This window comes from Candidatus Pseudothioglobus sp. Uisw_050_01 (assembly GCF_048085775.1).
Taxonomy (GTDB): Bacteria; Pseudomonadota; Gammaproteobacteria; order PS1; family Pseudothioglobaceae; genus Pseudothioglobus.
Genome location: NZ_CP159804.1, coordinates 1 through 57,671, shown reverse-complemented (window position 1 = coordinate 57,671; position 57,671 = coordinate 1). Strand labels below are relative to the sequence as shown.

The following is a 57,671-nucleotide window of genomic DNA, read 5'->3' as shown; positions in this document are numbered from 1 at the left end:
GCTGAGCTTTATTAAAACGATGAATTTCATCAACAAATAGTATCGTATTTTTATCCTGGTGCTTATAGAGTTGGGCATGCTCTATTACATTTCTAAGCTCTTTAATGCCATCAAGTACTGCTGACATTTGTTCAAAATGGGCGCCCATCTGCGAGCAGATAATACGGGCAAGGGTGGTTTTTCCAACACCAGAAGGCCCCCATAAAATCATTGAGTGGAGCTGTATTTCGGCCAAAGCCTTGCCAATAGGCTTATCAGGGTCAAGCAAATGACGCTGACCAATAAATTCGCTCAGCTCACTGGGTCTTAGTATTTCTGCAAGGGGCCTATAAGTTGGCATTAAATTAAGGATTGATTTTATAATTTTATAATTATCTTCTTTATTTCATATTAATAGCGCAGATAATTTTAATTTATTTCTAAATAATGTTCTTTTTTCCCATCCATCGCCATCATTACTGCAAAAAAGTATTAAAATAAGAACGTATTCACGCACTATTATTTACTTATGTTTTTAAGATTTTTTTGTCTCATTTTTCTCACTACAAGCGTTTTTGCAAGCTCACATTCGTTTGAAGAATTTCTAGATCAGGTCCGCAAAACTGCAACTGAGCAAGGAGTTTCTAAATCAACCATTGATAAGGCTTTCTTTGAGCTTACGCCAAGACCTTCTGCCATTGCATCGGACAAAGCTCAAGCTGAGTTTAATCAAAATTTTTGGCATTATGTAAACAAAAGAGTTAATAAAGTTCGCCTTAATAATGGCAAAGACACGTTAAAAAATAATGCTTCATTACTAAGTAAAACCTCTGAAAAGTACGGCGTCCCAGCCTACGTTATAGTTGCATTTTTAGGACTTGAAAGTAACTATGGAAATTATATGGGTAGTGAGAGCCTTATTCGCTCTTTGGCAACACTTGCCTATGACAAAAGACGATCAAAATTTTTTACAAGGGAGCTAATTGCTGTTTTAAAGTTGATGGATAAAAAAACCATTCCGTTTGATGCAACTGGATCTTGGGCTGGAGCAATGGGCGCAGTGCAATTTATGCCAACCAATGTTATCGCGTATGGCGTTGATGCCAATAATGACGGCAAAGTAGACCTGTGGAATGAGAAGGCTGATATTTACGCCAGTGCTGCTAACTTTCTAAATAAACTTGGCTGGAAAAAAGGTGAAAAATGGGGAAGAGAGGCCTTAATTCCTAAAAACTTCGACTATCAATTAACTGGATTAGATAATGAAAAGACAGTTAATGAATGGGCAGCACTTGGGGTTCGTCGAGGCAACAACTCAAACCTACCAAAATCAAACTTTAAGGCCTCTTTAATTGTACCAATGGGCCATAGAGGGCCGGCATTTTTAGTGTACCGAAATTTTGACGCAATAATGGGATGGAATCGCTCTATCTTGTATGCTCTTTCAGTGGCTTATCTATCCGACAGGCTTAACGGCAACGCAAAACTATCTGCAAAAACTATTGATGAGCCCCTGCTTAGCAAAGAAGACATTATGCAAATTCAAAATACCTTGAATTTACTGGGCTATGATACGGGCACTCCTGATGGTATGGCGGGATCTAAAACTCGAAAAGCAACTAGACAGTTCCAGTCTGACATTGGTCTTACAGCCGACGGGTATGTCGGTTATGAATTATTTCAACAGCTTCAATGACCGTCAAAACCTACCTTGGTTTTGATGTGGGAACTAAACGCACTGGTATTGCTATTGCCAATAGCCTGACCTCTCATGCAAGCGGAATTGATACGGTTCTTCATCACAAAGATGGCTCTACAAATTGGGAGCATCTTGAGTTAATCATTTATCAGCATAAGGCTGATGCTTTTATTGTTGGGCTGCCTCTTGACAAAGAAAATAAAGAACAAGAGATGACCTTCATAGCAAAGTCGTTTGGCAGAAAACTAACCAAGAGATTTAATGTTGAGGTCTTTTTTATAGACGAGTATTTATCCTCTTCAGAAGCAAAAAAACAACTAAAATGGCACTACGCCCATAAGAACGCTGATAGAGGTGATGTAGATAAGCGCTCAGCTGAACTAATTTTGCAAACTTGGCTCAATGAAACCACACACGATTAGCAACGATTCTCAACTAAACTCAAAAGGAAGGCTAGCTCACCTTTTAGGTTTAAAAGGTCTTCCAAAAAAACAACTCGAAAAAATATTAGACTTAGCTGATGACCATGTCGATAAAAAAGGTCAGCTCCAGAAATCTAAGATCTTAAGAGATATGTCTGTCGCCAATCTATTCTTTGAGCCTTCAACTCGAACACGAAATACTTTTGAAATAGCTGGCAAACGAACGAGCGCTAAAACAATTAACGTTGACCTTGCAAATTCAGCAACTAAAAAAAATGAAACCTTGATGGACACTATGCACACCCTCAAGGCAATGCAAATCGATATGTTCGTGATTCGTCACAAACAAAATGGGCTCCCGCATCATGTTGCAGAAAACATGAAAGGTGTGTCCATTATAAATGCAGGGGACGGAATTAATGCTCATCCAACTCAAGCCCTGCTGGATATGTTAACCATAAGGCAGCATAAAAAAACCTTTGATAACTTATCTGTTGCAATTGTTGGCGACATAAGACATTCTCGAGTTGCGCGATCTGGAATACAGGCCATGCAAACTTTAGGCACAACCGACATTCGATTGATTGCTCCAGATACTCTTCATTACAAAGAAGAAACGCCTGGTTTAGAGCGCTTTGATAGTCTTCAAAAAGGCATCGAAGGTGCTGACGTTATTATCTCTTTGAGATTGCAAAAAGAAAGAATGATAGGCGCAGATATCCCAGATGAGCAAACTTACTTTGATAGCTTTGGAATTACAAATGAGATCTTAAAATTTGCAAAGCCTGATGCAATTGTCATGCATCCAGGCCCAGTTAACAGAGGAATCGAGCTTGAATCATCCGTTGCGGATGGGCCTCAATCAGTTATTCTTCAGCAGGTAACGAATGGCATTGCAGTTCGAATGGCCGTTATGGAAATTTTAGCTGGAGCGTTTTAAAAATGAGTCAACCTATCAATTATGATCTGGCAAAAGACGCCCTTCAAAAGCTTAATACCGATGACACAATTTCTTCAGCCCATGGACTATTGTGTGGATTTTATTGCGTCAAGCAAGATATTCAATTAGATGACTGGCTAAATGAAATACTAGTTACTATTGATTTAAATAACCTAATTGAAAAGGAAGCTCATCATGTGCTTGCAAAGATATTTAATAACACCAATGAACAACTATCAGATCCTACGTTAAATTTTTGGCCAGTTATTGCAGATGATGAGTCGCCGCTAAGAGAACAAGCAAATACTCTTATTGAGTGGTGCCAAGGATTATTAGTTGGCCTTGGACTGAGCTCGGTAGAAGCTTCAGACGAAGAGGTATTAGAGATGATCAAGGACATTAGTGAGATTTCTCAGATGGATGCTGACCTATTAGATAACGAGGAAAACACTCAAGACTTTTATGAAATCGTTGAGTTTGTTCGAATAGGCGTTCTCTTTATTCAAGAAACATTACAGCCTTCAAAACAGGACTTTATCAGCCCTACTCAGCTTCACTAAAAAGCTATCGCTTGATTTAACAGGAATTATTCCCATTAAAGTTTATAATTATATTTAGCTCATTTTGAGCTTAATAGAAAACTTTGATAACTTTAGGAGTAAAAAATGACTTTACAAAATCTACTTAGAGCTCAAGCTATTTTTGTTTGGGTGTATGCATTATTATTTTGGGTTGCACCTGAAATGGCCGCTCAGGGAGCTGGCTGGACAGTTAGCGAAAATATGAGGTCTTTTGGCCAGATTCTATCCGTTCCATTATTTGCCCTTGGACTGTTTGCATGGATGGCGCCATCTTGGGTGGGAGACAACCTTAATAAAGTTTGTGTTATTTATGGTGTCTATCTTAACCTTGCACTTATTGCAGTTCAGCTTCTACACATTTCCACAGGCGCTGCTTTGCTTGACCCTATGTCTTTATTGCCTGCAATAGTTTTGACAGCTTTATTCTTCTGGAAGACGCGCGCTTCAAGCTAGAAAATTAGTTATAAAAAAGCCGAATTAAGCAATCGTCTAATTCGGCTTTTAAAAATGGTGGCCACACCTAGAATTGAACTAGGGACACAGGGATTTTCAGTCCCTTGCTCTACCAACTGAGCTATATGGCCAAATCGCGTAATTATACACAAGGCAAAACAAAGCAGACTTTGAATTTCAACCTCGAGCTACTTGATCCCTACAAATTATCTAAAAATCGCTCAGCGTCTAATGCCGCCATGCAGCCTGAACCTGCAGAGGTAATGGCTTGGCGATAAACGTGGTCTGCAACATCGCCAGCAGCAAAAACGCCTTCTATGCTTGTTTGTGTTGCGTTACCTTTAAGCCCAGCCTCGACTTGAATATATCCACTATTAATATCTATCTGGCCCTCAAAAATACCCGTATTTGGCGTGTGGCCAATGGCTATAAAGACACCATGAACATCGATTTCTTTAGTTTTTCCATCATTCCCCTTAAGTCGAAGCCCAGTAACGCCCATATCATTTCCCAAAACCTCTTCTAGATTATGGTTCCACTCAATAGATACATTCCCGTTTTTAGCTTTTTCCATAAGCTGATCAGATAGAATTTTTTCAGACCTAAACTTATCACGTCGATGAATAATAGTCACATGTTCCGCGATATTTGAAAGGTAAAGAGCCTCCTCAACAGCCGTATTGCCGCCGCCAATAACTGCAACTTTTTGGCCTCTATAGAAAAAACCATCACAGGTTGCGCAGGCAGAAACGCCTTTACCTTTGAAAGCTTCTTCAGAATCCAGTCCAAGATATTGGGCCGTAGCTCCAGTTGAAATGATCACAGCATCCGCAGTATAGGTAGTGTCGCCGCCCTGAAGCGTAAACGGACGCTTAGAAAAATCAACACTAGTAATATGGTCATTAATTATTTCTGTATTAAAACGAAGGGCATGCTCTTTCATACGCTCCATTAAATCTGGGCCTTGAAGACCATCATGATCTCCTACCCAATTATCCACATCCGTTGTAGTCATTAATTGACCACCCTGTTCAAACCCACTAACCATTACTGGATTAAGATTTGCTCTTGCTGCATAAACTGCTGCTGAGTAGCCGGCAGGGCCTGACCCAACAATCAAAACTCGACAATGTTTGATATCACTCATTATGAAATACTTTATACTAATTAACCAAATGAGTATTATAAGCTATCTTGAAAAAAAATAATAAACGCACATCTACAAATACCCCCATAAATAATCCGCGCTCAAAGATTGCAAGTGAGTCAATTTTTATACTGCTCTTAACACTTGGTGTCGTTTTCCTTATTTCACTTGTGACATATTCACCCGATGAAGATCCATGGACTGGGGGAGCGCAACTAGTTAAACCAGTTATAAATAGTGCAGGAATGTTTGGTGCTTATCTGAGTGATATAAGCATCGGAGTTCTAGGCTATGTCTCTTATATCATCCCAATAGCTTTAATTTGGCTTGGGTATAACTTTCATAGAGATGCAAATAAAGAGCGCAGCAGTCAGATTACCTTCTTGCTTCGATTGACTGCGTTTCTCGTCATGCTTTTTTTTACAGCAGCACTAGCGCATCAATTTGCGCCAGAGATAAAAATTATTGAGGGCCTTAAAGATACATTTTTAGCGGGCGGATGGATTGGAATGTCTATGCACGATCTGGTGTTTTATGAAATTTTTGGCAGCTCATCTACAATAATATATATTAGCATTATTTTTGTTAGCTTTAGTATTGCCTCGAGCGCGTCATGGAGAAACATAAGCACATCCCTTTTCAAAAAAACCTTTAATAGGGATAAAAAAACTGCAGACAATAACAGCAGTTTAAGGACCAAACCTGAAATTATCAGCCCTACTCCAGCTGCTGTAGAGAAACCTCAAAAAACTGAGAAAACAGAGAAACCTCAAAAAACTGAGAAAACAGAGAACCCTCAAAAAACTGAGAAAAAAGAGAACCCTAAAAAAGAACAGGGCAGCAATCTATACAAATCAGGAATGTCAGGCGGGCTCCCAAGCCTTTCACTCTTAGATGATGTTAGTAATTCTGGTTTAGGCTACACAGACGAGTTCCTTGTTGAAATGGGCCAACAAGTTGAAATTAAATTAAAGGATTTTGGCTTTGACGTAACAATAACTGCCGTAACTCCAGGTCCTGTAGTGACTCAATTTGAAATCTCGCTTGCTCCAGGAATTAAAGTTAGCCAGATCATGAACCTTAACAAAGACCTAGCTAGGGCGCTGCTTGTAGAAAGTGTTCGCATAGTCGATGTGATTCCAGGCAAACCGGTTATTGGCCTTGAAATTCCAAACAACAATAGAGAAATGATTGGACTTAAAGAAATCCTTTCAAGTGAAGTATTCACAAAAGCTAAGTCAACGCTTTCCATGGGGCTTGGTAAAGATATCAATGGATTGCCGATTGTTGTTGATCTTGCGAAAATGCCGCATCTTTTAGTTGCGGGCGCTACGGGAATGGGTAAATCAGTTGGCCTTAATGCAATTATTCTTAGCATCCTCTATAAGGCTTCACCAGAGCAAGTAAGGTTTATCATGATTGATCCAAAAATCGTTGAGCTTGCTTCCTATGCAGACATTCCGCACCTTCTTACTCCTGTTGTTACCAATATGAATGAAGCTGCAAGTGCGCTTTGGTGGTGTGTCAATGAGATGGAAAGGCGCTACAGTCTTTTGGCCAAGTTTAGCGTTAGAAACATCGAGTCATTTAATGAAAAGCAGCGCCGTGCTCAAGAGTCTGGAAAACCTTTGTTAGACCCTTCATTTAATCCAGATAACGCAAAAGAAGGTGAAAAGCATCCAGAGCTTGAATCGCTCCCCCTTATCGTTATAGTTATTGATGAGTATGCCGATATGCTTGGCGCTCTTGCACAGGAAGACCGCGCTAAGTCTAAGCGAGTTGAGGGCCTTATTGTTCGAATTGCTCAAAAGGCTCGAGCAGCTGGAATTCACCTTATTGTTGCAACGCAGCGCCCTAGTGTTGACGTTATAACTGGTCTAATTAAATCCAATATACCAACAAGAGTGTCTTTTAAAGTTTCATCAAAGACAGACTCGAGAACTATTCTGGATCAGTCAGGTGCTGAACAGCTACTTGGAATGGGTGATATGCTTTATATGGCGCCAGGCATGACTCACCTTACCAGGGTTCATGGAGCATTTGTAGAGGACAGCGAAATTCTACGAGTCGTGAAGCACCTTAAGAAAAACTCGAGCCCTAACTACTTAGAGGGTGTTCTTAAAGCAAAAACTGAAGCTATCAGTAATAAAGATTCTGGACAATCCTCTGGCGAACTAGATCCACTTTTTGATGAAGCAGTGCAAATTGTCACCTCAACAAGAAGGGCCTCAATCTCCAGTCTGCAAAGAAGAATGCGAATTGGCTATAACCGCGCTGCAAGAATTATCGAAGACATGGAGTCCAGTGGAATCGTTAGCTCTATGAATAGCGCCGGAAATAGAGATGTTTTGGCGCCAGAGCCTATTGATCCAGATGAGGCTTAGCCGCTTGGGCATAGGCTAGGATTCCAAAATTCATCTTCAATTTTTCCCATAGAGAAAATTAATCCCACAATATCAGTAAACGAGAACTTCTCGATATCACCAACAGCAATAATATACTGACCTGTATTAGAGTTATTAAATACTCTTATGTAATAAGTTCCAGCTTTAAACACTCGATCTGAAAGAAAGCTTTCTCCCACTTCTGGACCATTCCAATACCACTGTTTTCCATACTCTTCATACCAAGGTGTCCACTCAAAGTTTTCGCCATCGGCCATAAATAACGGATGGAAATCGGAGTCTAGAACCTCAAAAGAAAATTTTTCTTCTAGCGTGCACTCTCCAATCTTCGCGGCCAGAATACCTGCATAAAAGTTAAAATCAGTTTCAGACTCAATTCGATAAAAATGAGGCTCCCCAGTAAGTGTTGAATAAATAGCTTTTGAAATTTCAGGCTCTTCAATTTCATAGGGTGCGTCGGCAGGATAGCTTGAATTTTCATTCATTACTGGCTTATGGGCAATTGAATAGCTAGAAAAGATTAGTAGTGCTACAAAGGTCAGAATTTTTTTCATAATTTCTATAGTTTTTTTGTAAGATTAGATAATAGGCTTAAAGAACCCTTATTACTCATAAAATATTTATGGTTTTTTTTGAAATATAGTTTTTTTAATTATCATTTAGATGAATTAATTTATAAGATTAGTGACGGCCATTAACCGAAATTAACCTTGACCTGGCATTTTTGATACTATATAGTGTTGTTAGCCGGCGAAAATTATAGTAGCTGGTTTTTTTATTGAAAATTTATCGCGCCTTATCTTAGGCGTTTATTAAGGAGAAAAAAATGAAAAAGACTTTAAAAATTGTTTTGTCATTCATGCTCATTGGTATTTTTTCATCAGCTTTCGCTAATTCCATTAAATGGTCGATGCCTGGTGATTCTTTAACACTTGATCCGCATGCACAAAACGAAGGACCAACACACATGGTTTCTCGTCAAATATATGAGGGCTTAGTAACTCCAGGTATTAATATGGAAATACTTCCTCAGCTTGCAGAGTCATGGGTCGCAACAGCAGACGATACTTGGATATTTAACATTCGTAGGGGTGTTATGTTTCATGATGGATCATCTTTAACAGCAGGTGATATTGCTTTTAGTATCAATAGAGCAAGAACTGCTCCATCTGATATGGTTGATTTAATTAAAAGTATTACATCCGCAACAGCGCTTAATGACCACACTGTTGAAATAAAAACTGATGGACCAAATCCGATTCTGTTAAACGAATTAACTCAGATATTTGTAATGTCTGAAGCTTGGGCAAAAGCAAATAATTGTGAAGCTTCATATAATTGGGATGCAGGTGAGACATCGTATTGCGCATCTAATGCAAATGGAACTGGACCATTTGAAATTACTTTCAGAGAGCAGGACGTAAGAACTGTTTTTGAAAAAAATAACAACTGGTGGGGAAATCATTACGCACATAACATAGATAAAATTGAATTACTTCCAATTAAGAATGATGCAACAAGAGTTGCAGCACTTCTTTCTGGAGAGATTGATTACACTAATGTTGTCCCTGTTCAAGATATTAAAAGAATCAACTCTTCTTCAGGTCATAGTGTGAAAATGACTCCTCAAAATAGAACTATTTTCTTTGGTATGGATCAAGGTTCAGCTGAATTGAATTCATCTAATATTAAAGGAAAAAATCCTTTTGCAGATAAAAGAGTTCGTCTAGCAATGTACCATGCTTTAGATATGGATGCTATTCAAGATAAGGTAATGAGAGGGCAAAGTGTCCCTGCAGGAATTATTACTGCTCCTGGTGTTAATGGACACACAGCAGCTCGTGATGAAAGAATGGCTTATGATCCTGAGACATCAAAAAAGCTTTTAGCTGAAGCTGGATATCCTGATGGGTTTGAGGTCACATTGGATTGTCCTAATGATCGTTATATCAACGATGAAGCAATTTGTGTAGCAGCTATTGGTATGTTTGCAAAAATTGGTGTTACAGTAAATCTTGATGCAAAAACTAAGAGTCAGCATTTCTCTGAAGTAAAAGAGGGTGATGCTAATGGTATGACTAGTGACATGTATATGCTAGGTTGGGGTGTCCCAACTTTTGACAGTCACTATGTATATTCATACTTGTTTGAAAGCTCTGGAAGCTGGAATAAAGTAAATTTCAGTAACGCTAGAGTCGACGAATTAGTTGCGGCAATGGGTGTTGAAACAAACTTGGATGAAAGAGATGCTATGATTGCTGAAGCTTGGGATATTACTCAAGACGACGTAACATATCTTCCTTTACATCACCAAGTTGTTAATCAAGCAGCAAAAAGTAATGTCGATGTTCCAATTAGGATGAACAACGAACCATTATTTAGATTTGCAAATGTAAACTAAAAAAGTTATATTTTTCTGGTCAGTTATCTGGCCAGAAAAACATTTCAAGTTGATGTAACATAAACGTCCTTTACATCACCAAGTTCTCCATGTTTATCTATTTCTTTAAAAGACTCTTACAATCTGTTCTTGTAATGATTGTTGTGGCTTTTGTTTCCTTTTCTTTATTCAATTTTGTTGGTGACCCTGTCAATAGCATGACTGGAATAGACGCCTCATACGAAAGACAAGCAGAGGTTAGAGAGATTCTAGGATTAAATGATCCAGTCTATATTCAATTTTCAAGATTTTTAGGTAATGTTATTCAAGGCGATTTCGGCATATCTTATCAACTAAAAAGAGAGGTTTCAGATTTAATTGCTGAAAGAATGCCAGCTACTCTCGAATTAGTATTTGTATCTGCTATTCTGGCAATAGTATCAGGCGTCATTTTAGGGGTTTATACAGGAATCCATAGAGACAGCTTTATTTCAAATATCATCCTTGTTGTTTCACTTGTTGGTGTTTCTCTTCCTACATTCATTATAGGAATACTATTAATTTACCTATTTTCTGTAATACTGGGAATTCTTCCTTCTTTTGGAAGGGGTGAAGTTGTAGAGTTAGGTTTTTGGGCAACAGGTTTTTTAACTGCTTCTGGACTTAAGGCATTAATATTACCTTCAATCACATTAAGTTTATTTCAAATGACATATATCATCAGATTGGTTCGTGCAGAAATGATGGAAATACTTCAAACGGATTATATTAAATTTGCTAGAGCTAGAGGTATCAAAGAAAATACTATCAATTATAAGCATGCTCTTAAAAACGGCTTAATACCAGTAATTACTATTACCGGTATTAATATTGGAACCTTAATAGCCTTTTCAATTATTACAGAAACTGTTTTCCAATGGCCTGGGATGGGCCTACTATTTATTAACGCAGTATACTTTGTTGATATACCGATAATGTCGGCCTACATGATTATGGTTGCCTTTATTTTTGTTATGATAAATTTCATTGTTGATATCACCTATTATTTTATCGACCCAAGAATAAGACTTAAGGAAGAGGCAAGCTAGAGATGTTAAAAAAAACCTTTAATAAAATTTATGATACCGATATAGGGTATAGCTTTTTTAACTCAAAAATTGCAGTTATCTCTACTACTATTTTATTCATTATTTTACTTTGTTCAGTTTTTGCTGGAGTAGTTTCCCCCTACAACCCTTTTGATCCAGCTTCAGTCTCATTAATGGATGCATTTACCCCGCCTTCATGGTCTGAGGGTGGAAGCTCTAGCTTTATTCTTGGAACAGATCAACAGGGAAGAGACATGTTCTCAACAATTATCTATGGATCAAGAATTTCATTAATCGTCGGATTTGCATCAATACTTTTTGCGATGACACTTGGAGTATTCCTTGGTGTTACTGCTGGCTATATAGGTGGTAAATATGAGATAGTTGTCATGCGAATTACAGATGTCCAATTAACAATACCAAGCATTCTAATGGCTCTACTCGTAAATGGTATCGCAAAATCATTCGTTTCACAATCGATGCATAGTGACATGGCAATTTACGTGTTAATTTTTGCGATTGGTATCTCTGAATGGCCACAGTTCGCTAGAGTTTCTAGAGCGTCTACTTTGGTTGAAAAAAATAAAGAATATGTTTCGGCTTCGAGAATTATAGGACTATCAAACATTCTAATTATGTTTAAACATATCTTACCAAACATACTTAGGCCTCTCTTAGTGATTGCTACAATCGGATTGGCTCTTGCAATAATCACAGAATCTACATTAAGTTTTTTAGGCGTAGGGGTGCCGCCCACCACACCTTCACTAGGGACATTAATTAGATTTGGAAATAGTTTTTTATTTTCAGGTGAATGGTGGATTACATTTTTCCCAGCTATCTTTTTAATCGTTTTAGCTTTATCTATTAACCTATTGGGAGATTGGATGAGAGACGCCTTAAATCCAAAATTAAAAATAAGATGAGTTTTTTAGAGGTTAAAAATTTAAATATTAGCTATCCAACTAGAAAAGAAACAATTGTTGCTAGTAAAGATGTTGAGTTCACATTGGAAAGGGGTGAAATATTAGGCATAGTTGGTGAATCTGGCTCTGGAAAATCTACCATTGCAAATGCCATCATAAATTTAATTGATCCGCCAGGAGAAATAACAAGTGGATCAATTAAAATTGATAATTATGAATTAAGAGATAACGAAGAGCTCATTCAAAAAATTAGAGGAAAGAAAATTGGATTTGTTTTTCAAGATCCTCAAACATCCTTAAATCCATTATTTAAAATAAAAGATCAATTAATTGAAACTATTCAAACACATCTAAATTTAAACTATCAAGATGCATTGAAAAAATCGATTCAACTCTTAGAAGAAGTTGGAATAGATAACGCTGAAAAAAGAATTGAAGATTATCCTCATCAATTTAGTGGAGGAATGCGTCAAAGGGTTGTTATTGCTTTAGCAATAAGTTGTGAGCCGGATTTAATTATAGCTGATGAACCAACAACTGCTCTAGATGTAAGTATTCAATATCAAATACTAGAACTACTTAAAGATCTTACTAAAAAAAGAAATTTAGGTGTAATTATTATTACGCATGATATGGGTGTTATTGCTGAGACAACAGATAAAGTTATTGTTATGAGACATGGGCTTATTGTTGAGCAAGGTGATACTAAAGAATTGTTAACGAACCCTAAATCTAATGAGGCTAGAAGCTTAGTTATTTCTGTGCCGCCCACAAATAAAAAAATTGATAGATTCAGACTTATTAGTCCTGATGGAAAAGAAATTACATCTGATTCTAAAAATTTAACAAAAAAAATCATTAAGACTTGGGGAGTTAGAGAAAAAAATAAAGATAAAAAAGTTTTACAACTAGCAGGTGTTACTAAAATTTTTGATGATAAATCTTTGATAAGTAATTTTTCATTTGGATCAAAAAATGAGTCTACTAATATAGTAGAGAAGGCAGTTGATAATGTATCTTTTGAGCTTTTTGAAGGCGAAACTCTAGGTTTAGTTGGTGAATCTGGTTCAGGAAAATCAACAATAGCAAAAATAATTACAGGTCTTGTAAGGCCAAGTAATGGAGAAATTTTTTATAATGATATCTCACTTTATAATTTGAAAAGAAAATATCAAATTGATAAGAGTAGGGGCCAAATTCAGATGATATTTCAAGATCCATATTCATCTTTAAATCCAAGATTTAAAGTAAGAGACATAATATCTGAACCAATAAAGCTTTTTCAAAAAAATATTAATAAGAATGAGCTCACGCAAAATCTTTACGATTTGATAGATATTGTTGGAATGTCAAGACAGTCATTGGATCGATATCCTCATGAATTTTCTGGAGGGCAAAGACAAAGAATATCAATTGCCAGGGCTTTAGCCACAAGACCAAGCTTATTAATTTGTGATGAGCCTACTTCTGCTTTGGATGTGAGCATACAGGCACAAGTATTAAATCTTTTAAAAGATATTCAAGATGAGCTTCACCTTACTATGTTGTTTATTAGTCATGATCTTCCTGTAATTAGACAAATGTGTAATAGGATTGTAGTTCTTAAAAATGGAAGTATTTGTGAAACAAAAGAATCTGAGGAATTATTTAATAATCCAGAGCACCAATACACTAAAGAACTTATTAGACTAATGCCTAAAATTGAATCTATAATTTAATTTATTTATAAATTTATTAGAAAAGCTTATGCAACAAAAAATAAACTCTGTGCGCACTCGCATGAAGGATAACAATGTTGATTTAATTGCCCTTGGTCCTGGCACCCATATGAAATGGTTGTTAGGCTTCAACCCCTCTCCTGATGAAAGACCTTGTATGTTATTGATGGGATTGGAAAATGATGCCTTCCTTATGCCGTCAGTAAATGCAGAGGATGCAATGAAGCGCTCTGATATTAAAATGTTTAGCTGGAAAGATGAAAACGGTCCCGAAGAAGCACTAGATGAGGCTCTCTCTTATACCGGCTCATCAAATGCAAAACATATTGCTATAGATGAAGCAATGCGCTCTCACTTTGCTTTAATACTTATCGACGCCTTACCAAAACCGACCTATGAGTTTACTAATTCTACTATTGGCGCACTTAGGATGCGCAAAGATAATGATGAGTACTCTAATCTTAAAGAGAATGCGCTAATCGATGATCGAGCAATGAAAGCTGGTTTTGCAGCAATTAAAGAAGGTGTGACTGAGCTTGAAATTGGTGAAGCAATAAATAAACACTTTATCTCAGAAGGCGCTAAACCTCAATTTTGCATTGTGGGATCTGGCCCAAATGGTGCTTTCCCGCATCATCATACTGGAAACAGAAAAGTAGAAAATGGTGATGTAGTATTGATTGATATCGGTGGTCGAAAAGGAACCTTCCCAAGTGACATGACACGCATGTCGGTAGTGGGAGAACCACCAAAAGATTATCTTGAAGTTCATGCGATTGTAGAGCGTGCAGTGCAAGCAGCTATGGCAGCTGCGAAACCAGGCGTGATGGCAAAAGAAGTTGACGCTGCTGCCAGAGATGTCATTACTGAAGCAGGTTATGGGGAATTCTTTGTTCACCGCTTAGGTCATGGGCTTGGTATTGACATTCACGAGCCACCTTATATAACTGCAACATCCGAAGTAATTCTTGATGAAGGAATGGTATTCTCAGTTGAGCCAGGAATTTACCTTCAAGGCAGATTTGGAGTTAGACTTGAAGAGATTGTAATCCTAAGATCTGAGGGACCCGAAATTCTTTCGGAACTGACTCGAGAAACAAACTTTATAACGTAGCCAAAAAGCGCAATAAAAACATCTGCAACACATTGAAAAATGTGTATTATTTCGCTTTTATTTAATGCGAATTAGTGTCTATGAAAAAAGAATTTAGTTTTGGAACCCAGGTGAGGAAGTCTCCATATTTTGATGCGACAGTGCGCTGGGGAGCACAGGGATTTTCAGTCTACAATCATATGTATATTCCTAGAGACTTTGGTGATCCAGTACAAAACTTCTGGAATCTTGTGAATGAGGCCATTCTTTGTGATGTTGCAGTTGAGCGTCAAGTTGAAATAACGGGCCCAGATGCTGCTAAATTTGTACAATTACTAACACCTCGAAACCTTTCTGAGTGTGCTGTTGGGCAGTGCAAGTATGTACTTATTACTGATGAAAATGGTGGCGTATTAAATGACCCCGTACTCTTAAGGCTTGGTGAAAATCACTTCTGGCTATCTTTGGCTGATAGCGATATTTTGATGTGGGCCAAAGGTGTCGCCGTCAACTCTGGCCTAGATGTTAATTTAGGTGAGCCTGATGTATCGCCGCTTCAGCTTCAAGGTCCTAAGTCAGGCAATATTGCAAAAGCAATCTTTGGTGAAAGAATAGATAGCCTTAAATATTACTGGCTAGAAGAGTTTGAACTGAATGGGATCCCATTAATCATTTCCAGAACAGGCTGGTCAAGTGAGTTAGGTTATGAAATATACCTACGTGATGGCTCTCGAGGAAATGAACTCTGGGACCACATCATGGAAATTGGCAAACCAATGGGGCTGGTTCCCGGACATACTTCAACAATAAGAAGAATTGAGGGAGGTATGCTTTCTTACCAGGCAGATATGGACTACACTGTAAATCCATTTGAGCTTGGATTAGGTCGACTCGTTGACCTTGAAATGGATGCAGACTTTATTGGAAAAGATGCACTTAAAAAAATTCAATCTGAGGGAGTTAAGCGAAGACAAGTTGGTGTAGAAATCTCATGCCCACCTCTTCAGCATCCCAATACCAGCTACTGGCCAATTTTTATAGATTCAAGTGAGGTTGGCTACATAACGTCAGCAGTTTACTCGCCTAGGCTTGACAAAAATATTGCACTTGCTATTATAGATGTTGACTATTCGGCTATAGATATGGTTGCAGAAACTCGAACGTCAGAGGGAAATCATCCTATTAAAGTTGTGCAAAAACCATTCTATGACCCTAAGAAAAAAATTACTTCAGCGTCTTAAACCGATCAAAATTATTTAGGAGAAAGTTTATGTCTGAACTATCTATCAAACTTAATTGGAAGAGAAAAGAAGAAGAACTCTCTCCTGGAAAATTTTCTAGCGAACATGAAGTTTCATACAATGATCATTACATGGTTAAGGCTGACACTGCTCCTGACTGGGGTGGCTCAGCTGAAAACACCAATCCTGAACAAGCTCTAGCTGCCTCATTAAGCAGCTGTCATATGATGACTTTTTTAGCTCTTTCAGCAAAAACAAAGTGGCCTGTATTATCCTATGAAGATCATGCAATTGCACACCTAGGCAAGAATGATAAGAAGCAAATGATTGTAAATAAAATAGATCTGCATCCAAAAGTATCCTTTGACCATGGTTTTGAAGTTAGTCATGAAGAATTAGAAAAGATGCACGACAGAGCTCACAGATATTGCTTCATTGCAAATACTCTAGACTCTGGCGTAGAAGTTAACATAAACATTTAAAAAAATTTAAAGCGTATATGCTAATATAAGGCTTATTTTATGAGCAACAAGGAAAGTCCTATCGAATCAATACTGCTTGAAGAATTTACTGATAATGGCGTCTTTCGCTTAACACTAAACGATGCCAAACGAAGAAATGCTTTGTCTGAAGAGATGATGACTGCAATGACTCTGTCTCTTAATCACGCCTCAAAAGATGGAAAGACCAGAGTAATCATAATTGCTGCTAACGGCCCAGCATTTTGCTCTGGTCATGACTTAAAACAAATGTCTGCTGGAAGAAGTGCTGATGATGATGGGCTCGAATACTTCACAAAAGTTTTTTCATCCTGCTCTGCCCTCATGCAGCTAATTGTCAATCATCCTAAGCCAATCATTGCTGAGGTTGCTGGAGTGGCAGCTGCAGCTGGCTGCCAGCTTGTCGCGTGTTGTGACCTAGCTGTTGGCGGAGAATCCTCACGATATATTACGCCAGGCGTCAATATTGGTCTTTTTTGCTCAACTCCTATGGTCGCGCTATCTCGAAACATATCCAATAAAGCAGCGATGGAAATGCTATTAACTGGAGAAATGGTGGATGCAAATAAAGCAGAGCGCATTGGCCTTATCAATCGCGTTGTAAACGATAAAAATTTAACTATAAGCGCTATGGAGCTTGCTGAAGTGATTGCCTCAAAATCAAGTATGACTTTAAAAACTGGCAAGCAAGCTTTCTACAATCAGAAAGATATGTCTATTTCTGATGCTTACGATTATGCATCAAAAGTAATGGTCGATAATATGCTGACACTTGATGCAAAAGAGGGCATTAATGCATTTCTAGAAAAACGTCAGCCTAAATGGCAAGATGAATAGTCATAACGATTATGGGCAATCCTTACAACACTGATTTAGATCGAAATCCAGCTAACTATCAGCCTCTAACGCCAATTACTTTTCTTGAAAGAGCGGCGTCAGTATTTCCAGACTACACAGCAATAATTCATGGGTCCATAAAGCGAAGCTATAGTGAGTTCTATCAGCGCTCTTGTCAGCTTGCATCTGCGCTTTCAAAAAAAGGGATTAATCGCGGTGATACTGTATCAGTAATTCTTGCAAATACTCCTGCAATGCTCGAGTCGCATTATGGCGTTCCAATGTGTGGGGCTGTTTTACATAGTATAAATACGCGACTTGATGCCGCAAAAATTGCCTACCAAATTGATCATGCTAATACTAAAGTGCTGATTGTGGATCGTGAGTTTATTAGCACTATTCGATCTGCATTAGAACTATCTAAGGTAAATCCGATTTTAATTGACTATAGTGACAGTGAATTTCCAATAATTGACTCCCTAAGTGGAGCAGTTGAATACGAGTCTTTTTTATCTGGTGGAGACCCTGGGTTTGATTGGCTTATGCCCGAAGATGAGTGGGATGCAATATCACTAAATTATACCTCTGGAACTACAGGAAACCCGAAAGGAGTTGTTTCTCATCATCGCGGTGCTTACCTATTAGCTCAAGGCAATGCGCTCATTGCCTCAATTAATAAACACGCGGTCTATCTTTGGACGCTGCCTATGTTCCACTGCAACGGCTGGTGCTTTCCTTGGACAATGTCTGCAATAATTGGAACACATGTTTGTTTAAGATACGTCAAACCTGAACCGATTTGGGACGCCTTGTCCGATTATAAAGTAACTCACTTATGTGGGGCTCCAATTGTTATGTCAACAATTCTTTCACTAGAAAATAGTAAAAGGCGTTTGCTTGAAAACAGAGTTGAGTTCTTTACCGCTGCAGCACCACCTCCTGAGAAAACACTTACTGAAATGAACGTATCAGGCTTTAATGTCACTCATCTATATGGCCTCTCTGAAACCTATGGCCCTGCAGTTGTTAATGAATGGCACCAAGAATGGAATGACCTTAATAAGGAAAAACAAGCTTCACTAAAAGCCCGTCAAGGCGTGCGTTATCTGCCACTAGAATCTCTTGATGTTGTTAATCCAAAAACCATGAAACCTGTTCCTCATGACGGAAAGACTATTGGTGAAGTAATGTTTAGGGGTAATGTAGTCATGAAGGGTTATTTAAAAAATAAAAAGGCGTCTGAAGAATCATTTGCAGGCGGATGGTTTCACTCAGGTGACTTAGCGGTCATTCATAATGATGGCTACATTCAGCTTAAGGATCGCTCAAAGGACATTATTATCTCTGGCGGTGAAAATATATCCTCAATTGAAATAGAAGAGGTATTACATAAGCACCCTGCTGTTAATGCAGCAGCAGTTGTAGCAATGCCCCATGAAAAATGGGGCGAGTCCCCTTGTGCATTTATAGAACTTAACAAAAACCAGAAAGCCTCAGAAGAGGAACTTGGTCAATGGTGCCGTGACAACATGGCTTCATTTAAATTACCACGTAAATTTATTTTTGAGGCCATTCCAAAAACCTCAACTGGAAAAGTACAAAAATTCATTTTACGAGAACGAGTAAAAAATTAACAATAAAAAAGCGGTCATTTAGACCGCTTAATACTTATTTATTGGTGCCGAAGGCCGGACTCGAACTGGCGACCTACTGATTACAAATCAGTTGCACTACCAACTGTGCTACTTCGGCTTAGTGGGAAATTATACAGTAAGCTTTTTTATTTAAAGAATGTTTTATACCATCAAAATTTGATTATTTTTTGCGCTGCTTTATCGCAATATGAATTCCTATTATTGCAAGAACAAGGGCCATCAAAAACCATTGAACAGCATACCCTATATGCTTTTCAATACTTCCAGTGTAAGGCGCCCATTTTCTAATGAAACCATTAGAGGCAGACGCATCTAACAAGCCAATGACACTTGAAAAATCAACCTTGGCTCTATCAGCCATATCTTGTAGGTCGATCGATTGGATTAGGACTGGAAATTGAATACCAACTTCACTTGGCTTGAGCTCCATTCTCTTAATTGGTTTTGAGATCTGTACCTTTATTTCTCTAGTCTCTTGTCCAATAACTATATCTGCTAATTTATCTCTACGCCCGTTCCATGGAATAAAACCTCGATTAATTAAGATAGCTTTTGACTGGCCTTCTAGGGCATAAGGAGTTAGAACATAATAGCCTGAAACTTGATCAACAATTTGATTGTCATAGATAAACTGCTTATCACTTAAGTATTTTCCTTGAAGTCGAACCTCATAGTACTCTTTATTTTGAAGGCCTTCTTCTTCCTTGATAAGTTCAACGCTGCCAGTATTCGCCAGCTTTATTGAGGTCTCAATACTGCGTTTGTCATCGGCGCGGTCCAGCTGCCAAAAACCGAGGGATACTAAGAATGCAAAGGTCGCAGTTATTAGAATCGAAGGCAGAATAAAACGTAAGCTCATTATTGGGTTGGCAGCAGGTTAAAGTTATTAGGCTCTATCCATCCAATATAATTAGCAAATAGTAAAAAGACAAACAAGAAAACTGAAAGAATAATCCTCATTCTTAGCGCTTTAAACATTTTGTCAGAACCTTCTCTGCCGCCTTTAAGTAAGCCAATAACAGCAGCGCCTAAAAAGAAAAATATTAATACAATTATAGCTATTACAAAATAATCCATAGTTTTCCTACATTAATTGAAAAAAAAGACCCCAACGAAGGGGCCTTTTACAAAACCATATATTCGTAATTATATCCAGTATACGAATATGAATAGCCCTAGCCATACTACGTCAACAAAATGCCAATACCAAGCAACGCCTTCAAAGGCGAAATGATTCTCCAAATTGAAGTGTCCTTTTTGAATACGATAAAGAATGACTGTCAGCATAATCACGCCAATGGTTACGTGGAAACCATGGAATCCTGTCAGCAAGTAAAACGTTGATCCATAAATTCCAGAAGTTAGCTTTAATCCATCGTGGTAGGCATGTCCATACTCAGTAATTTGGAAGCCCAGGAACACAACCCCTAGCGCAATTGTTGCTAGCATCCAAGCCATCAATGCATTTCTATGGCCAGCCCTTAAAGCGTGATGAGCATAAGTTAAAGTGACACCTGAAGTTAAAAGAAGTCCCGTATTTAGCGCTGGAAGTCCCCAAGTATCTACTAATTTAAAGTTAGTAGCAAAAGTAACGCCGTTCTGCCCTACTTCACCAGGAGTAGTAATAAGAGGCCAAGCTGATTTAAAGCCCTCCCACAACTCTGGCGTATAAATATTGTTGTACTCGCCACCAAGCCAAGGCACACTCAAAACTCTTGCGTATAAAAGAGCACCAAAGAAGGCTGCGAAAAACATTACCTCAGAAAAGATAAACCAACTCATTCCCCATCGAAAAGATTTGTCAACTTGTGAATTGTAGAGTCCGCCAATACTCTCACTGACAACTGTTCCAATCCATCCAAATAACATAAATGCAATTATTGCAAAACCCAAAACCATCACAGGCCAGCCCCAACTTACATCATGCATTTGGTTCGCAAACCCTACAAATAAAGTTGAAACACCAATTGATCCAATAATCGGCCAGTAGGTACCATGAGGTACATAATATTTTTCGTTACTCATTTTTCTTCCCCTTTCTTAACTATCTAACTTATAAAAATTATAGGACAAACTAACATCTTTGATCCACTCATCCATTTCAGGCTCAATTACAAATCGAAGCGTCATTTCGACCTCTTCATTAGGTTGAAACGCCTGCTTTACAAAACAAAAACACTCTAGCTTTTTAAAGTGAAGAGCCGCATCTGTAGGTGCAACACTTGGAATTGCTTGGCCATAAATTATTTCATCGGTCGTATTTTTAGCAATGTAGCTGGTAGTATAAAACTTTCCAGGTATGACTTCCATCGAGCTTACTTTCGGCGCAAACTGAACTGGGAAGCCAGGAGTCGTTGCCGCAAAAAAACTAACACTCACCAATCTCTCTTCATTTACTTGATACTGCTTTTCTGTTTCTACTCTACCAGTCTTTCCATTAAAACCTGTTATGTCGCACAGCACATCATATAAAGGCACCATCGCGTAGGCAAAAAAGAACATCAAGATTGGAACGGAAACTAGCTTTATCCAAAAACTTTTCGTAATTTTTTTTCTTTCCACGTCAGGAGTTAAGGGCAATGGTTAGCGCATATAGACCTATTGCAACAACAGCAACTATCAATGCAGTCATACCAACAGCTCTATTGTTTTTTTTATCTATCATTAATTACTCTGAGACTCTGCCAAAATTTCTGCTCTTGTTGGCGGAACGTCAAACGTATGATAAGCAATTGGTGATGCTAAAGTCCACTCTAGGCCTTTAGCGCTTTCCCAAGGTCTTGCGTCTGCTGGCTTACCATTACGGATGCAATTTACAACAATGTAAGTAAGCAATAAGAATGACAGTCCAAAAGAAAATGCACCAATTGAAGAGATAAAGTTAAAGTCAGCAAACTGAAGTGAGTAGTCAGGAATACGACGCGGCATTCCAGCAAGTCCCAAGAAGTGTTGAGGGAAGAACGTTACATTAACCGAGATAAGCGCCCACCAGAAATGAAATTTAGCAAGGGGCTCGTTGTACATCTTTCCTGTCCACTTAGGAAGCCAGTAAAATACTGCTGCAATGATTCCCCATAGGGCTCCAGTTACAAGAACATAATGAAAATGAGCAACTACAAAATAAGTATCGTGGTACTGAATATCGGCTGGAGCGATGCCAAGCATTAGCCCAGAAAAACCACCAATCGTAAATAAAAATACAAACGCAAGCGCCCAAAGCATTGGGGTTTCAAAGCTCAAAGAGCCCTTCCACATCGTGGCAACCCAGTTAAAAACTTTTACTCCAGTAGGGACTGCAATTAACATTGTTGCGTACATAAAGTAAAGCTCGCCTGCCACAGGCATTCCCGTTAAGAACATATGATGAGCCCATACTATGTATGACAAAAATGCAATCGATGCAGTTGCATAAACCATTGAAGAGTAGCCAAAAAGAGGCTTCCTAGCAAAGGTTGGAATAATATGAGAGATGATACCAAAGGCTGGCAAAATCATAATATAGACCTCTGGATGACCAAAGAACCAAAAAATATGCTGGAACATTACTGGATCGCCGCCGCCCGCCGCATCAAAAAATGCTGTGCCAAAGTTTCGATCCGTCAGCATCATCGTAACAGCTCCTGCTAGAACTGGCATTGCACCAATTAATAAAAACGATGTGATTAACCATGTCCATACAAAAAGTGGCATGTCCATTAATCGCATTTCTGGGGCCTTCATATTAAGAACCGTAGCAATAATGTTAATCGCTCCCATAATTGAAGAAAATCCTAGTAAGTGAATTGCAAAAATGAAGAAGTCAGTTGAGTCTGGAGCAAAGGTCGTTGAAAGTGGTGCGTAAAAAGTCCAGCCAAAAGCAGGCGCTCCACCCTCCATAAAGAACGTACTCAAAAGAATTGCTCCTGCAAACGGCAAGATCCAAAAGCTCCAATTATTCATTCTTGGCAGAGCCATATCAGGCGCTCCTACCATCAAAGGAATAAGCCAGTTTGCCAAACCAACAAAGGCCGGCATAATCGCTCCAAAAACCATAATTAAACCATGCATTGTAGTCAGCTGATTATAAAACTGTGGTTCAAATAATTGCAAACCAGGCTGTAAAAGCTCTGCTCGAATTCCCATTGCAAGTGAACCGCCTATCAGAAGCATTGCAAATGCAAACCACATATATAGCGTTCCAATATCTTTATGATTGGTTGTTTTAACCCATCTTAGAAGTCCTTTTTCAGGGCCATGACCGTGATCATCGTATGCTGCCGTTGTAGTTGAGCTCATATATTTCTCCTTAAATTAACGTGCAGATGTAACATCTGAAGGTTGAACAACTGATCCATTATTACCAAAAGATCTTCTTTCGTATGTTATTACTGCAGCTATGTCAGAATCACTTAACGCCTTAAATGAAGGCATTCTTCCGACCACTCCATTTATAACTAGATTAAGTTGGTATGCTGCTGGGCCATTGGCTACCTCTGATCCAATCATTGCAGGAAAGACACCAGGAATACCAGTGCCGTCTTTTTGATGGCAGCCCGAACAGTTTGCGTTGTATACAGTTTCTCCCTTAGCAACAAGATCTGCCTCAGTCCAAACTTGAGTAGCGCTTGCAAGTTCAGCAACTTTTTCAGCCTGCATACTTTCAACCCACTCAGCGTAGTCAGCTTTAGAAACAACATCAACAACAATAGGCATAAACCCATGGCCTTTTCCGCACAGCTCAGCGCATTGACCTCTATAAGTTCCAATTATGTTGGGTTTTGCCCATGCATCATTTATAAATCCTGGGTTTGCATCCTGCTTAAGGCCAAACGCTGGAACCCACCAGTTATGAATTACATCATTTGATGTAATCAAAAAACGAATTGTTGTATCTACTGGAACGACTAAACGCTTATCAACGTCGCGAAGGTAGCCACCGTCTTTGTGAACAGCTTCACGCTCTTCAGGTGTCCCCTTGATAACATCCATAGACGATTGTGCGAGATTAGAAGCAAAGCTTATGCCCTCTTCAGGATAGTCATATTGCCACTTCCACCTTACTCCAGTTACCTTTATAGTCATATCAGCCTTATCCAGAACCTCAATGTCAATAAGTGTTTTTGAAGCTGGGATAGCCATTGCGATTAGAATCAAAACTGGTATTCCTGTCCATAAAAACTCTACTGTCGTGCTCTCATGAAAGTTAGAAGCCTTGGCTCCTTTTGACTTTCTGTGTGCAATAATTGAATAAAACATTGCGCCAAAAACAACAACACCAATACCGACACAAACCCAAAATACCATCATGTGAAGGCCCCAAATATCGTTACTAATATCTGTAACGCCTTTGGTCATATTGAATGTGTATTCTGCCAAGACAGACTTGGAGCTTAAAAGTGCAGTAAATGCGCCGGTAAGTTTAAACAATAATTTCATAGAATCTCCGAATTAAATCTTTGTATAGCTATATTATTAATTAGATATATAGCTCTTAAATATGCAATTTCAATTTTCAAATAAAAAATGCAATCAAATGATACCTGTTTATCGTCTTTTTACCAAGTAAAAATTCACCTTTATTCTCAATATTGGTTGAACTTTTTTCGCTTGCCACTCTAGCTTTAAAAAAGAAAGACTAAAAGATTGAAAATGCAATCAATACCCATATATATTATCAAGAAATAAAAAATAATTAACGTAATTTTTCAAAATTTAACTTGCTTCAATTAAAATATCTCTCTGACTAAACTAATTACCGACTATGTTCAATAAAACCATTAATATTTCCTTAATCTTAGCTCTTATAGTTGTCATTCTTGGGGCCTATACTCGACTTGCAGATGCAGGACTTGGCTGCCCAGATTGGCCAGGATGTTATGGTGAGTTATTAGTTCCAGATGTTATTTCGAGTGAATATGAAAGGCCCCTTGATGTTGCTAAAGCATGGAAAGAAATGGTTCATAGGTACGCCGCCTCAATACTAGGACTTTCAATACTTGTTATATTTTTACTGGCAGTATTTCGTAAAACCAAAAGAGAGCAATCTATTAAGCTTCCCACAGCTTTACTTTTACTGGTTGGTTTTCAAGGCGCGCTTGGAATGTGGACTGTTACCGAACAGGTTCACCCAGGCATAGTTACCATGCATTTGTTTGGGGGCTTCTCAACAACCACTTTGTTATTTTGGCTTTTTTTGAATCAGCGTCCACAACCAAAAATTGGGCAGCCTGTTTTAAAACGCCATAAATTAATGCTCATCATAGTAACGGCTTTACTGATATTCCAAATATTTCTGGGCGGCTGGACAAGTACTAACTATGCAGCACTTTCTTGTGGTGAATATTTTCCTACTTGTTTGGGTGAGATGTGGCCTGAAGATATGGACTTTAAAAATGCCTATTATTGGGGTGAGCTTGGAGTCGATTATGAATTTGGAATTTTGGAAAATCAAACTAGAACTGCTATTCAGATGGTTCACAGAGTTGGAGCGATAGTTGTTACTGTAGCGATACTTTCATTATGTTTTGTTTTAGAGAATTATCCTACACTAAGGCGGAATATTATTGTAGTTTTAGGCCTCTTATCGGCCCAAGTTGCACTTGGTATTATCAATGTTGTTATGTCTTTACCAATGTTTGCTGCGGTTATGCACAACGCAGTTGCTCTTTTTCTTTTATTAAGTTTGATAAGCCTCGCACATAGAATGTTTAATCAAAATACTGCCTCATAATATGAACAAAACTACCCAAGTATCTTTACTTTTGGTAGTTACAATTGCGGTTATGGCTACTTTTTTTTATGGTGGTGGTAAGCCAAATATGCAGGATCTCAAAAAATCTGTTGCCCCTGCAGCATCTTTATATCCTGAGGCAAAGTCTGTTTCAGAGAAGCTAAACTTTATTAATGATGGGTCAATAGTGACGCACTTATCAGATGTGTCTCAAGGAAAATGGGTGCTATTATATTTTGGCTACACATCATGTCCAGACGTTTGCCCAATAGACCTTTCAAAGATCAGTCTGACATACCAGTTGATGGAAAATCAAACGAAACTTCAAGTTGTTTTTATATCAGTAGACCCTATGCGTGATATTGGAAAGCTTGATCAGTTTGCAGGCGCCTTTAACCCTACATTTTTAGGTTTGACCGCTCATCAAGATGAGCTATTGTCAATTAGCAGCTCGTTAGGGGTTTATCATGAAGTAGTTGAGTCACAAAAATTAGCGCTGGAAGATCATAGCAATCATAATCATGGTGATCACTATGACATTGATCATACAAGCAGCTACTTACTTTTCAACCCAGAATTAAAGCTCACAGCTTTGTTGACAAGTCCTCATGAGCCTATAGAAATGGCAAAGGCAATTGATATAATTATCGAAAATCTAAGGTAATACAAGCCTAACTGCAAATAGAATAGTTCCAATAAAAAGTGCGGTCATAATAATTCCAACGATAACGTAAGGCCAAGGACCAGTTTTCTCCGTAGACTCAAAATCTTGCGCTAAATGTTTCTTTTTTCCAACCCCAATCATTGCAGAAGCTACCGCCCTAAAAACTTGTAATAAAGACCCCATTACTAAGAAGAAACTCCAAAGGTCATCAAAAGATAGTGATCAAGTAGTAGTGCTAAAAACAAAACCATTAAATAATTAATCGAGAATTTAAAGGTTTTAAATGCAATGTGAGGATTTTCAGGCTCTATAAAAATCTTTATAGAATAGCCTAAAAATAGTACGCCTAGCGTCGCAGCAGAAACTAAGTAAATTAAACCGCTCATACCTGTCAAGTAAGGCAGCAGGGCAACCAAAAATAATAGCACTGTATATAAAAGAATTTGTACTCGAGTGAATTCAAGGCCATGAGTAACTGGAAGCATTGGTATTTCAGCTTTTTTATATTCCTCTCGCCTATGAATTGCTAACGCCCAAAAGTGCGGAGGCGTCCAAATAAAGACAATTAAAAAAAGCAAAAGTGCATATTCAATTCCTTGAGAACCTGCTATAGAGGTCCATCCAAGAACTGGAGGCGCAGCGCCTGCAGCGCCACCAATAACTATATTTTGAGGCGTAGCCCTCTTTAAATACATTGTATAAAAAACAGCGTAGCCAATCAAAGAAATAAGCGTCAAAATTGCAGTCAATAAGTTAACATAAATTACCAATAATGAAATGCCCACAATGCCTAAAAAGAACCCCCATATCAGCGCTTGGTTTCGCGTTACTCTGCCCTCAGGCAAGGGGCGTCGATCGGTACGAGACATCTTTGTATCAATTTTTTCATCGACCACGTGATTAAAAACTGCAGCGGACATTGCGGCTAATGATATTCCTGCAGAAGCGACAACAATTAGAAAGAGATTAGGAAGGTATGGCACTGCTAGCAGCATTCCAACAACAGCTGTAAGCAAAATCAGCGAGACAACTTTCAGCTTACAAAGCCCCAAGAGGTCTCTAAGAGAGGGAAGACTGCCCATTAGCCTATCCTTGAATATTTAAGTAGGCGCTTAAGATCCTTTAGCACAAACTTAATGTTGATCTCTTTTGAGTTGTAATACAGCATAAAGTTACCAATTGGATCAATTAAAAAAATTGAGTTTTCTGGAAACTCTGCAAGCTTGGCAGCTAACTTTTTATTAATAACTCTAGCTATAAGTAAGTTTTCATCGCTAACCATAGGCAGCGAACCATCTTTAGTAATCAAAACTCTTTGAATTCTTCGCATGTCCATGTTTATGAGGGTGCGAATCGTTTTAATATCTGCTACAGCCTGTTCACAGATGCTATCACAGTTTTTGGAAGCGTATGCAAGCGTCCAAAAGCCATTAAATGTGGCATCGTCTTCAAATTCAATATCGGCTTTTTCAGTTGTTATAACTGGGCGAATAAGCTCACCATAGTTAACTGTATTCTGACTGAAATAAGTCGGATTCAAATAAAAAAATAAAGTACCAATGGCTATGGGCAGAATAAATATCGATAACAATACCCAAAAATCTTTTTTTACTGTCATTTGTTCCCTAGAGTCAAAACTGCGTAATGATACGCTTATGAACTTAAAAACTCAACCAGCTAAAGCCTAACTTCTATGCCATTTTCTCGCATTGCTTTTTTAGCTTCTTCTACAGTAAACTCTCCAAAGTGAAAGATGCTAGCAGCAAGAACTGCATCAGCTCCGCCATCAATAATGCCCTCAGATAAGTGTGCTAAATTACCAACCCCACCAGAGGCAATCAAAGGAACGTCAACCGCGTCAGAAACTGCCTTAGTTAGCTCAAGATCAAATCCATCTTTAGTGCCGTCCCTGTCCATTGATGTTAGAAGAATTTCTCCAGCACCATTTTCTCCTTCTGTCATTTTTACGGCCCAATCTATGGCATTAATACCTGTAGGTTTTCGCCCTCCATGGGTGAATATTTCCCATTTCAGTGGATTAGAGGACACTCGCTTTGCATCAATAGCTATAACGATACACTGCGAGCCAAATATAGCGCAAAGCTCATTAATAAGTTTTGGGTTAAAAATTGCAGCAGAGTTAACTGCAACTTTATCAGCGCCCGCCATTAACATTGCTCGAACATCATCAGCCTTTCGAATGCCGCCACCAACAGTGAGCGGAATAAAGACCTGATTAGCAATCCTCTCAACCATTCCTATCGTGGTGTTTCTTCCTTCATGTGATGCCGTAATATCTAGAAATGTTATTTCGTCAGCACCTTCATTATCATAACGCTTTGCCACCTCAACCGGATCCCCAGCATCTTTAATATCAATAAACTTGACGCCTTTGACAACTCTCCCGTCGCAGACATCTAAGCATGGGATTATTCTTTTTGCTAAGCTCATGAAGCATTATTTTACCGCATAAACCTAGTCAGATTTTTTAGTGCATTATCATAATGATAGTACCAAGCCCCATCAATGGATACTTTGGATTAGGTTTTGAAGACCCTAATAGGTATAATTGCGCTCCATGACTGAAAAAAAACTAGGCTCATTTAAAGACGAAAAACTACCTCCCCAGCATATAGCAATCATTATGGATGGAAATGGAAGATGGGCAAAATCGAAGCACCTTCCTCGCTCAAGTGGCCACCAAAAAGGAGTTCAAAGTGTTAGAAAAATTGTTAAGCATTGTGGTCAGTTGGGTGTTAATACATTAACTCTATTTGCCTTTAGTAGTGAAAACTTAAATCGTTCTAGTGAAGAAGTTGGGCTTTTATTCAAGCTTTTTTTAACTGTTTTGAAAAATGAAACAACGAAACTAAACGATAACAATATTAAGCTTAAAATTATAGGAGATCTTTCCGTTTTTACTCCTGAAATACAGCGGCTAGCTGTTGACGCAGAAAAACAGCTCAAAAATAATAATGGCCTCAATCTTGTTATAGCTGCAAACTATGGTGGTCAGTGGGATATCGCAGAATCTGCCAAAAAAATTGCTATTAAGTCTGTCAACGGAGAAATCGATCCTGAAAAAATCGATGCTTCCCTTTTCCGCGCGCACTCTTCTCTCGCAGATTTCCCTAAAGTAGACCTGTTAATTAGAACAAGCGGAGAAGTAAGGATAAGCAACTTCTTGCTGTGGGAGATTGCTTATAGTGAACTATATTTCTGTAACACCTTGTGGCCCGACTTTGATGAGCATGAACTAGATGCTGCCATAGAGGCATTTCACTTGAGAGAGCGACGATTTGGAAAGCGAAATGGTGAAAAATAATGCTTCTTAAGAGAATCTTAACGGCCTCTATTGTTGCGCCAATTGCAGTTTTTGGTATCTTGGTGTTGACTCAAACTAGCTTTGCATTAGCCGTTGCTTTAATTCTTATTATTAGTTCTTGGGAGTACTGCAATCTAATTCAAATAAAGCATTTAGCAGGCAAGGCTCTTTATGCTTTAATTATATTACTGGCAACCTATTTTCTAAGTAATGCGCCTTCAAATTTAGCTGTCTTATATGCCGCTGCAATTTGGTGGTTAATCGCCTTAGTTTGGGTAGTAAAATTTCCAAAAGGCTCTCGCCTACTGAGAAAAAATTTATTAGTTAAGCTAGTCAACGGTTTGTTTATTTTTGTGCCAATGGCAATCGCATTAATGGCACTGCACTTGTTAGACCCCATGCTAGTCTTGTTTCTTTTGATTTTAATCTGGGCGGCAGATATCGGCGCTTATTTTGCAGGTAAGCTTTTTGGTAAAACTAAGTTGTGTCCAAGTGTTAGCCCTGGAAAAACACTTGAAGGAGTGTTTGGTGGGGCTGCTCTTGCTCAAGTAGTTGCTATTTCATACGTATATGTTTCAGTCCAAGCGCCGTTATTGAGTGATTTTTTAATATTTAGTTTTATAGCCCTGGTGATTTCACTTGTGTCAGTTCTTGGTGACTTATTTGAGAGCATTTTAAAGCGCATTGCAGAAGTAAAAGATAGTGGTAATATCCTTCCTGGGCACGGCGGAATGTTTGATAGAATAGATAGCTTAACATCGTCTGCTCCAATATTTTTTCTTTTAATTGCGGTCTTGCTATGAAAAATGTAGCTATTTTAGGGGCAACGGGCTCAATTGGACTAAACACACTAGCTGTTATGTCACTTCATCCAGAAAAATATAACGTCTTTGCCTTAACGGCAAACAATAGCTGGAGGGAAATGGAAAAGCTTTGCATTAAGCATATGCCAAAATTTGTAGTAATGGCTAATGAAGGTGCTGCAGAGAGCTTAAGAAAAGTTGTGCCAGAAGGGGTTATCGTATTACAAGGTGAGGGCGCTTTAAATGATATAGCCTCTCATAAAAATACAGATTTTGTTATGGCGGCAATAGTTGGAAGCGCTGGACTATCCTCAACTTTTGCAGCGGTGACCTCAGGAAAAAGAGTTATGCTTGCAAATAAGGAGTCTCTAGTCCTAGGTGGTAATTTATTAGTTGCTGCCGCCAAAGAGTCTGGGGCAGAATTAATCCCTGTAGACTCAGAACATAGCGCAATATTTCAATGCCTCCAAGGTGGCAAACAGGGCCTTAATAAAATACAGTTAACTGCATCAGGCGGTCCTTTTCTAAAAACACCAATAGCAGAACTTAATAAAGCAACCCCAAAACAGGCCTGCGCGCACCCAAAATGGAAAATGGGCCAAAAAATATCAGTTGACTCTGCTACCATGATGAACAAAGGCCTGGAGGTAATTGAAGCTCACTTCCTATTTCAACTTTCGTCTTCTAAAATCGAGGTAGTAATTCATCCCCAAAGTATTATTCACTCGTTTGTTTATTTTAATGACGGCAGTGTGTTATCCCAACTTGGGCTGCCAGACATGAGAAGCGCAATATCTTATGCATTATCCTATCCAAGCCGTCAAACTTCTGGTGTTGAAGAGCTTGATCTTACCAAGCAAACATCACTAGAATTTTTATCACCCGATATGGATAGGTTCAAGTGCCTAGGACTAGCATATGATGCTTTAGAACAAGGGCAGAGTTCCCCTGGAACGCTTAATGCTGCAAATGAGGTTGCTGTAGACGCTTTTTTAAATAAAAAAATAGGGTTTCTAGACATTAGCAAAATTATAGAAAAAACCTTAGCTATAGCTCCTATTTCGAGGCTTGACACGCTTGCAAGTGTTGTGGAAAATGACTATCTTTCTCGTCAAATAGCTCGGTCTGTTATTGAGCCGAGTCTTTCATAACAAACCGTCCTAAATGTATAAATCTTTCTTAATCACCTTGTTATCATTTTGCGTTTTTTTAAGCGCTCCTTCTGCTGCCAGCGGAACACATGACTATAGTTTTAAAGTATCAAGAGGCGACGCGTTTTACAAATTTTTCTTTAGCACAGGCCTATCAGGAAAGCTTCTCAAAAAACTAATGGCCTCTGATGAAAGGGCTCAGAAGCTTAACAATATTTATCCTGGTGATAAGTTTAGGATAACCCTGAACGATAATCACGAGCTCGACCAAATCATTTATAGTCCAGCTAATGACAACCCTTTATTTATAACCTATGACGGCCAATCTTTTAATTATGGCAAAGCCAATATCCAGCCAATTGGGAAATTATCTCAGACCATAATTACAATCCAAAAGTCTCTAAACTATGACGCCAAAAAAGCTGGGGTAGCTGCTGAAGTTACTAAAATGATGGTTGATAACTTTTCATGGGAGATGGACCTTAGTAGAGACCTAAGAAAGGGTGACAAATTTATGTTGTCTTGGAATGGAGGAAAAACTCCAATTGCAATGATTTACGTTGGAAGTAGAAAAACTATTGCACTTTTTTCATACAAAAATACTCTTGGTCAAAATAAATACTTTACTTCAAAGGGCGCCACTATAAACGACACCTTTGCATTTGCACCTACAAAATATAATCGAATTAGCTCGGGCTTTACAAAAAGGCGATTCCACCCTACGCTCAAGATCTATCGCTCACATCGAGGCACTGATTTTGCAGCTCCCTCTGGAACACCGGTCTACGCGCCTGCAAAAGGAATTGTGAAATATAGGGCCACGTTATCTGGCTATGGCAACGTTATCTATTTAAAGCATGGCTCTAACTATCTTACCGTTTATGCCCACCTATCAAAATTTGCTGCGGGCTTAAAGTCTGGAAAAAAAGTTAAAAAAGGGGAATTAATTGGCTATGTAGGGACTACAGGTCAATCTACTGGTCCCCATCTTCATTATGAAATTCGCGTTAATGGGATCCACCAAGATCCTGAAAAAATAAAATTACCTAAACAATCTTTCGTGCCAACTAGCGCAATGCCAGAGTTTCAAAAAAGGGCAAGACAAATTCTTCAGAATCTAAACATAAAGTAACACTCTTTTATTCTTCAGTTTTATCAATACCCCAGCTATTGCGCAATCGATTAAAATAAATACTTTAGTTTGTTTTATAGTTCTTATGCATTCCAGTTTGCAAACAAAGCTATCCCTACCTCTTCTTCATCGCGGCAAGGTGAGGGATATTTTTGATATTGATAAAGACAACATGCTTATAGTTACAACCGATAGGCTTTCAGCTTTTGATGTTGTTTTTGATCAGCCTATTTCAGAAAAAGGAAAAATTCTCACATCAATAGCAAACTATTGGTTTGATAAAACTGAGCACATTATTCAAAACCACCTAACAGACATTGGGCTTGATGAAGTGTTGCCAGGTAACGAGGCTGAAGCGCTTGAAGGAAGGGCAATTGTTGTAAAAAAACTCAAACCACTGCCTATTGAAGCTGTTGTAAGAGCCTACTTAATTGGCTCTGGCTGGAAAGAATACTTAGGGTCTGGGTCTATTTGTGGAATAGACCTCCCTCCTAATATGGTTCTTGCTGAAAAACTTAAAAACCCTATTTTTACTCCTTCTTCAAAAGCTGTACCTGGTGAGCATGATGCCAATATATCTTTCAAAGAGGTTGTTTCACTAGTGGGCGAAGATATTGCAGAGCAAATCAAAAAAATAAGCCTTACTCTTTATAATTTTGCTGAAAAACATGCGCTATCTCGAAGTGTTATTATTGCTGACACAAAGTTTGAATTTGGCCTGGACTCTGAAAACAAGTTGACCCTAATGGATGAAATTTTAACTCCAGATTCTTCAAGATTTTGGTCTTTGGCCGACTATTCTTCAGGGAAAAGTCCAAAAAGCTTTGATAAACAAATTATTAGAGACTATCTTGAAACGCTTGACTGGGATAAAACCCCTCCTGCTCCGATAATTCCAGAGTCAATTATGAATAAAACTGCTGAAAAATATAGGAACATTCAATCGATATTATGCAGTTAAGTGGCCACATAAAAATGATGAACACCTCTCTTGAAGTGGGCAGCGCAAAATATAGCCTTCCTATTGGAGAGAATCTAATTGACATGAACGCTGTTGTAGGAAAGCATATTGAGCTCAAATATAATGACGTAATACTTTGTGCTAATTGTGGAGTGAGGACTAAAAAAAGCTGGTCTGGGGGCTATTGCTTTCCCTGTACACAAGTTTTAGCTAGATGCGACTTATGCATCATGAGGCCTGAGACTTGTCACTATTCTGAGGGCACTTGTAGAGAGCCGCAATGGGGTCTTAACTACTGTTTTCAGCCAACCATTATTTATCTTGCAAATACATCTAAACCTAAGGTTGGAATCACCAATAAAAAAAGGATTTATAGCCGTTGGATTGAACAAGGGGCAGTTTCAGCGCTGCCTATACTTGAGGCAAAGTCACGTCTAGACTCCGGGAAGATTGAAGTTGCATTAAAACAATTTGTTGCCGACAAAACAAACTGGCGAAATATGCTAAAAAATGAAGTGGAGCAATCAGATCTTTCGTCTCTAAAAGAGACATTACTAGGTGAAATTGCAGGCACGATAAAAGAAACTGAGGCCACAGTCCTTAGTGATGATGAGGTAAATATAAACTACCCTGTGCTAAAATATCCTACAAAGGTTGTGTCTTTAAACTTTGATAAGACGCCTATCATCACAGGTGTTCTAGAAGGCATAAAAGGACAATATTTGTTGTTAGACAGTGGTGTGCTTAATATAAGAAAATTTAGCTCTTATCACCTTACAATCAGCAGCTAATGGACTAATGAAAGTCAATATGATAAATTTTGCCAAACAATTTATAAATCAAAAAAATAAGCGATTAACACTTCTTGGGATGTCTGGCGTAGGCAAGACTCATCTTGCTAAACTTATTGGCGAAGAAGGTGGGTGGTACCATTTTTCTGGAGATTATAGAATTGGAGCGACTCATCTTAAAGAAGTCATCATTAACAATGTAGCTAACAAAATGAAAAATGATTCATGGCTTAAGCCACTTATAGAAAACAACTCTATAAGTGTTAATAGTCAAGTTACTTTTGATAACTTAGAGCCAATTTCTGCGTTTCTTGGAAAAGTTGGCAATCCTGAAGAAGGCGGACTTCCTATTGAGGAGTTTATTCATCGCCAAAGTCTTTTTTTGGAAGCAGAAAAAAAGACAATGTATGAGGTTCCTCATTTTATTAATAAGTCTTTAAAAGACGGTTACGCTCATTTTATTAACGATGCTGGGGGAAGCCTATGCGAGCTAGAAGACAGAAAACTTTATCAACTTCTGTCAGAAAAAACACTAATTATTTATATCAAAACAAGCAAGGAAAATGAGAGATTACTTATTGATAGAGCTAAAAGCCAGCCAAAACCAATGTACTATAACCCAAGGTTTTTTGAGAAAGCTCTTCACTCCTACTTGAAAGAAAATAGTTTAGCTTACGCAGCTCAAATTAGCCCAAATGCTTTTGTTAGCTGGGTGTTTCCAAAACTAGTTGCAGATAGGCTTAAAAAATACAGCGCACTTGCCGATGAATACGGCTGCACAATAGAAAGTGATGCGCTTCATAAGTGCAGTTCTGCAAAGGATGTCTTAAATTTAATCTCTAGCGCGCTTAAATAACATGCCTCTAATAGCACACTCTAAACTACCTTCATTTGAGCGCCTTGCAAAACAAGGCGAAACAATTCTTTCTATTGAGAGGGCTCAACATCAAACCATTAGAGAGCTTCATATTGGGTTATTAAATATGATGCCCGATTCTGCGCTTGAAGCAACAGAGAGGCAATTTTTTCGATTGATAGGCCATTCAAATCAAATTGCTCAGTTTTATGTCCACCCTTTTTCACTTTCAAGCGTCGAAAGAGGAAAACATGCGACAGCGCACATTAAAGAGCATTATAAAACCTTTGAAGAAATTAAACTTCAAGGACTTGATGCGCTAATTATTACGGGCGCTAATGTGACTGATCCAGACCTTCAGCTCGCTCCATTTTACGAACAGCTGAGAGAGGTTGTTGACTGGTCTTATGAAAACGTAACCTCGACCTTATGCTCTTGCCTTGCAACCCATGCTGTTTTAGAGTTTAAGTATGGCCAGAAAAGAAAGGCCGCTGGAAAAAAACATTGGGGCGTGTTTCCTCATCAGGTAATTGATAGAACACACCCTCTTGTTAAGGGTGTTAACACTCGCTTTGACATACCGCACTCACGATTTAATGAGATCACTGAGTCCCAATTTGAAGAGGCAAAGGCTGTAGTTTTAGCTAAAAGCGCTATTGGCGTTCACCTTGCAGTCAGTCCTGATCTTTTTAGAATTGTCTTCTTTCAAGGGCACCCTGAGTACGACTCCGTCAGTCTTTTAAAGGAGTATAAGAGAGAAGTTTCGCTTTACCTCGAAAAAAAAACCTTAGACTACCCACCATTTCCAAGCAATTATTTGTCGCTACAAAGTTGCGCTATTTTGACAGAGTATCGCGCCAGGCTTATAAATAAAACAGCGACTATTAAAGAATTTCCAGAAGAGATTCTTACAAAAACCCTAGACAACACCTGGCATGATAGTGCTAGTGCTATTATTAATAACTGGATTGGCTGTGTTTATCAGGTAACTAATGAAAACATTAGAAAGCCTTTTATGCAGACCATTGACCCAAATAATCCGCTAAGCCTAGAGAAGTGACGGAGTTAACGAGTGACCTTTTAAATTGGTTTATAAAACATGGCAGAAAAAACCTTCCTTGGCAATCTAGCCCTCCAAATGGATATCACGTATGGCTATCTGAGGTTATGTTGCAACAAACTCAAGTTAAAACTGTTATTGATTATTTCAACAACTTCATTAAAAAATTTCCAGATATAACTTCGCTCGCTAATGCAAGCGAGGATGATGTTTTGGCCGCATGGGCTGGACTTGGTTACTATAGCCGAGCTCGTAATTTACATAAAACTGCACAAATTACTTTAGCTCTTTACGGTGGTATTTTTCCCAAAACCTATTCAGAAGTTATAGCGCTTCCTGGTGTTGGCAAGTCAACTGCTGGAGCTATCTTATCTCTTACGTTCAGCCAGCCACATGCAATCCTTGATGGCAATGTGAAACGCGTCTTGGCAAGATATCACAGGGTGGAAGGTCACTATAGTTCGAGTAATGTTATGAATGAATTATGGCGTCTTGCAGAGCTTCATACCCCTGAAAAACAAAATGCAGAATACACACAAGCAATAATGGATGTTGGGGCTACTGTTTGCACCCCAAGAAAACCCCACTGTCAAAACTGCCCTATATCAAAGAATTGTGGGGCCTTTATTCATAATCAACAGAACATCTATCCAAACAAAAAACCTAAAAAAATAAAACCTGAACGAAATATTGTATTCTTAATTTATAAAAATGAAAAGGGTGAAGTTTATCTTAAAAAAAGACCAAGCGAAGGAATTTGGGGTGGGCTATGGAGCTTTGCTGAGTGCTCAGAAAACGAAGCAGAAATAGAAGAGACAATTATTAACCATAACCCTAAGGCAAAAATCGTCCAATCACTTACTAAATTCAAACATGCCTTTAGTCATTACACTCTTTGGATTAGTCCAATTATTGTAAGCTCTCCAGGATCATCTGATAATTACTACAAAACACATAATATTGCTCTTGGAGTTCCCGCACCAGTTAAAAAAATTATTCATTCGCTTGATTTAATAAACCATCATTAAAGCTGTGAGTAAAATAGCATAATGGAACTAATACGAGGCCTTCATAATCTTAAACATCAATCTGGTTGTGTTCTTACCATTGGTAACTTTGATGGTGTTCACGTTGGTCATCAGGAAATACTTAAAAAGCTTGTCTCAACTGCAAAAAATGAAGGCATTCCATCGCTTGTAATTTCTTTTTCTGTGACCCCTGAATCTTTTTTTGGAAGGACAAAAGCGAAACTAAGCAGCTTTAGGGACAAACACCTCTTTCTCGAGTCGCTTGGCATAGACAAACACCTTTTAATAAGGTTTAACAAAACTTTTTCCGAAATAAGCGCTGAGTCTTTTATCAACCAAACTCTGGTTAACAAAGTTGGCGTAAAGCATTGCTTTATTGGCGATGACTTTCGATTTGGCAAGGACCGTCTTGGGGACTTTTCAATGCTTCAAGAGATGTCTTCTGAGAAAGGCTATTTAGTTGATAAGATTAATGGGGTTCATCTTGAAGGCCAGCGAATTAGTAGCTCAGCAATACGAAAACTACTTTCCCAGGGGGATTTTAAAAAAGCAGAAACTTATCTTGGAAGGCCTTTTTCAATAAGCGGCAGGGTTGCTCATGGTGAAAAAATGGGGAGAACAATTGGATTTCCTACGGCAAATATAAGTATCAGACGAAAACTCAGCCCTGTTCTTGGGGTCTATAGTGTACTAGTTAAAATTAATACTACTACTTATACAGGTGTGTGCAATATTGGAAAAAGACCAACAATAGGGGGTATCAAGGTCCTTTTAGAGGTTTTTATTTTTAACTTTGATCAAGAAATTTATGGTGAACGTGTGACTGTTGTTTTCAAACAAAAGTGCAGAGATGAATTAAAATTTAATTCGCTTGAAGAACTTAAAAGTCAAATTAAAAATGATGTTGAAAAAAGCAAGGACTACTTTAAAGGCATGGTACTTTTAAGCTAATAGCTTCCAAGAGAGCGCCTCTCCCGCAAAAAAAGGCACCACATGTGAGCCAGAAAAATTATAGCTCTCAGGTATTCGCCATGTAGTCTTTTCTAGTGTAATTTTTTCTTGGTTTCTTTCAAGGCCATAAAAATCAGCGCCAAAGAAAGATGCAAACCCCTCTAGCTTATCAATTTTTCCAGCCCTATCGAATGCTTCAGCATAAAGCTCAATGGCCGCATGTGCGCTAAAGACTCCCGCACATCCACAGGACGCTTCTTTTTGATGCTTCTCGTGTGGCGCCGAATCTGTGCCTAGAAAAAATTTTGGGCTTCCTGAGGTCACTGCTGCGATTAGCGCCTCTTGATGTGGCAATTTTCTTTTCAGCACAGGTAAGCAATAAAAATGTGGCTTAATTCCACCCACAAGCATATGGTTTCTATTTGCTAAAAGATGGTGAGGAGTTATTGTTGCCGCTATATTTATTTCACATTCGTTTATAAAGTCAACAGCATCTTTTGTTGTTATGTGCTCAAGAACTATTTTGAGGCCAGGAAAGTCTCGCACTAGTTTAGTTAGCGTTTTGTCTATAAAAGCTTTTTCTCGGTCAAAGATATCAACGTCATTATCAGTTACTTCTCCATGTATTAGAAGTGGCAGACCTTCTTTTTGCATTTGCTCTAAAGCAGGATAAGTGCTTAATAGGTTTGTTACTCCACTATCTGAGTTAGTTGTAGCTCCCGCAGGATAAAGCTTTACTGCGTGAACCTCTTGGGCTTCACTCGCCTCAATAACTTCATTTTTAGTTGTGTGGTCTGTAAGATAAAGCACCATCAGAGGGTTAAAGGTTGTTTCTGCTGGCAAAGAGCTCATGATCTCTTTACGATAAGCTATTGCTTGCGATACATCTCTTATTGGCGGTGAAAGATTTGGCATAATGACCGCTCTTCCCATCTGTAAAGCGCTCATACCAACAACAGACTTCATTGCATGCCCCCCTCTAAGATGAAGATGCCAGTCGTCTGGCTTAGTGAGCGTTATTCTCTGCATTTAGAGCGCGCTGCCTCCAAAAAAATAAGTCTTATCCATGACACTGCTTATATTTTTTCCCAGACCCACAAGGGCAAGGGTCATTTCTTCCAACTTTTAAATTCTTTACCGGCTGCCCTGAACTAACTGCGCGACGCACAGAGGGGATTTTTTTTTGAACAGATGGCGGGCGTTCTTTTTTAGTTAAATTCTCAGGATTCATTTCAGGTTGCTTTTCAAGGCTCAAGCTGCAAAGGGCCTGAACCATCTCAATATTTATAGTCTCGAGCAAGACAGTAAACATTGAAAAAGACTCTCGCTTGAATTCTTGTACAGGGTTTTTTTGCCCATAGCCGCGCAAATTTACACTTTGTCTTAGCTGGTCCATTACAGCAAGGTGGTCTTTCCAATGCTGATCAAGGGCTCTTAACATAACCGCTTTTTCAAAAGTCCTCATTGTTTCACTTCCTATTGCATTTTCCTTGACCTGATGAGCAAGAGCAAGGCCCTGAAGAATCAATTTTAGAATTTCATCAACATCTGCGCCACCATCTATTTCTTCTTGGATTGGAATATTGGTTGCATAGTCTGCAATTAAAACATTATGAAGCGAATTAACATCCCAGTCTGCTTCAAGCATAGTCGTTGAAATATAGCCAGAAACTAGGCTGGAAATAACCCCTTCTCTGATAGCTTCATAACGATCCTTAACATCTTCAGTTCCCATTAATTCGTCTCTAAGCTGATAAACTACCTTTCTTTGGTCGTTCGCAACATCGTCATACTCAAGAAGGTGCTTACGTGCGTCATAGTGCATTCCTTCAACTTTTTTCTGCGCATTGGCAATTGTTTTATTCAGCCAACTATGTTCAAGGGCTTCTCCTTCTTTCATGCCAAGCTTTTTCATCATGGAGGCTGTTTTTTCAGATGCGAATATCTTCATTAAGCTGTCTTCAAGTGACAGATAAAACCGCGTTGATCCAATATCTCCCTGTCTTCCTGCTCGTCCGCGTAGCTGGTTATCGACCCTTCGTGATTCATTTCGCTCTGTGCCGATTATATGAAGGCCTCCCGAGTCTATAACACTTTGATGCTTAGCTTTCCAAGACTCAGTTTCAGCCTCACTAGGGACCTCTAAAGGCCTTCCCCCTAAAACAATGTCTGTTCCCCTTCCAGCCATATTTGTTGAAATAGTTACGGCTCCTGGCGCTCCAGCATTTGCAATAATCTCAGCCTCACGTTGGTGCTGCTTCGCGTTAAGAACCTCGTGTTTAATTTTATTTTTCGTTAGAAGAGCAGAAACACTTTCCGAGCTTTCGATGCTGTTTGTTCCCACAAGAACTGGCTGCATACTTTTTTGACACGCCTGAATGTCTTTCATAACAGCGTCAAGCTTTTCATTCATCGTTCCATAAATTAGGTCTGAGTGATCAATCCTTGAGGAGATTGTATTAGGGGGGACAACAACAACTTCTAGACCATAAATATCTTGAAGCTCAGATGCCTCTGTTTCAGCTGTTCCAGTCATTCCTGATAGCTTCTCGTAAAGCCTAAAGTAGTTTTGATATGTTATTGAGGCCAGAGTTTGGTTTTCTTTTTTAATGCTTACATTTTCCTTTGCCTCTATTGCCTGATGAAGACCTTCCGACCATCTTCTGCCTTCCATTGTTCTTCCAGTAAACTCATCAACAATCACAACCTCGTCATCTTTAACGAGATAATCAACATTTTTTTTAAACAATACATGGGCCCTAAGTCCTGACAATAAGTGCTGCATCAAAATAATATTGCTGGAGTCATATAGGCTAGACTCTGGGGCTAAGGCGCCAGCGGCTATAAGCATGTCTTCAGCTTTAATATGACCATCATCAGTAAGAAAAACCTGTTTATGTTTTTCGTCAAGAGTGTAATCTCCTGCAACTATAACCTCAACCTCCTTGCCCTCCCCAACTTCGGTTTGAAGTGTGAAGCTTGGAATCATTTTATCTATCGCGATGTAGACCTCCGCATGATCGCCTGTTGGCCCAGATATAACTAGTGGCGTTCTAGCCTCATCGATTAAGATCGAGTCAACCTCGTCAATAATTGCAAAGGCAAGCTTCTTTTGTGTTTTTTGCTCTTGAGAAAAAGCCATATTGTCTCTAAGATAGTCAAAACCAAGCTCATTATTTGTTGCATAAGTGATATCACAAGAATAAGCTTTTTGTTTTTCATCACCAGACATTCCTGAAAAAACCGTTCCAACTGAAAGCCCAAGAAAAGAAAACACTTTTCCCATCCATTCAGAGTCACGCTTTGCTAAATAGTCATTCACAGTTACAATGTGGACTCCTCTTCCAGCAAGCGCATTCAGATAGGCTGGCAGTGTTGCAACCAATGTTTTTCCTTCACCAGTTCCCATTTCCGCAATACTGCCCTCATTAAGAACCATGCCGCCAATAAGCTGGACATCATAATGCCGCAAACCTAAAACTCTTTGGCTTGCTTCTCTGACAACGGCAAAAGACTCAGCTAAAATGCTTTCCTCACTCTCTTTATTATTAAGCCTCTCTTTTAACTCTGCCGTCATTGAGACAAGCTCGTCATCACTCATCGAGCGCATCTTTTCTTCCAACGAATTAATTTTGGAAACTTGGCCGTTATACTTTTTTATTAGCCGGTCATTATGAGACCCTAAAACTTTTGATAAAACATTATTTATAATACTCATAGAAGACGAACGAAATTAATTAATAAAACTGGGGTATTTTCTCATATATGCAAGACAAAACAAAAGGAAACCCTACAAATTTTAAAGTTGGCAGCAATCTAAGCTCTTTATTTGAAAAAGCAAAAGAACATAACCACTTAAACGCATTAATTAAGGCGCAGTACTCTGAACAGTTTAAAGGTCTTAATCTTTGCTTTTTAGGCTCTCAAGGCGTTACCCTACTTGCTAAAAACTCATCCATAGCCTTCCGAGCTGAAAAACAAAAAACAAATCTCCTCTCTTTAATTAAACAAATCGAGGGCCTAACAAATATCAAATCAATCACTATTAAGGTTGATAAAAAAAACTACTAGTCATTTGGGTCATTTTTTGCTTTTAAATATCAACCATTTACATTATAATGGTGCGGCTTTTTATCTTAATATCTTAAAACATTTTTATGTCCGAACAAACAATCGACCTAAAGAAAAGACGTTTTTTAACCAAAGCCACTAGTGTAGTTGGTGCGGTTGGTGTTGGTTTTGCAGCATGGCCTTTTTTATCAACATGGAAACCGTCGGCTAAAGCTAAAGCAGCAGGAGCCCCTATAGATGTTGATATTTCTAAATTAGAGGCTGGTCAGCTTGTTCGTGTCTTATGGCGTAAAAAACCTGTGTGGATATTTAAACGTGATGAAAAAGCATTAGAGTCTCTTGACTCAGAAGACCTAATTAAAAATCTTGATGATCCAGATGGTACAGGCAACTCTAAAAACCAACAGCCAAATTATGTAACGTCTAATTTTCGAGCCATCAAAAATAAAGAAAGTGTTGCTGTTATCGTTGGAGTTTGCACTCACCTAGGCTGCTCTCCAACCTATAGACCAGAGCCTGGTGCAGCTGATCTTGGTGGAGACAGTTGGAAAGGTGGTTTTTATTGCCCATGTCATGGCTCTAAGTTTGACCTTGCTGGAAGGGTTTATGCAGGTGTGCCTGCCCCAACTAACCTAGTAATCCCTCCGTATCAATACGTCACTGATTCATTGATTCGTATTGGAGTTGACCAACAAAAAACATAAGAGAAAATATGAATAATAAACAAAGTTGGATAGACCAAAGATTTCCATTATCTAAAGTTATTAATGAACATTTAGCAGAATACTACACCCCCAGAAATTTTAACTTTTGGTATTTCTTTGGTGGCTTAGCAGTAGTGATGCTTTTAATGCAGCTGGTTACTGGGATATTCTTAACCATGCACTATAAGCCTGACGCAGAGTATGCTTTTGCCTCCGTTGAGTATATTATGAGAGACGTTGAATGGGGCTGGTTTATACGCTATATGCACTCAACAGGGGCCTCTGCTTTTTTTGTAATAATTTATCTTCATATGATGCGCGCCCTTTTATATGGCTCTTATAAGGGACCGAGGGAATTGATATGGATACTTGGCATGGTGCTGTATATTCTTTTATTAGCTGAAGCTTTCATGGGCTATGTTTTGCCTTGGGGACAAATGTCGTTTTGGGGTGCTCAAGTAATTATTTCACTTTTTGGATCAGTTCCGATTGTAGGGCCAGATTTATTAGTTTGGATTTTGGGTGATTATGCTGTTGGTGATGCGACTTTAAATCGTTTCTTTTCATTGCATGTTGTTGTCATTCCACTTATTCTTGTTGTTCTTGTTTTTTTGCATATTGTTGCACTTCACCACGTTGGATCAAACAATCCAGATGGAATTGAAATAAAAAAAAATAAAGATGTGGATGGTATTCCAAAAGACGGAATCCCCTTTCATCCATACTTCACAATTAAAGATAGTGTTGTTGTTGTTGGGTTTTTATGGATATTTTGTGCAGTTGTTTTTTATGCACCAGCACTAAACGGGTATTTTCTAGAGGCTCCGAATTTCATCGAGGCCAATCCACTTAAAACGCCTGAACATATTGCGCCATTATGGTACTTAACTCCCTATTACTCAGTATTAAGGGCAATTCCTCCACTGTTTGGCTCACAATTTCCTGGAGTATTAGGAATGTTTGCAGCGCTTGGAGTGTTTTTCCTCCTTCCTTGGCTAGATCGAAGTCCAGTTAAATCAATACGCTATCGAAGCCCAATCTATAAATGGATTCTTGGGACTTTTGTTGTCAGCTTTATTATGCTAGGCTGGCTTGGTGTTCAACCAGTTACCCCTTTATATGTTTTACTGGCTCGTATTTTTACGACTTTGTATTTTTCATTTTTTATCTTAATGCCCTGGTTTAGTACTCTAGGAAAAACCAAAGAGGTTCCAGAAAGGGTTACTGGATAATATATGAATATTAAATTAAAATTAATAGTTGGCTTATCTGTTCTTCTTTTTTCCGTAAACATTTTTGCTGCTAGTAAGGTTCATTTAGATCATGCAGATACTGATATTTTTGACGAAGCCTCCTTACAAAATGGCGCAAAACTTTTTATGAATTATTGCTCAGGTTGTCATGAGATAAGCTTGATGCGTTACAATCGAATTGCTAAAGACCTAAACCTAACCGAAGAGCATGTTGCTAGAAATCTAATGTTTGCTGGAAATAAAGTAGGGCAAGCCATTACTACAGCTATGCCAGAAGGTGCTGCAACTAAATGGTTTGGAGGCGTTCCGCCAGATCTCTCTTTAGTTTCAAGGTCAAAAGGAACTGACTGGATTTATACTTATCTCAGAAGTTTTTATGATGACGAGGAGAGAATTTTTGGGGTAAACAATAAAGTTCTGGTAAATGCTTCTATGCCAGATGTCTTATGGTCATTAAGAGAAAGTCAATCTGAAGCAGGGTTTGACCAGAGCGTTCTTGATATAACAAATTTCTTAGACTATGTTGGTGAGCCAGCAAAGCTAATCCGCCTAAAACTAGGTAAATGGGTATTACTGTTCCTTAGTATTCTATTTATTCTTGCCTATATGCTTAAGAGAGAGTACTGGAAAGATGTTAAATACGGCATATGGAGGCCGCGCGATTAATTTCTGATACAATCTTTATCTTTACATCCCTTGCTCTAAAAGGCAAGGCTATTTTTTTTTAATTTGGTGCAAAAACTATGCTATCTAAACCTAATCCGTCTTCAACGACCCTCTATGCTGCTTCTGAAGAGCTTGAGTCACATGCAGTTCGATTTATTATGGCTCACAAGTTAATTGAGCGAGAGGTTATAGAGCTTAAGTTTGATGAAATGCCAGAAGAAGTTTTAGAGCTCAATCCTTGTGAAACTCTTCCAACACTTTTTGATAGAGGAATGGTTCTATATGACCTCTCTGTAATTATGGAATACCTAGATGAAAGATTCCCCTTTCCTCCTCTTTTGCCAGTTGATCCTATTGAAAAAGCGGAAAAACGCCTTCTAATTTATCGTTTCACGAGATCAGAAGGCTGCTGGTACGAGCTTGTTGATAAAATTCTACATGGCGCCAAAAAGGAAAGTGATGCTGCAAGAAAAACTTTACATGGAAATCTTATAGAGCTACTGCCTTTATTCTCTCATAAGCCCTATTTTAAAAGTGAAACAATGACCCTTGTTGATGTCTGTATCGCCCCCATTCTATGGCGTCTTAATCTTTTGGGCATATCTTTAGACGGTAAAAAAGCAAAACCAATTATGGAATATGCAAACAGGCTTTTTGAAAAAGAGGGCTTTCATGAAAGCCTAACTTTTGCTGAAAAGGACTTTAATTAAAAAAACTTATGTCAAGTGTAGTCCCCTATTTAATCCGCGCTTACTGTGATTGGATAGAGGACTCTAGTTTTACCCCTCATATACTCGTTAACTCTGAAAAAACAGGTGTTTCGATTCCTGAAGGCTTTGCAAGTGACGGTAAAATTATTTTAAACATTGCCTCTTCTGCAACAGAAGGCCGAGTAATAACCAACAAGTCTATCAGCTTTAAGGCTAGATTTAATGGAAGGCCTGAAAAAATTATTGTACCGTGCAACTCGGTATTATCTATTTATGCCAAAGAAAATGGTGAGGGAATGTTTTTTGACAACAAAGCCGATCCCCTTGATCAAGAAAACCAGAAACCAAATCTAACTATATTAGATTAGTCTTTCAATTTTAGAATTAAAAAATTCAATATTACCTTTTGCAAAAGGAAGTATTGGAACATCTGTGTATGCAGCAAGAGACTCTTTATTAGAAAGCGTGTTCGGTTTAATTTCGTTTAACACAAGACACACAATTTTTAGATTATTTTTCTTTGCAGCCTCAATAGCCAGCAATCCTTGGCTAACAGCGCCTAGCTCATCTCGAACAATAATGATAACTGGCAGCTGAAGACAAACAGCAAGGTCAGAATTAAGGGATCTTTCTGCAATTGGGGAATAGATCCCGCCTGCCCCCTCTACCAAGACAAAACTGTCTTCCACTTGGTTGTTACAGGCATGCACTAAGTCATCTAAACTTAGGGTCTTTCCAGCGCTTGTACTAGCTTCTTCAGGGCTAGCTTCAAGAATAAAACAATTAGAACAAACTATGTTTATAGGCTCGTTTGTATTACAAGCCTCTTTAAGTGCAATAGCGTCTTTTGGGATATAGCTTCCATCCACAAGGTCGCAGTTTGTTTCAACAGGCTTTCGAACCTTTACTTCTCTTACCTTGCTGAGATGCTTAACAATTTCAATGGCTACAGTAGTTTTGCCAACCTCTGTATTGCTGCCTGTTATAAAAACTCCATTCATAGCGACATTTTAGACGAAGTTATCAACCTCCAAGTCGCCATAAAAGTATAATGGCGACAATGCAAAATAATCTTAAAACAAGTTTTTGTGGGATGGCATTAAACTCACCAATCATTTTGCTTTCCGGGTGTGTTGGGTTTGGTGAAGAGTACACTCGAATCAAGGGCTTCTCTAACTCCGATGTCGGTGCGGTCTGCTTAAAAGGAACTACTCTTGGGCCAAGGCTTGGAAACAAACTTCATAGAATTGCTGAAACCCCTAACGGAATGCTCAATGCTATTGGCCTTCAAAACCCAGGAACAACTGCTGTCATAAATGACATAATGCCAGGTCTGGATAAAAAAGAAACTAGGTTCATTATTAATATTTCTGGATCAACCGTTGAAGAATATGGTGAAATTGCAAAGCACTTTGATGACTCTGATATTGATGCTATCGAAATAAATATTTCCTGTCCAAATGTAAAAGAAGGCGGTGTTGCTTTTGGCAATGACCCCGAGATGTCTTTTAGAGTTGTTGAGATTTGCAGAAAAAACACTTCTAAACCAATTATTACAAAACTATCTCCAAATCAAACAGACATTGCCTCCAATGCATTAAGGTGTATTGACGCTGGAAGTGATGGGCTTGCCGTTATAAATACAGTCATGGGAATGGCTATTGATATTGAAAAACAAAAGCCAGTAATAGGAAATAATCAAGGAGGGCTGTCTGGTCCTGCTATAAAACCGATTGCACTTTTGAAAGTTCACCAGGTTCACCAGGTTAGTAAAAAATATAATATCCCTATAATTGGTCAAGGGGGAATTGTATCGGCTAATGACGCGATTGAATTCATTATTGCTGGAGCAGACACAGTTGGTATTGGAACTGCACTCTTTTATGACCCCCTTGTTTGCCAAGAAATAAACCAAGGGATTAGTAAATATCTAATAGAACACAACTTAAAAGACGTTCAATCTTTAGTTGGCTCTCTTAGTTTAAATTAAAAACTTATAAAATTAATGATGCAAAAAGAATATAACGCCGCTTTAATTGAAAAAGAAGCACAAGAATATTGGGCCACTAATAACTCCTTTGTTGTGATTGAAGACAAAACTAAAGAAAAGTATTTCTGCCTATCAATGCTGCCTTATCCTTCTGGAAGGCTTCATATGGGTCACGTTCGAAACTATAGTATTGGTGACGTAATTTCAAGATACCAAAAAATGCTTGGAAAGAATGTTATGCAGCCTATTGGCTGGGATGCATTTGGACTTCCAGCTGAAAACGCTGCTATAAAAAACCAGGTTCCTCCTGCTGGGTGGACTTATGAAAATATTAAGCACATGAAAGAACAGCTTGTAGAGTTGGGTTTTGGTTATGACTGGTCAAGAGAATTAGCAACTTGTCATCCAGAGTACTATCGCTGGGAACAATGGTTTTTTGTAAAGCTATTTGAAAAGGGTCTTGTGTATAAGAAAAAAGCAGTCGTAAACTGGGACCCTGTAGACCAAACAGTTTTGGCTAATGAGCAAGTGGTTGAAGGTTGTGGCTGGCGATCTGGAGCGCCTGTTGAAAAGAAAGAGATTTCTCAGTGGTATATGAAAATAACTGACTATGCAGAAGAGCTTCTTGCGGACATACAAAAACTCGACGGCTGGCCAGATGCTGTAAAAATGATGCAAACAAACTGGATTGGCAAATCTGTTGGGCTTGACATTAAATTTAAGCTTAATGGGTCTGAAGCACTCACTGTATATACAACAAGGCCCGATACTTTATTAGGCGTTACTTATCTTGCAATTGCTGCAGAACATCCTCTTGCTATTGAGGCTGGAAAGGGTAGCAATGAAATTCAAGTGTTTCTTGAGGAGTGCAAAAAAATGGAAACGGCTGAAGCAGCTATTGAAACTATGGAGAAAAAAGGCATTGATTCTGGATTGACTTGTATTCATCCAATAACGGGCGAATCTACTCCAATTTGGATAGCAAATTTTGTTCTTATGGGCTATGGAACAGGTGCAGTGATGAGTGTTCCTGCGCATGATCAAAGAGACTATGAATTTGCAAAAAAATATAATATATCCATCGTGAATGTTATATCCAACCAAAGTGGTAAAGTGGATACTAGCATGACAGCATACGTTGATAAAGGAATTCTTATAAACTCTGGTGAGTTTAACGGCTTAGGTTTTGATCAGGCGTTTAGCGCAATCAGTGAAAAACTTTCAAACCTGAAAATGGGAGAGCTTAAGACTAATTATCGTCTTAGGGATTGGGGTGTTTCAAGACAGCGTTACTGGGGCTGCCCAATCCCAATAATTAATTGTCCTTCTTGCGGAGCTGTTGCAGAAAGCCTTGAAAACCTGCCTGTAAGGCTTCCTGAAAATGTTGAGCTTGATGGTGTTGGCTCTCCATTAAAAAAGATGCCTAATTTTTATAGCGTATTGTGCCCTAAATGCGGCGGAAAGGCGGAAAGAGAAACGGACACTTTTGATACTTTTTTTGAGTCTTCTTGGTACTTTGCAAGATACACATGTGTTGATCAAAGCAATGCTATTTTAGATGAGCGTGCAAACTATTGGCTTCCTGTAGATCAATATATAGGTGGAATTGAACATGCGATCTTGCACCTTTTATACTCACGTTTTTTCACAAAACTATTGCGTGATGAGGGAATAATTAAAGCAAGTGAGCCTTTTACAAATCTTCTTACACAAGGAATGGTTTTGAAAGATGGCGCCAAAATGAGCAAATCAAAAGGAAATACAGTTGATCCTCAAGAAATGATTGCTAAGTATGGGGCTGATACGGCAAGACTTTTTATACTTTTTGCAGCGCCGCCAACACAAGATCTTGAGTGGTCAGATACTGGAATTGAGGGTGCTTATAGGTTTGTAAACAAATTTTATCGTCTTGTTACTGGGTTTATAGATTCCAATAAAAACAATAAAGCCTTAAAAGTTAGTCTTGAAGATCTAAATGATGGACAAAAAGAAGTTAGGAAAAGAACACATTTAGCGCTAAAAAAAGTAGGTGATGATTTAGGCAGAAGACATTCATTTAATACAGCCATTGCAACCATGATGGAGCTCAACAATACTTTGTCTAAATTTACAGATACAACTGAAAAAGGAGTCGCTGTTAGGCAAGAATCGATTGAAATCATGGTCAAGTGTCTTAGTCCAGTAATTCCCCATTTATGTCATCATCTTTGGCTTTTATTAGGCGGTAAAGATGCTGTAGTCGATGCTAAATGGCCAGTTGTTGACGAATCTGCGCTTATTCAAGACAATATACAAACCATAGTCCAAGTTAATGGAAAATTAAGAGCAAAAATGATGGTCCCATTAAACTCTGACAATCAAAAAATCCAAGAGTTAGCTTTTACTGATGAAGGGGTTTGTAAACATATAAAAAACAAAGAAATAATTAAAGTTATTGTTGTTCCAAACAAACTTATAAACATAGTTGTTAAGTAAAAATTATAGTTACTGTGAATGGAATTAACGATTTAACATTTTTTCAATTTGCTCTCTTAATATTAGCTCCATTACAAAGCCCATTTTACCTCCAGGAACAACCAAGGTATTTGGCCGTGACATAAAAGAACCTGCAACCATATCTTGTAAATAAACAAAGTCACAGTACTTATGATCTTGAAACCTAACAACTACAAAGCTTTCATCCTGGGTTGGTATGTCTCTTGCAATAAAGGGGTTTGAAGTGTCTACTGTTGGAACACGCTGAAAATTAATATGTGTTCTTGAAAACTGAGGCGTAAGATAATTAATATAGTCCCACATTCTTCTGTGAATTGTGTCTACTGTTGCTTCAGCCGAATAGCCTCTTTGCTCCTTGTCTCTATGAATTTTTTGGATCCACTCTAAGTTTACTACAGGCACTACACCAATCAATAAATCAACAAATTTTGCAACATCTATATTTCCATCTTTAACTCCACCATGAAGTCCTTCATAAAATAGCAAATCACTATCCCTTCCTACCTCCTCCCAATCAGTAAACTCCCCAGCTTTTTTTTCAAAAGGGATGCCTTCTTCGTCAGAATGAATATAGTAGCGGCGCTTGCAATAACCTTTTTCACCATAATCTCTAAAGGTGCTTTCAATTAAATCAAAGTGGTTGGCCTCTGGACCAAAATGACTAAAGTATTTATTTCCTTTTTTATCTTCAGCCTCCATGGTGCTTTTCATTTGCTTACGATCAAATTTATGAAAGCTATCACCTTCAATAATTACTGGAGTTGCTCCAACACGTGAGAAAATATGATTAAACGCATTTTTAACGGTCGATGTACCAGCACCAGAAGACCCAGTTATGGCAATTACCGGATGTTTTATTGACATGGCCCACTTCATTATAAGAAAATTCTATTTATTATCTTACAAACAAGGTCAAGGTATTAATAAATAAATTCATAACCGCTTGAATTTAAATCACGGGGAAGTTTTTACTTAATTAAAAATCTAAGTTATCAACTTTTAGGGCGTTTTGTTCAATGAAGTTCCTTCTTGGCTCTACTTCATCTCCCATTAATGTTGTAAAAACATCATTAGAGGCTATAGCGTCTTCAATTTTCACTCGAAGCATTACTCTTGTCTCTGGGTTCATCGTAGTGTCCCAAAGCTGATCAGGGTTCATCTCTCCTAGCCCCTTGTATCTCTGAAACCCCTGTCCTTTTCTTGCTTCAACAAGTAAAAAATTCAGAGCAGTAGAAAAATTAGGTGTTTTAATTTCTTTCGCCCCTTTTTGAATGTATGTCTCATTATCAAACATACTCTCAACTTGATCTGAATATGCCTCAATTTTTTTATACTCTGCTGAGTTAAAAAAGCCCTCATCAAGACAAATATTTGTCACTTCTACTCCATAAGTTTTCAAAGAGTATAGGATGCTATTATTTTTAAACTCTAAAATATTTTGCTCTGACATCGAGCTATTGTTGTTCATTTTTTCTTGAAGTTTAACACACCATTCTTTTGATATTTTTTCGTCAGATAAATCTAATTTTGGCATTCCCAACATAGACATTAACAAAGGCTCATTATATTTTTTACCAACTTTTTCAATAGTACCAATTGTACTATAGTACTTAGTAACAAGCTTTTCAAGCGCCATTCCCTGAATAGCTGGAGCATCCTTACTAACAAAAAGACTAGCATCATGGATTGCCTCTTGCTGAAGATATTCATTAAGCTCAATATCATCCTTAAGATATCGCTCTTGCTTGCCTTTTTTAATTTTATAAAGGGGTGGTTGTGCAATAAATAAATAGCCATTCTCAATTAGCTCTGGGTAGTGGCGATAGAAGAACGTTAAAAGTAGGGTTCTAATGTGGGCCCCATCAACATCGGCGTCTGTCATAATAACTATCTTGTGATATCTAAGCTTTGTAAGGTCATACTCTTCTTTACCAATACCACAACCCAAAGCAGTAATCAGTGTTCCAACCTCTTGAGAAGATAGAATTTTTTCGAATCTTGCTTTTTCTACATTTAAAATTTTACCTTTTAGGGGTAGAATTGCTTGTGTTCTTCTATCCCTTCCTTGTTTGGCTGATCCTCCTGCAGAATCGCCCTCTACTAAGAAAATTTCTGATTCAGCAGGGTCTTTAGTTTGACAGTCGCTTAGTTTTCCTGGAAGTCCCGCTATATCTAAAGCGCCTTTACGACGAGTCATTTCACGTGCTTTTCTAGCAGCGTCGCGAGCCCTGGAGGCATCAAAAATTTTCCCAATAATAATTTTAGCTTCAGCAGGATTTTCAAGAAGATATTCACTTAATTTCTCACTTACAGAAGACTCAACTGGCGCTCTAACTTCAGATGAAACTAACTTATCTTTTGTTTGTGATGAAAACTTAGGGTCTGGAACCTTAATTGACAATATAGCAGTCAAACCCTCTCGAGTATCTTCTCCAGTAATAGCAGCTTTTTCTTTTTTTGCTAACCCTGATGCATCTATGAAGTTATTAAGCGTTCGTGTTAATGCAGCTCTTAAGCCAGCAAGATGCGCCCCGCCATCTCTTTGTGGAATGTTATTAGTAAAACAATATACACTTTCATTGTAGGAGTCACTCCATTGGAGTGCTACATCAACAGTAATGTCGTCTTTCTCTGTAGAAATTGAAATAATGTCGTTATGAATTGGGTTTTTAGACTTGTTTAAGTGCTCTACAAAGGCTTTAATACCGCCCTCATAAACAAAAATATCTTTTTGATCAGTGCGCTCATCATGAATTTCAATACGAACACCTGAATTTAAAAAAGACAGTTCACGTAATCTATTTGACAAAGTCTCAAACTTAAAAACTGTTTCAGTGAAAATCTCCACACTTGGCTTAAAGTGAATTGTTGTGCCTGTTTTATCTGATTTTCCTATGGTTTTAATTGGTGAAACTGGAACACCTAGAACATAGTCCTGCTCATAGCTTTCACCAGACCTATGAATGGATAGTTTTAGTGTTTCAGAGAGGGCGTTTACTACAGAGACACCAACTCCATGAAGACCACCAGAAACCTTGTATGAGTTATCATCAAACTTACCGCCAGCATGAAGTACAGTCATAATAACTTCAGCTGCAGATATTCCTTCTTCAGGATGAATATCGACTGGTATTCCGCGACCATCGTCTGTTACAGATATTGAGTTATCATCGTGTATTACAACCTCAATTTTTGAGCAGTGGCCAGCTAGAGCCTCATCAATTGAATTATCAACAACTTCGAACACCATATGATGAAGACCAGTACCATCGTCTGTATCACCAATATACATTCCAGGGCGCTTTCTAACAGCGTCTAAACCCTTTAAAACTTTAATATTGGAGGCTTGGTATTCTTCAGTCATAAATGGCCCTTAAAAAATGAATTTATTATACCACGGGCAGTAACTTTGTCGACAAATCATATAACATTTCTCACAATGTTGTAATAGAGAAACTACAGTTTAAACACTAGTAATAACTCCATTCTTAATATGGTAAATATTGGTTTTTTTTGGGTCTAAAGGAAGGTCTTTATTTCCAATATCGGTTATAAATATTTGTATATTTAGGTTTGTCAAAAAATCAAGTATTGAGTTAATTTTTTCCTGGTCTAGCTCCGAAGAAATATCGTCAATCAGAACGACTGGGTCAGAGCTGTTTTTTGCTAAAACAAGTACTTGAAGCATCCAAAAAACAATTGAAAGTTTCTTTTGCTCCCCCCTTGAAAGAAAGCCTTCATTTTTTTTACTTAAATAGAAATCAATTGAGGCCCTGTGTGGACCATACCCCAAATGTTTGGTTTTTATAAAAGAACTTTTATTGTTTTGGAGATACTTTTTAATTTCGTTTTGGTTAAGGCTATCAACATCCTTTACCCAGCCTGTTTGTAATTTAAACTCTAGGCTTTTTGTGGAATCAACAAAACTCTTAAGAGACAGCAAGGGGCTCTCTTCAAGTATTTGTGTCAGTTTCTGTATGTAGTTTATTCGAGCTTCAGTAATCTCAACAGATAAGAAGGCGAATTTTGAGAACCACTCTTCAAGTTGATTTTGATTGTTTCCTGTTAGTATTGCATTTATATTTTTTAGGGCTTTATTATAGGATTTATATGTTTTTAATACTTCTTTGTTGTCATGAAAAACACCCCAATCAAGATAAGATCTTTTTAGCTTTGGTGTTCCGCCAACTATAAACCCCCTATCAGGAGAAATAATTTGTGTTGGTAGGTGTTGGCTTAAAAGGCTATTACTGGTAATTTTTTCAGTACCAATTACAATGGTGCTTTTACTTTTAGATTTACTTAAAGTTACCTTTTCACCATCGATTATTGCATTTATTTGAATAAGGTCTTTTTCAAAAGGAATTACATCTTTAATATTTTTTGTTTTAAACGATCGACTGTGTCCTAAATAATATATAGACTCAATAAAGTTAGTTTTTCCTTGGCCGTTACTGCCAAGAATTAGGTTTATATTTTTGTTGGGCTCTAGATACTGATCGTTTAAATTTCTAAATCTTGCAACATGCAGTTTCTCAATTATTGCCATGTATTAATCTTGGCTATATTCTCATTGGCATGATTATGTACTGATAGCTTTCATCACCCATTGCGCTTAGTAAACAAGATTTATTTTCGCCACCTGGTATAACCATATTTACTTCTTTTGAGCTTAATTTTTCTAGAACAGAGATTAAGTAATGGATGTTAAAAGCAATTTCAAGTTCTTTTTCTTGTTTTGTAACTTCTATTTGTGTTTCAGCCCTTCCTCTTTCTGAGTGAGAAAATATACTAAGCTTGTCATCTCTAAAAACCAGTTTTACACCCTTTGTTCTTTCGTCAACAAAAATTGATGCTTGTTGTAAGCTAGAGAGAAAATCTGCTCGATCTATAACAATTGTGTTGCTGAAGTCGGTTGGCATAACTTGCTTATAGTTTGGAAAATTCCCATCAATTAAACGACTAATAATTTTCGTATTTGTATCTACTAATGAGAAATAGTTGTCTGATAGATGAATTTCTGCCATATCTTGAGTGCTTTTATTTAGTAGTTTGGTTAACTCTAACACTGCTTTTCTTGGAAGAATTACTGTCTTTTTATCTTCTAAATTATTGCTTTGTTTTACTTCACCAATTGAGAGTCTATGTCCATCAGTTGCTACAACAGTTAACGAGTCTTTGTTCAATTCAAAAAACAGTCCGTTTAAATAGGCCCTAATATCTTGATTTCCCATAGAAAAACTTGTGTTCTCTATTAGTTCTTTTAGTGCATCTTGTTTTATTTTTATTACGCTTGTATTTTGTGTTTTAGGAAGCGCTGGAAAATCTAAATGATTGAATGTATTTAACTCAAATGTATTCTTATTTGCATTTAGATAAACTTTATTTTCTTCAATTTTAAATTTAATTTTTGTTTTTTCTGGGAGTTTTCTTACAATATCTATTAAATCTTTTGCATATATTGTGAATGTCGCCTCTGTTTCACTTTTTATTTCATTTGAAGCACTTATTTCAAGCTCCATATCTGTTGTCGTAAGCGTTAATACTTTGTCTTTCAATTGAATTAATACATGCGAAAGTATTGGGAGGGTTTGTTTTTTTTCAACAACCCCAATTACAGTTTGTAAAGGTTCAATTAATTCTTCAACGCTTAATTCAGTGTTCATAGGCTGGATGTCTTTATAAATTAATTATTATTATTATTAGTGTTCTTATTTTCTGTTAATTTCTATTTTTTTTTATTTAAAATCAACAGCATAAGTGGTGTATATCTTGTTAATATCTTCAGATTTGTTTTTACACTATTGTTAGTTATTGTTCTAATTATAAGATGTTTTGTTTCTTATCAACAACACAACTTATAATTTTTTGTTTATAAGTTAGTAATTTTAATTGTTATATTTTCAATATCGTTTTTAATCTCTTCGTTTGTGTTTATAAGTCCTTTTAGTTTTTCACAGGAATACAAAACCGTAGAGTGGTCCCTGTTTCCAAAATTTTGACCAATTTTTGCTAGCGATAAAGATGTTAGTTCGTGACATAAGTAGATTGCCATTTGTCTTGCTTTGACTAAATGCTGTTTTCGCGAATTTGAAATTAAGTCAGAAACTGTTATCCCATAAAACTTACTAACTGTTTTTTGAACTTCATTTACTTCAATAATAAGTTTTTTTGGTTTAATTAGATCACCTAGTGCGCCCTCTACAACATCTTTGGTTATAAAAGAATGATCTATTTGAGAAAAGTCAACAAAAGCCTTTAGTTTAAGAAGCGCCCCTTCTAGGTCTCTAACATTCGAAACAACATGACTTGCAATAAAAAGAGCAACATCCTCACTAAGATCAAGAGATATTTGAGGATTTTGAGACTTCTTTAATAAGATAGCTGCCCTCATTTCTAACTCTGGGGGCGAAAGCTGTAAATTTAACCCTTGCGAAAAACGAGTTTTAAGCCTATTTTCAAGATCTTTAATGTTTTTAGGCGGTTGGTCACATGTAAAAATAATTTGTTTTTTTGTGCTAAACAAAAAATTAAAAATATGAAAAAACTCTTCTTGTGATTTATCTTTGCCAGCTATTAAGTGAATATCGTCAACCAATAATAAATCAGCTGACTGATAAAAAAGCTTAACATTTTCTATTGTATTGTGCCTAAGGCTGGTTGTAATGTTTCTTACAAAATCCATTAATGGAACATAGATTATTTTTGTATTCGGGTTTTTTTCTAGCGCCAGATGCCCTGCAGCTTGCATTAAATGGGTTTTTCCAAGACCAGACTCACCATAAATAATAAAAGGATTGTATGGAGAGGCTCCAATCTTCTCTGCAATCTGTCTACTCGCAAGAGCCGCAACCTGATTAGCGCTTCCTAAAACCAGACTATCAAAAGTATATTCTGGGAATAATGGAGTTGTATGGTGCTTTGTGTGGCCAGCAATTTTTTTACTAGAATCAACAACGCCAAACCTAACCTTTAGTTTGCGATCAAACTCTGATACTGCGAGAACAATTGCAGCCTCTAGATTTTTATGATTATTTATATATTTAAGTGCAGAAGCACTTGGCGCATAAAGGTAAAGAGTCTCGTTTCTTTCTGCTGCCTTTAGGGGTTTAACCCATACACTGAACTCACCTAATGGCAGTGTATTTTTTAGCGATTCTAGGCACTGGACCCAAGTTTGAGACATAAGAAAAAAGGTTAAAATTGGAAAATAATATACTAATGATACCTGTAATAGTCCTAAAGAAGATTAAAGCCTTTGTTAGATTTGGTTGATATTTAGGCCT

The 57,671-nt window shown here is 37.9% G+C and carries 56 protein-coding genes and 2 tRNA genes (1 of these 58 running past the window's edge); 35 read left to right on the top strand and 23 right to left on the bottom strand.

Annotated elements, in window-relative coordinates; all coding sequences use genetic code 11:
- Positions 1–340 carry the 5' end (the start) of a replication-associated recombination protein A gene (locus ABXT51_RS00290; protein ID WP_416695570.1) on the bottom strand. It extends 914 nt beyond the left edge of the window, so only the first 340 of its 1,254 coding nucleotides appear in the window; the start codon lies at positions 338–340; its stop codon lies off the left edge, out of view.
- Between the two features lie 168 nt (positions 341–508).
- On the opposite strand from ABXT51_RS00290, the gene ABXT51_RS00285 reads away from it, so the two are divergent.
- The 5 genes from ABXT51_RS00285 (at position 509) to ABXT51_RS00265 (ending at position 4,074) form a co-directional block, all read left to right on the top strand.
- Positions 509–1,675: a lytic murein transglycosylase gene (locus tag ABXT51_RS00285; protein ID WP_416695568.1), complete on the top strand. Its 1,167-nt coding sequence runs from the start codon at positions 509–511 to the stop codon at positions 1,673–1,675.
- Positions 1,672–2,100 carry a Holliday junction resolvase RuvX gene (ruvX, locus tag ABXT51_RS00280; protein ID WP_416695566.1) on the top strand — a complete coding sequence of 143 codons (429 nt, stop codon included), beginning with the start codon at positions 1,672–1,674 and terminating at the stop codon, positions 2,098–2,100. The genes ABXT51_RS00285 and ruvX overlap by 4 nt, the downstream gene beginning before the upstream one ends.
- Positions 2,081–3,040 carry an aspartate carbamoyltransferase catalytic subunit gene (locus ABXT51_RS00275; protein WP_416695564.1) on the top strand — a complete coding sequence of 320 codons (960 nt, stop codon included), beginning with the start codon at positions 2,081–2,083 and terminating at the stop codon, positions 3,038–3,040. Before ruvX ends, ABXT51_RS00275 begins: the two co-directional genes overlap by 20 nt.
- A 2-nt stretch (positions 3,041–3,042) precedes the next feature.
- Positions 3,043–3,600 carry a UPF0149 family protein gene (locus tag ABXT51_RS00270; RefSeq protein ID WP_416695562.1) on the top strand — a complete coding sequence of 186 codons (558 nt, stop codon included), beginning with the start codon at positions 3,043–3,045 and terminating at the stop codon, positions 3,598–3,600.
- Positions 3,601–3,705: 105 nt separating this feature from the next.
- The gene (locus tag ABXT51_RS00265; protein WP_271537144.1) at positions 3,706–4,074 is read left to right on the top strand and encodes a hypothetical protein; all 369 of its coding nucleotides are present in this window, start codon (positions 3,706–3,708) and stop codon (positions 4,072–4,074) included.
- A 55-nt stretch (positions 4,075–4,129) separates the two neighbouring features.
- Here the strand turns inward: ABXT51_RS00265 and ABXT51_RS00260 are convergent.
- Together ABXT51_RS00260 and trxB are read right to left on the bottom strand one after the other, a co-directional pair.
- Positions 4,130–4,205: transfer RNA gene (locus tag ABXT51_RS00260), tRNA-Phe, on the bottom strand.
- 68 nt (positions 4,206–4,273) lie between these two features.
- Entirely contained in the window at positions 4,274–5,221 is a 948-nt protein-coding gene (gene trxB / locus ABXT51_RS00255; RefSeq protein WP_271537145.1) for a thioredoxin-disulfide reductase, read from the bottom strand.
- 47 nt (positions 5,222–5,268) lie between these two features.
- Here trxB and ABXT51_RS00250 point away from each other — a divergent pair, with 47 nt between their 5' ends.
- Positions 5,269–7,605 carry a DNA translocase FtsK gene (locus ABXT51_RS00250; RefSeq protein WP_416695560.1) on the top strand — a complete coding sequence of 779 codons (2,337 nt, stop codon included), beginning with the start codon at positions 5,269–5,271 and terminating at the stop codon, positions 7,603–7,605.
- Here the strand turns inward: ABXT51_RS00250 and ABXT51_RS00245 are convergent.
- The gene (locus ABXT51_RS00245) at positions 7,602–8,180 is read right to left on the bottom strand and encodes a hypothetical protein (protein ID WP_271537147.1); all 579 of its coding nucleotides are present in this window, start codon (positions 8,178–8,180) and stop codon (positions 7,602–7,604) included. The two genes, ABXT51_RS00250 and ABXT51_RS00245, sit on opposite strands and share 4 nt — an antisense overlap.
- A 272-nt stretch (positions 8,181–8,452) precedes the next feature.
- On the opposite strand from ABXT51_RS00245, the gene ABXT51_RS00240 reads away from it, so the two are divergent.
- From ABXT51_RS00240 to ABXT51_RS00200, 9 genes are all read left to right on the top strand, one after another.
- The gene (locus ABXT51_RS00240) at positions 8,453–10,027 is read left to right on the top strand and encodes an ABC transporter substrate-binding protein (protein ID WP_416652153.1); all 1,575 of its coding nucleotides are present in this window, start codon (positions 8,453–8,455) and stop codon (positions 10,025–10,027) included.
- An 89-nt stretch (positions 10,028–10,116) separates the two neighbouring features.
- Positions 10,117–11,094: an ABC transporter permease gene (locus tag ABXT51_RS00235; RefSeq protein WP_271537149.1), complete on the top strand. Its 978-nt coding sequence runs from the start codon at positions 10,117–10,119 to the stop codon at positions 11,092–11,094.
- A 2-nt stretch (positions 11,095–11,096) separates the two neighbouring features.
- On the top strand, positions 11,097–12,020 hold the full coding sequence (locus ABXT51_RS00230) for an ABC transporter permease (RefSeq protein ID WP_271558763.1): 924 nt from the start codon (positions 11,097–11,099) through the stop codon (positions 12,018–12,020).
- Positions 12,017–13,738 carry a dipeptide ABC transporter ATP-binding protein gene (locus ABXT51_RS00225; protein ID WP_416695558.1) on the top strand — a complete coding sequence of 574 codons (1,722 nt, stop codon included), beginning with the start codon at positions 12,017–12,019 and terminating at the stop codon, positions 13,736–13,738. Before ABXT51_RS00230 ends, ABXT51_RS00225 begins: the two co-directional genes overlap by 4 nt.
- Positions 13,739–13,766: 28 nt before the next feature.
- Positions 13,767–14,852, top strand: coding sequence for a M24 family metallopeptidase (locus tag ABXT51_RS00220; RefSeq protein WP_416652145.1), 1,086 nt, complete (start codon positions 13,767–13,769; stop codon positions 14,850–14,852).
- Positions 14,853–14,932: 80 nt separating this feature from the next.
- Positions 14,933–16,072: a glycine cleavage T C-terminal barrel domain-containing protein gene (locus ABXT51_RS00215; RefSeq protein ID WP_416695556.1), complete on the top strand. Its 1,140-nt coding sequence runs from the start codon at positions 14,933–14,935 to the stop codon at positions 16,070–16,072.
- Between the two features lie 29 nt (positions 16,073–16,101).
- On the top strand, positions 16,102–16,554 hold the full coding sequence (locus ABXT51_RS00210; protein ID WP_416652140.1) for an OsmC family protein: 453 nt from the start codon (positions 16,102–16,104) through the stop codon (positions 16,552–16,554).
- A gap of 39 nt (positions 16,555–16,593) precedes the next feature.
- Complete coding sequence (locus ABXT51_RS00205; RefSeq protein ID WP_271558687.1) at positions 16,594–17,409, top strand: enoyl-CoA hydratase; 816 nt, start codon at positions 16,594–16,596, stop codon at positions 17,407–17,409.
- An 11-nt stretch (positions 17,410–17,420) separates the two neighbouring features.
- Entirely contained in the window at positions 17,421–19,043 is a 1,623-nt protein-coding gene (locus ABXT51_RS00200) for an acyl-CoA synthetase (RefSeq protein ID WP_416695554.1), read from the top strand.
- A gap of 42 nt (positions 19,044–19,085) precedes the next feature.
- Here the strand turns inward: ABXT51_RS00200 and ABXT51_RS00195 are convergent.
- The 7 genes from ABXT51_RS00195 to coxB form a co-directional block, all read right to left on the bottom strand.
- Positions 19,086–19,161 (bottom strand) — tRNA-Thr (locus ABXT51_RS00195).
- 63 nt (positions 19,162–19,224) lie between these two features.
- On the bottom strand, positions 19,225–19,923 hold the full coding sequence (locus ABXT51_RS00190) for an SURF1 family protein (protein ID WP_416695552.1): 699 nt from the start codon (positions 19,921–19,923) through the stop codon (positions 19,225–19,227).
- Positions 19,923–20,141, bottom strand: coding sequence for a DUF2909 domain-containing protein (locus tag ABXT51_RS00185; RefSeq protein ID WP_271537156.1), 219 nt, complete (start codon positions 20,139–20,141; stop codon positions 19,923–19,925). Before ABXT51_RS00185 ends, ABXT51_RS00190 begins: the two co-directional genes overlap by 1 nt.
- A gap of 69 nt (positions 20,142–20,210) precedes the next feature.
- Positions 20,211–21,089, bottom strand: a complete 879-nt coding sequence (locus tag ABXT51_RS00180) for a cytochrome c oxidase subunit 3 (protein ID WP_271558684.1) — start codon at positions 21,087–21,089, stop codon at positions 20,211–20,213.
- A 15-nt stretch (positions 21,090–21,104) separates the two neighbouring features.
- Positions 21,105–21,626, bottom strand: a complete 522-nt coding sequence (locus ABXT51_RS00175) for a cytochrome c oxidase assembly protein (protein WP_271537158.1) — start codon at positions 21,624–21,626, stop codon at positions 21,105–21,107.
- Positions 21,627–21,728: 102 nt separating this feature from the next.
- On the bottom strand, positions 21,729–23,339 hold the full coding sequence (gene ctaD / locus ABXT51_RS00170; RefSeq protein WP_416678104.1) for a cytochrome c oxidase subunit I: 1,611 nt from the start codon (positions 23,337–23,339) through the stop codon (positions 21,729–21,731).
- A gap of 15 nt (positions 23,340–23,354) precedes the next feature.
- A complete protein-coding gene (gene coxB, locus ABXT51_RS00165) occupies positions 23,355–24,479 on the bottom strand; it encodes a cytochrome c oxidase subunit II (protein ID WP_271558683.1) in 1,125 nt (374 codons plus the stop codon).
- A 325-nt stretch (positions 24,480–24,804) separates the two neighbouring features.
- On the opposite strand from coxB, the gene ABXT51_RS00160 reads away from it, so the two are divergent.
- Together ABXT51_RS00160 and ABXT51_RS00155 are read left to right on the top strand one after the other, a co-directional pair.
- Positions 24,805–25,773 (top strand): COX15/CtaA family protein, encoded by a 969-nt coding sequence (locus ABXT51_RS00160; RefSeq protein WP_416695550.1) that lies wholly within the window; start codon positions 24,805–24,807, stop codon positions 25,771–25,773.
- Between the two features lies 1 nt (position 25,774).
- Entirely contained in the window at positions 25,775–26,437 is a 663-nt protein-coding gene (locus tag ABXT51_RS00155; RefSeq protein ID WP_416695548.1) for an SCO family protein, read from the top strand.
- Here the strand turns inward: ABXT51_RS00155 and ABXT51_RS00150 are convergent.
- Genes ABXT51_RS00150 through hisF form a run of 4 tightly spaced genes read right to left on the bottom strand, consistent with a single transcriptional unit; the run spans position 26,429 to position 28,888 of the window.
- Entirely contained in the window at positions 26,429–26,620 is a 192-nt protein-coding gene (locus ABXT51_RS00150; protein WP_271537166.1) for a DUF2970 domain-containing protein, read from the bottom strand. The genes ABXT51_RS00155 and ABXT51_RS00150 overlap by 9 nt on opposite strands.
- Positions 26,621–26,622: 2 nt before the next feature.
- Positions 26,623–27,519 (bottom strand): heme o synthase, encoded by an 897-nt coding sequence (gene cyoE / locus ABXT51_RS00145; RefSeq protein ID WP_416695546.1) that lies wholly within the window; start codon positions 27,517–27,519, stop codon positions 26,623–26,625.
- The gene (locus tag ABXT51_RS00140) at positions 27,519–28,055 is read right to left on the bottom strand and encodes a hypothetical protein (RefSeq protein ID WP_416695544.1); all 537 of its coding nucleotides are present in this window, start codon (positions 28,053–28,055) and stop codon (positions 27,519–27,521) included. Before ABXT51_RS00140 ends, cyoE begins: the two co-directional genes overlap by 1 nt.
- A gap of 59 nt (positions 28,056–28,114) precedes the next feature.
- Positions 28,115–28,888 (bottom strand): imidazole glycerol phosphate synthase subunit HisF, encoded by a 774-nt coding sequence (gene hisF / locus ABXT51_RS00135; protein WP_416695542.1) that lies wholly within the window; start codon positions 28,886–28,888, stop codon positions 28,115–28,117.
- 127 nt (positions 28,889–29,015) lie between these two features.
- On the opposite strand from hisF, the gene uppS reads away from it, so the two are divergent.
- The 10 genes from uppS to ribF all read left to right on the top strand — a co-directional run bounded on the left by uppS (position 29,016) and on the right by ribF (position 38,495).
- Positions 29,016–29,762 carry a polyprenyl diphosphate synthase gene (gene uppS, locus ABXT51_RS00130; protein ID WP_416695540.1) on the top strand — a complete coding sequence of 249 codons (747 nt, stop codon included), beginning with the start codon at positions 29,016–29,018 and terminating at the stop codon, positions 29,760–29,762.
- Complete coding sequence (locus ABXT51_RS00125) at positions 29,762–30,565, top strand: phosphatidate cytidylyltransferase (RefSeq protein WP_416695538.1); 804 nt, start codon at positions 29,762–29,764, stop codon at positions 30,563–30,565. Before uppS ends, ABXT51_RS00125 begins: the two co-directional genes overlap by 1 nt.
- The gene (dxr, locus tag ABXT51_RS00120) at positions 30,562–31,716 is read left to right on the top strand and encodes a 1-deoxy-D-xylulose-5-phosphate reductoisomerase (RefSeq protein ID WP_416695536.1); all 1,155 of its coding nucleotides are present in this window, start codon (positions 30,562–30,564) and stop codon (positions 31,714–31,716) included. The genes ABXT51_RS00125 and dxr overlap by 4 nt, the downstream gene beginning before the upstream one ends.
- A 13-nt stretch (positions 31,717–31,729) precedes the next feature.
- A complete protein-coding gene (locus ABXT51_RS00115; protein ID WP_416695534.1) occupies positions 31,730–32,848 on the top strand; it encodes a peptidoglycan DD-metalloendopeptidase family protein in 1,119 nt (372 codons plus the stop codon).
- 85 nt (positions 32,849–32,933) lie between these two features.
- Positions 32,934–33,809: a phosphoribosylaminoimidazolesuccinocarboxamide synthase gene (locus ABXT51_RS00110; RefSeq protein ID WP_416695532.1), complete on the top strand. Its 876-nt coding sequence runs from the start codon at positions 32,934–32,936 to the stop codon at positions 33,807–33,809.
- Positions 33,800–34,600 carry a DUF2797 domain-containing protein gene (locus ABXT51_RS00105; protein ID WP_416695530.1) on the top strand — a complete coding sequence of 267 codons (801 nt, stop codon included), beginning with the start codon at positions 33,800–33,802 and terminating at the stop codon, positions 34,598–34,600. Before ABXT51_RS00110 ends, ABXT51_RS00105 begins: the two co-directional genes overlap by 10 nt.
- A gap of 19 nt (positions 34,601–34,619) precedes the next feature.
- Positions 34,620–35,456: an ATPase gene (locus ABXT51_RS00100; RefSeq protein ID WP_416695528.1), complete on the top strand. Its 837-nt coding sequence runs from the start codon at positions 34,620–34,622 to the stop codon at positions 35,454–35,456.
- Position 35,457: 1 nt separating this feature from the next.
- Positions 35,458–36,516 (top strand): homoserine O-succinyltransferase MetA, encoded by a 1,059-nt coding sequence (gene metA, locus ABXT51_RS00095; RefSeq protein ID WP_416695526.1) that lies wholly within the window; start codon positions 35,458–35,460, stop codon positions 36,514–36,516.
- Entirely contained in the window at positions 36,513–37,544 is a 1,032-nt protein-coding gene (gene mutY / locus ABXT51_RS00090; RefSeq protein ID WP_416695524.1) for an A/G-specific adenine glycosylase, read from the top strand. Before metA ends, mutY begins: the two co-directional genes overlap by 4 nt.
- 21 nt (positions 37,545–37,565) lie before the next feature.
- Positions 37,566–38,495 (top strand): bifunctional riboflavin kinase/FAD synthetase, encoded by a 930-nt coding sequence (gene ribF / locus ABXT51_RS00085; protein WP_416695522.1) that lies wholly within the window; start codon positions 37,566–37,568, stop codon positions 38,493–38,495.
- Here ribF and pyrC read toward each other — a convergent pair.
- Together pyrC and secA are read right to left on the bottom strand one after the other, a co-directional pair.
- A complete protein-coding gene (pyrC, locus tag ABXT51_RS00080) occupies positions 38,487–39,524 on the bottom strand; it encodes a dihydroorotase (protein ID WP_416695520.1) in 1,038 nt (345 codons plus the stop codon). The two genes, ribF and pyrC, sit on opposite strands and share 9 nt — an antisense overlap.
- Positions 39,525–39,555: 31 nt before the next feature.
- Positions 39,556–42,213: a preprotein translocase subunit SecA gene (secA, locus tag ABXT51_RS00075; RefSeq protein ID WP_416695518.1), complete on the bottom strand. Its 2,658-nt coding sequence runs from the start codon at positions 42,211–42,213 to the stop codon at positions 39,556–39,558.
- Between the two features lie 47 nt (positions 42,214–42,260).
- Here secA and ABXT51_RS00070 point away from each other — a divergent pair, with 47 nt between their 5' ends.
- The 6 genes from ABXT51_RS00070 to ABXT51_RS00045 all read left to right on the top strand — a co-directional run bounded on the left by ABXT51_RS00070 (position 42,261) and on the right by ABXT51_RS00045 (position 46,267).
- Positions 42,261–42,566, top strand: a complete 306-nt coding sequence (locus tag ABXT51_RS00070; RefSeq protein ID WP_416687040.1) for a hypothetical protein — start codon at positions 42,261–42,263, stop codon at positions 42,564–42,566.
- A gap of 86 nt (positions 42,567–42,652) precedes the next feature.
- Positions 42,653–43,270 carry a ubiquinol-cytochrome c reductase iron-sulfur subunit gene (gene petA / locus ABXT51_RS00065; protein ID WP_416695516.1) on the top strand — a complete coding sequence of 206 codons (618 nt, stop codon included), beginning with the start codon at positions 42,653–42,655 and terminating at the stop codon, positions 43,268–43,270.
- Positions 43,271–43,278: 8 nt separating this feature from the next.
- Entirely contained in the window at positions 43,279–44,502 is a 1,224-nt protein-coding gene (locus ABXT51_RS00060) for a cytochrome b N-terminal domain-containing protein (protein WP_271541963.1), read from the top strand.
- Positions 44,503–44,505: 3 nt separating this feature from the next.
- Positions 44,506–45,189 (top strand): cytochrome c1, encoded by a 684-nt coding sequence (locus ABXT51_RS00055; protein ID WP_416695514.1) that lies wholly within the window; start codon positions 44,506–44,508, stop codon positions 45,187–45,189.
- A 77-nt stretch (positions 45,190–45,266) separates the two neighbouring features.
- A complete protein-coding gene (locus ABXT51_RS00050; RefSeq protein WP_416695512.1) occupies positions 45,267–45,899 on the top strand; it encodes a glutathione S-transferase N-terminal domain-containing protein in 633 nt (210 codons plus the stop codon).
- Positions 45,900–45,907: 8 nt separating this feature from the next.
- On the top strand, positions 45,908–46,267 hold the full coding sequence (locus ABXT51_RS00045; RefSeq protein WP_416695510.1) for a ClpXP protease specificity-enhancing factor: 360 nt from the start codon (positions 45,908–45,910) through the stop codon (positions 46,265–46,267).
- Here the strand turns inward: ABXT51_RS00045 and bioD are convergent.
- Positions 46,259–46,900, bottom strand: coding sequence for a dethiobiotin synthase (gene bioD / locus ABXT51_RS00040; protein ID WP_416695508.1), 642 nt, complete (start codon positions 46,898–46,900; stop codon positions 46,259–46,261). The genes ABXT51_RS00045 and bioD overlap by 9 nt on opposite strands.
- Before the next feature lie 50 nt (positions 46,901–46,950).
- Between bioD and ABXT51_RS00035 the strand changes: the two genes are divergently transcribed.
- Together ABXT51_RS00035 and leuS are read left to right on the top strand one after the other, a co-directional pair.
- Positions 46,951–47,889: a dihydroorotate dehydrogenase gene (locus ABXT51_RS00035; RefSeq protein WP_416695506.1), complete on the top strand. Its 939-nt coding sequence runs from the start codon at positions 46,951–46,953 to the stop codon at positions 47,887–47,889.
- Positions 47,890–47,907: 18 nt separating this feature from the next.
- A complete protein-coding gene (gene leuS, locus ABXT51_RS00030; RefSeq protein WP_416696317.1) occupies positions 47,908–50,364 on the top strand; it encodes a leucine--tRNA ligase in 2,457 nt (818 codons plus the stop codon).
- 24 nt (positions 50,365–50,388) lie between these two features.
- On the opposite strand, the gene ABXT51_RS00025 is transcribed toward leuS, so the two are convergent.
- The 5 genes from ABXT51_RS00025 to dnaA form a co-directional block, all read right to left on the bottom strand.
- Positions 50,389–51,249, bottom strand: coding sequence for a phosphoribulokinase (locus ABXT51_RS00025; protein ID WP_416695504.1), 861 nt, complete (start codon positions 51,247–51,249; stop codon positions 50,389–50,391).
- Between the two features lie 112 nt (positions 51,250–51,361).
- A complete protein-coding gene (gene gyrB, locus ABXT51_RS00020; protein WP_416695502.1) occupies positions 51,362–53,749 on the bottom strand; it encodes a DNA topoisomerase (ATP-hydrolyzing) subunit B in 2,388 nt (795 codons plus the stop codon).
- 99 nt (positions 53,750–53,848) lie between these two features.
- Positions 53,849–54,934: a DNA replication/repair protein RecF gene (gene recF, locus ABXT51_RS00015; protein WP_416695500.1), complete on the bottom strand. Its 1,086-nt coding sequence runs from the start codon at positions 54,932–54,934 to the stop codon at positions 53,849–53,851.
- Positions 54,935–54,947: 13 nt separating this feature from the next.
- Complete coding sequence (gene dnaN / locus ABXT51_RS00010) at positions 54,948–56,051, bottom strand: DNA polymerase III subunit beta (RefSeq protein ID WP_416695498.1); 1,104 nt, start codon at positions 56,049–56,051, stop codon at positions 54,948–54,950.
- Between the two features lie 206 nt (positions 56,052–56,257).
- Positions 56,258–57,571: a chromosomal replication initiator protein DnaA gene (gene dnaA / locus ABXT51_RS00005; protein ID WP_416695497.1), complete on the bottom strand. Its 1,314-nt coding sequence runs from the start codon at positions 57,569–57,571 to the stop codon at positions 56,258–56,260.
- Between the last annotated feature and the right edge of the window lie 100 nt (positions 57,572–57,671).

Bases quoted from the DNA above. Each gene is read 5' to 3' on its own strand.
- ABXT51_RS00050 (WP_416695512.1), top strand. From the start codon at position 45,267: ATGCTATCTAAACCTAATCCGTCTTCAACGACCCTCTATGCTGCTTCT.
- coxB (WP_271558683.1), bottom strand. From the start codon at position 24,479: ATGAAATTATTGTTTAAACTTACCGGCGCATTTACTGCACTTTTAAGC.
- ABXT51_RS00155 (WP_416695548.1), top strand. From the start codon at position 25,775: ATGAACAAAACTACCCAAGTATCTTTACTTTTGGTAGTTACAATTGCG.
- gyrB (WP_416695502.1), bottom strand. From the start codon at position 53,749: ATGACTGAAGAATACCAAGCCTCCAATATTAAAGTTTTAAAGGGTTTA.
- ABXT51_RS00190 (WP_416695552.1), bottom strand. From the start codon at position 19,923: ATGAGCTTACGTTTTATTCTGCCTTCGATTCTAATAACTGCGACCTTT.
- dnaN (WP_416695498.1), bottom strand. From the start codon at position 56,051: ATGAACACTGAATTAAGCGTTGAAGAATTAATTGAACCTTTACAAACT.
- ctaD (WP_416678104.1), bottom strand. From the start codon at position 23,339: ATGAGCTCAACTACAACGGCAGCATACGATGATCACGGTCATGGCCCT.
- ABXT51_RS00055 (WP_416695514.1), top strand. From the start codon at position 44,506: ATGAATATTAAATTAAAATTAATAGTTGGCTTATCTGTTCTTCTTTTT.
- pyrC (WP_416695520.1), bottom strand. From the start codon at position 39,524: ATGCAGAGAATAACGCTCACTAAGCCAGACGACTGGCATCTTCATCTT.
- ABXT51_RS00275 (WP_416695564.1), top strand. From the start codon at position 2,081: ATGAAACCACACACGATTAGCAACGATTCTCAACTAAACTCAAAAGGA.
- ABXT51_RS00185 (WP_271537156.1), bottom strand. From the start codon at position 20,141: ATGGATTATTTTGTAATAGCTATAATTGTATTAATATTTTTCTTTTTA.
- ABXT51_RS00180 (WP_271558684.1), bottom strand. From the start codon at position 21,089: ATGAGTAACGAAAAATATTATGTACCTCATGGTACCTACTGGCCGATT.
- ABXT51_RS00205 (WP_271558687.1), top strand. From the start codon at position 16,594: ATGAGCAACAAGGAAAGTCCTATCGAATCAATACTGCTTGAAGAATTT.
- bioD (WP_416695508.1), bottom strand. From the start codon at position 46,900: ATGAATGGAGTTTTTATAACAGGCAGCAATACAGAGGTTGGCAAAACT.
- hisF (WP_416695542.1), bottom strand. From the start codon at position 28,888: ATGAGCTTAGCAAAAAGAATAATCCCATGCTTAGATGTCTGCGACGGG.
- ABXT51_RS00035 (WP_416695506.1), top strand. From the start codon at position 46,951: ATGGCGACAATGCAAAATAATCTTAAAACAAGTTTTTGTGGGATGGCA.
- ABXT51_RS00115 (WP_416695534.1), top strand. From the start codon at position 31,730: ATGTATAAATCTTTCTTAATCACCTTGTTATCATTTTGCGTTTTTTTA.
- ABXT51_RS00245 (WP_271537147.1), bottom strand. From the start codon at position 8,180: ATGAAAAAAATTCTGACCTTTGTAGCACTACTAATCTTTTCTAGCTAT.
- ABXT51_RS00230 (WP_271558763.1), top strand. From the start codon at position 11,097: ATGTTAAAAAAAACCTTTAATAAAATTTATGATACCGATATAGGGTAT.
- ABXT51_RS00110 (WP_416695532.1), top strand. From the start codon at position 32,934: ATGCATTCCAGTTTGCAAACAAAGCTATCCCTACCTCTTCTTCATCGC.
- ABXT51_RS00100 (WP_416695528.1), top strand. From the start codon at position 34,620: ATGATAAATTTTGCCAAACAATTTATAAATCAAAAAAATAAGCGATTA.
- secA (WP_416695518.1), bottom strand. From the start codon at position 42,213: ATGAGTATTATAAATAATGTTTTATCAAAAGTTTTAGGGTCTCATAAT.
- uppS (WP_416695540.1), top strand. From the start codon at position 29,016: ATGACTGAAAAAAAACTAGGCTCATTTAAAGACGAAAAACTACCTCCC.
- ABXT51_RS00240 (WP_416652153.1), top strand. From the start codon at position 8,453: ATGAAAAAGACTTTAAAAATTGTTTTGTCATTCATGCTCATTGGTATT.
- ABXT51_RS00270 (WP_416695562.1), top strand. From the start codon at position 3,043: ATGAGTCAACCTATCAATTATGATCTGGCAAAAGACGCCCTTCAAAAG.
- dxr (WP_416695536.1), top strand. From the start codon at position 30,562: ATGAAAAATGTAGCTATTTTAGGGGCAACGGGCTCAATTGGACTAAAC.
- ABXT51_RS00150 (WP_271537166.1), bottom strand. From the start codon at position 26,620: ATGGGGTCTTTATTACAAGTTTTTAGGGCGGTAGCTTCTGCAATGATT.
- ABXT51_RS00160 (WP_416695550.1), top strand. From the start codon at position 24,805: ATGTTCAATAAAACCATTAATATTTCCTTAATCTTAGCTCTTATAGTT.
- ABXT51_RS00070 (WP_416687040.1), top strand. From the start codon at position 42,261: ATGCAAGACAAAACAAAAGGAAACCCTACAAATTTTAAAGTTGGCAGC.
- ABXT51_RS00265 (WP_271537144.1), top strand. From the start codon at position 3,706: ATGACTTTACAAAATCTACTTAGAGCTCAAGCTATTTTTGTTTGGGTG.
- ABXT51_RS00235 (WP_271537149.1), top strand. From the start codon at position 10,117: ATGTTTATCTATTTCTTTAAAAGACTCTTACAATCTGTTCTTGTAATG.
- ABXT51_RS00200 (WP_416695554.1), top strand. From the start codon at position 17,421: ATGGGCAATCCTTACAACACTGATTTAGATCGAAATCCAGCTAACTAT.
- cyoE (WP_416695546.1), bottom strand. From the start codon at position 27,519: ATGGGCAGTCTTCCCTCTCTTAGAGACCTCTTGGGGCTTTGTAAGCTG.
- ABXT51_RS00220 (WP_416652145.1), top strand. From the start codon at position 13,767: ATGCAACAAAAAATAAACTCTGTGCGCACTCGCATGAAGGATAACAAT.
- ABXT51_RS00125 (WP_416695538.1), top strand. From the start codon at position 29,762: ATGCTTCTTAAGAGAATCTTAACGGCCTCTATTGTTGCGCCAATTGCA.
- trxB (WP_271537145.1), bottom strand. From the start codon at position 5,221: ATGAGTGATATCAAACATTGTCGAGTTTTGATTGTTGGGTCAGGCCCT.
- ribF (WP_416695522.1), top strand. From the start codon at position 37,566: ATGGAACTAATACGAGGCCTTCATAATCTTAAACATCAATCTGGTTGT.
- petA (WP_416695516.1), top strand. From the start codon at position 42,653: ATGTCCGAACAAACAATCGACCTAAAGAAAAGACGTTTTTTAACCAAA.
- ABXT51_RS00140 (WP_416695544.1), bottom strand. From the start codon at position 28,055: ATGACAGTAAAAAAAGATTTTTGGGTATTGTTATCGATATTTATTCTG.
- recF (WP_416695500.1), bottom strand. From the start codon at position 54,934: ATGGCAATAATTGAGAAACTGCATGTTGCAAGATTTAGAAATTTAAAC.
- metA (WP_416695526.1), top strand. From the start codon at position 35,458: ATGCCTCTAATAGCACACTCTAAACTACCTTCATTTGAGCGCCTTGCA.
- ABXT51_RS00210 (WP_416652140.1), top strand. From the start codon at position 16,102: ATGTCTGAACTATCTATCAAACTTAATTGGAAGAGAAAAGAAGAAGAA.
- ABXT51_RS00285 (WP_416695568.1), top strand. From the start codon at position 509: ATGTTTTTAAGATTTTTTTGTCTCATTTTTCTCACTACAAGCGTTTTT.
- ABXT51_RS00225 (WP_416695558.1), top strand. From the start codon at position 12,017: ATGAGTTTTTTAGAGGTTAAAAATTTAAATATTAGCTATCCAACTAGA.
- ABXT51_RS00105 (WP_416695530.1), top strand. From the start codon at position 33,800: ATGCAGTTAAGTGGCCACATAAAAATGATGAACACCTCTCTTGAAGTG.
- ABXT51_RS00045 (WP_416695510.1), top strand. From the start codon at position 45,908: ATGTCAAGTGTAGTCCCCTATTTAATCCGCGCTTACTGTGATTGGATA.
- ABXT51_RS00215 (WP_416695556.1), top strand. From the start codon at position 14,933: ATGAAAAAAGAATTTAGTTTTGGAACCCAGGTGAGGAAGTCTCCATAT.
- dnaA (WP_416695497.1), bottom strand. From the start codon at position 57,571: ATGTCTCAAACTTGGGTCCAGTGCCTAGAATCGCTAAAAAATACACTG.
- leuS (WP_416696317.1), top strand. From the start codon at position 47,908: ATGCAAAAAGAATATAACGCCGCTTTAATTGAAAAAGAAGCACAAGAA.
- ABXT51_RS00025 (WP_416695504.1), bottom strand. From the start codon at position 51,249: ATGTCAATAAAACATCCGGTAATTGCCATAACTGGGTCTTCTGGTGCT.
- ABXT51_RS00060 (WP_271541963.1), top strand. From the start codon at position 43,279: ATGAATAATAAACAAAGTTGGATAGACCAAAGATTTCCATTATCTAAA.
- ruvX (WP_416695566.1), top strand. From the start codon at position 1,672: ATGACCGTCAAAACCTACCTTGGTTTTGATGTGGGAACTAAACGCACT.